The following is a 55,685-nucleotide window of genomic DNA, read 5'->3' as shown; positions in this document are numbered from 1 at the left end:
GTGCTCTCAAAAAAATACTCCCCACTAGTTAGAAACTGATTTCTCAGTCCAACTAATGGGGAGCAGTTCAAACGCTCGGGGGCTCCAACAAATCCGCTTCTCAAGTGGTGGAGTGACTACTTTGAAGAAGTGATGAGGGGACTATTTACCGGTAACAGCAGAGTAGTCGTAGTACATGTCCCAACGCTCTTCAGCGGTGAGATCGGGGGTCAAGAAAATCTGCTTGAAGTTTTTGACGACCTTGTCAGAAACAGTCTGAACTTTGCTTGCCTTAGCTGCTGATTGTAGGAAGAACATCATAACCTCTGTTCATGTGGGGGATGCCGCCGGGGAGCGGCAAGGGGATAAAAACGGATTTATATAAACTTTACAAGTAAAGCTCTTTTGCTGTGATTCAAGAGTAACTTATCTTAAGAAAACTCGTCCCACAAGTAGGGGACAAGGCTATTTTTATTCTTACCTTGCAAAGAAATTTTAGGGGACAAACCCAACAAATTGCAGACCAATTTTGCGATTCGACCCCTAATCCAATCCCCAAAATGTAATCAAATTATTTATATATACAAATAAGCTGGGTCTAATTGGGCATGATAGGTTTCTCACTGCCCGTCCGAACCTCAGCGGTACTCGTAATAGCAATCCCAACGCTCTTGAGGACTAAGCGACGGAGTAAGAAACATCTGACGGATTACGCGCTGCCAGGAGTTCGCGGTTTTCTTGAAAAAATATTTTGAAAATTGCACTTTTATTTCCTTCGTGGTTCACCGTATAGGCCCAAGACCTTGACAACACTTACTCTGCACGCGCCGGTTAACCAGGAAGTAGAACACGGATGAATAGGTGGTAAATCTCGCCTCAATTCTGGCTATCCACTAAATAGCGGTAACAGTCAGTAATTCTCTGCCGCCACCATTCATTCTTTTCAGCGGAAACCGCCAAAATTTGCAGAAGTTTTTCATCGGGAACCACCGGGCGCACTTTCAATACACCGTTCTCCGCAACCAACGAGTGCTCCACTGTATCCTGAGTCATCAACGTCACCGTGCCCAGGCCGCACCCAAAGGGCAGTTCTGGTAAAGACGCCGCCAATGCCGCGCCCGTCCGAATCCCCACCGAGCTCTCTAAAGCCGAGGAAACAACCGCAGGTAAGCCTGATCGCTCTACTACCGCAAGCGCCCGGCGAACCCCACCTAAAGGAGCCGCTTTGATAATAATGACGTCAGCTGCCCCCAAACGGGCCACCTCCAAGGGGTCCTCAGCCTTGCGGACAGATTCATCGGCGGCGATGGGTACAAATATTTTCTTCTCATGTAACCGTTCTCGCACCCGAGCCAACCCCTGAACAGATTCGACCGGCTGCTCCGCGTAGAGGAGGTCAAATTCCTCCATAGCGCTCAAAGCAGTTACTGCCTGATCTTCGCTCCACCCTCCGTTGGCGTCCACCTTCAGACGGGCGGCTGGCAGGTGTTGAGCCACTGCGCGCAGCCTCGCGACGTCGTCCTGCAGACTCTGCCCCGTTTCCGCGACTTTAACTTTCACCTCACGAATCTCGCCCTTATAGCGCCCCAAAATGTCAGGAACCTGTGCGGCCTCGACTGCTGGGACGGTTGAATTGAGAGGAATTTCCGTTCGGACGGCCTCTGGAAAACCCAGCCAGGCACTCTCCACAGCGCTCGCGAGCCACGCCGCAGATTCTTCAACAGAGTATTCGAGGAAGGGAGCAAATTCTCCCCACCCGGCAGGCCCGTGAAAAAGAGCCGTTTCTCTCACCTGAACGCCACGGAACTTGACGTTCATAGGTATCGAGCAAATTCTCACGTTCTCCAGGACCTCTTGAAGGGAAGGAAGCTGTTGACCATCGAAGAAGGGAGGAATTGAAGTCTTCATAGCTTCCAATGTACTCATCTCCCTCAAAAACTCAGAAAATCTGTGGTTACACTGATTTCTCTCAGCAAACGCACAAGACTTTCTGCCAAAATATCTGTGCAGAGGAATTCGTGTTTCAATGTTGCGCTCGAGATAGAAAGGCAGTTCAGACGTTCCATGATTCATCGAACCGGCGAACAGCCGAACAATCAGCTCTCCACATCACCGGCAAACGCCTGGAAGAGTACAACTATCGAGAACAGTACCCATGCTCCGGTTTCAGTAGTGGAACCTGAAAACGAGGAACGCCCCTCCCCCCTAGGTCAGCTCTCCCCTAAGAACATTCGCAGAACCCGCCCCACTTTCTGGGCTCTCATGCAACATATTTTTGCTATCTTCTTGCTCAGTTTCATGTTGCTGGTGGCAGTCGGTTTCTACATCCAAATACCCGTCGGTCAGCAGCTCGATGAGATTTCTTTCAACGAATTCTCATACCAGTTCCTAGGCTTACAAAACCAGACCCTGCAATTACTTGATTTGATTCCAGCGATCGCCGGGGTGCTGGCAGTGGTAGGAATTATCTTTGTTCTCCTGTGGAAACACCGCTTTGTACCTGCACTCGTTGGTCTAGGCGTTGCCCTCTGCGCGAACATTTCGGCACAGGTCCTCAAAAACCTTGTTATTTCTAAACCAAATTTTGGAATCCAAGAAGCAGCGCTCAACTCGGCACCTTCAGGGCACACTACTTTTGCTGCAGCAGCCGCAGCAGCTCTCTTTATCGCCTCTCCCAAGAAGTTGCGCCCCGCCGTCGCGCTCCTCGGAGCAGTCATCTCTTTCGCCGCGGGTTTTTCCACCATCATCAACGGATGGCACCGCCCAGCCGACGTCATAACAGCCATCATTCTGACTTCCATCTGGACAGTTATTGGGCTGACAATCCTACGCTTTCTACGATCTGAAGAACTCGATCTCAGCAATACGCAGCGCACAGGACTCATCTTGATTCCGCTTCTGAGCATTAGCGGCTTCTTCCTGGGATTCTGCTCCTTAGCCCTTTACTTAGTCACCTTCTATGACCCCATCCCCGGAGGCGCGCTGATGGCAGCCATCTGCATGATTCTCGCAATTCTCGCCTTCACAACCTCGCTCCAAATCGGTCTCCTGCGAGCGCGCAACAAACAGCGTTCCGCCTACACCAAAATTTGGACCTACTAGAAGAACATCAAAGTTTCAGATTATTAAAAACAGGAAGCGGTAGATAACTCAACGCTATCTACCGCTTCCTGTATATACCTGTTTTATATTTTAGAGCGCGCGCCCAATAGTAATTGGCCCGGTAAGGCCCGTAGGTGCCTCATCGAATTGTGCAGTGGAGAGCCCTTGCCCTTCTTTCTCCTGTTTTTCCAGCCATTCCAAGCGGTCTAGAAGAATACGGGTAGAGCCACCGGTGTAGGGCAGTTTGTACATGGCAGCAGTTGCTGGTTTGACGTTTCCTGTACGAGTGGAGGCTTTAATAATATCAATGGCTTCTTGCATCGTATCTGCCATGCGGGTAATGAAACTACGCTCTACCGGCACACCATGACCCGGTACAAAAACACGATAGCGATCAAGACCTGCCAAATCGTGCAAAGTAGAGACCCATGATTCGGGGTAAGAATCATCAAATGCGGGATCGGAACCCTGTTCCACTAAATCACCGCAGAATAGAACATCGTCGACTCCCACCAATACATCAGAGTCTGTGTGAGCAAGACCGAGGTAGAACAAGGTCACTGCCCGCTCCCCCAGCTCAACGCGAGTAAACGACGCGCGGGTGCCGTCTCCCGGAAGAAAACGGTGCGGAATGACGAGGTGGGTGTTAGGACCTTGAGCATGAGCCATCTCAGGTTCAAGAACTTCCACATACGAACGTTGCTGATCGCCATAAAGCTCAATAGCTCGAGCGGCACGAGGGTGTGCCCAGAATTCGGTGGTGCCGTCTGCTTCAAAGACAGCATGACCCATAAAGCGGTCAAAGTGAGCGTGAGTAGTAACTACAGTCAGAGGAAGCTCGGTAATTCGACGAACGGCGCGTAGAACTTCAGCGCCCTGTCTAGGACCGGCGCCGGTGTCTACGACCATAGCTTTGTCTGCGCCCACAATAAGCCCAGTATTCAAACGATAGTTATCCGTACTAATCAGATAGACGCCGTCTGAAATTTCGATTGTTCGTGCCATATATATAAAGGTACTGGAAGTTCAGCCATTCCACCCTATATTTCAAGTATTGAGAGAGTGTTGCGTTACGTTTCACACCGTATTTTCGCCGTTCATCTGACGTTTTTGCCGCCATCCCCTACCATGGAAAGAGTGATTATTTCTTCCAGTGTTGCCCCCCAGTTTCCCTCCGATGCGCCGGTCGTTGGTCGCTATGCTCCCTCGCCTTCGGGGGATTTACACCTGGGTAATTTGCGCACGGCGTTGTGGGCGTGGCTAGAGGCTCGCAGTTCAGAGGGAAAGTTCGTCATGCGGGTGGAAGATTTAGATCGGGTGAAAAAGGGAGCCGCCGAGCGTCAGCTAGCAGATTTGCAGGCGTTGGGAATTGATTGGGACGGCGAGGTGCTGTACCAAAGCACTCGCATTGCTGCTTATCAACAGGTGGTTGAGGAGCTAACCGCTCAAGGGCTTACCTACGAGTGTTTTTGCACGCGCAAAGAAATTCAGTCGGCAACCAGTGCTCCTCATGCGGCGCCCGGGGCGTATCCTGGCACCTGCCGTAATCTCAGTGAGGACGAGCGTTCGCGGCGTCGTCAAGACCGCCCCGGTGCGATACGTTTGAGAGCGCAGATGCGCGAATTTACTGTGGTGGATGATATCGCCGGTGAATTTACTTCGGACGTCGATGATTTTGTATTGCTGAGAAATGATGGGACGGCAGCGTACAATCTGGCTTCAGTACTTGATGACCGATATCAAGGTGTTACCCAGATAGTTCGCGGAGACGACCTTTTGTCTTCTACGCCGCGCCAAGCATACTTGGCTAATCTCCTAGGTTTTCCTGCCCCCAGGTACCGTCATGTGCCTTTGGCTCTGAATGGAAAAGGGGACCGGCTCGCTAAACGTGATGGAGCGGTCACCCTTGCTGAGATACGAGACCGGGGAGTAAAAGATGCTGAAGTTCTCGCACTGATTGCTGCTTCATTTCCCCTAAAAACCATCGAAAGCGACGGCACAGCGCGTTTTCCCTCATCGGCGGCAGAAATGCTCGATGTCTATCAAGATTCACAGCCCAGCAATACCCCCTGGACTGTTCAGGATGAAATTTTGAAAGGAGTAACTATAGGTGACTAAGTTCAGCATTGCGAGTTTCGCACAGACCATCCCGGCTCATCATCGAGGTACTGCGGCATTTATCCTAGTAGTTCTGGGATCTTTAGCCATTCAAAGCTCCACCGCATTGCTGTCCCACCTTTACACCGATTTTTCTCCCCTGTCCGTTGCTGGATTACGCATGGGAGCTGCAGCCCTCATCCTTGCATTGCTGGTACGCCCCAACCCTCTAGCGCTCAAAAAAACGGACTGGCCCCAGGTACTGATTTACTCGGTAGTTGTCTGTCTGATGACCACCGGCTACTTTCAGGCTATTAAATATCTGCCGCTGGGAATTGTCGTCACCATTGAATATCTGGGTGCCTTCGGAGTATCCCTCTTGGGTGTTCGACGATTACGCGATGGCTTGCTCTCCATCGGCGCCCTGGTAGGAGTCATTCTTATTGCCGGACCCACTTTTGAGCTATCACATGCCGTGGGCTATCTCTATGCAGCGCTCAGCGCAGTGTCCATGGCAGGCTACACCCTTCTCTCTGCACGCATGGGCAATGGTTCCCCCGCCGTTGCAGGGCTCAAAGGTCTCACGCTCTCCATCTGCTGCGCGTCCCTTATTTTTGCCCCTTTTTCCATACCTGCCATTCCGCATTTAGACACCGACGCCTGGATGCGAGTATTTGCCGGGGGACTTTTAGGCATTGCCTTTGCTTACTCAGCCGATGCGCTTGCCGGTCGCCTCACGTCAGCGGCAGTCATTGGAGTGCTCTTTAGCCTAGATCCGGTCAACGGTGCGCTGATTGGGCTGATTCTTCTCGGAGAAGTCTTGCCGCTCTGGTCTTACCTGGGTATTTTGCTCATTGCTGTCTCAGGCGCCGTCCTGGTCTGGCAAACCAACCGGTCTGCAATCAAACTCAATACGAACACTGCGATGCTAGATGCCATCGTCTCCACTAAAACGGGGCAGTTTCCTCAAATCTCTCCCCCTGACATCAAGAAGTAGTTAACTGTTTGCATAAGTTATTCTTATGCAAATAGTTTTCGAGCCGTTCATCAGAATTTTGATTGTAACTTAGCTCAACAGCTATTATTATGAACATCACACTTCCTTCCGCTATATCGCTATAAGGGGTTCTTTTGAGCGACCAAGCTTTTCAGATAGCCGCTCTCGCTATCTACTTCCTGGCAATGATTGCCATTGGCCTCTGGGCTAAGACCAAGAATAATAATCTCGACGACTACATTCTGGGCGGGCGTTCGCTCTCCCCCACTACCGCAGCGCTTTCAGCCGGTGCCGCAGATATGTCCGGCTGGCTCCTCATGGGTTTGCCCGGTGCGCTCTACATCACCGGTTTAGCCGAAGGATGGATGGCAATTGGCCTGACCATCGGCGCATGGACCAACTGGAAAATTGTGGCACCCCGTTTGCGTAGCTACACGGAAATCTCCCACAACTCGTCTACCGTTCCCGTCTTCTTTCACAACCGCCTACGGGATAACACCAAGATTCTGCGTATCCTCACGTCACTGATTACCCTGGTTTTCTTCACCTTCTACGCCTCCTCGGGCATGGTAGCCGGCGGCGTCTTTTTCCAGTCAACGTTCGGTCTTCCTTACATCTGGGGTATGTTGCTCATCGCGGGCGTCACCTTGCTCTACACCGTTTTCGGCGGATTCCTCGGAGCTTCTTACACCGATATGGTGCAGGGACTTCTCATGTTGGCGGCTCTTATCATTCTGCCCATCATGGCGCTGTTCTATGTAGGCGGCCCCACTGGTGCCGTAGATACTATCCGCGAAGTCAACCCCAACGCTCTCTCCCTGTTTACAGGAACCACCTTCCTAGGCATTATTTCCACCGCCGCATGGGGCTTGGGATATTTCGGTCAGCCTCACATCATTACCCGCTTTATGGCGCTCCGCTCCGTATCCGACGCCAATACCGCCCGTCGCATTGGCATCAGCTGGATGGTGCTGACGGTCGTTGGTGCTTGCTCAGCAGGTCTCATCGGCATTGCTTTCTTCGCCCGTCACCCCGACGCAACGCTGACCGATACTAAGAACGCTGAATCGGTCTTCCTTGATCTCTCCCAACTACTCTTGCACCCCTTCATCTCGGGCTTCATTCTGGCAGCGGTGCTAGCAGCAATCATGTCCACCCTCTCCTCCCAACTGGTCGTCTGCTCCTCAGCATTGGCAGAAGACATCTATGGGGCCTTCAGCTCGAAAAAACTTAGTGATACCCAGGGGCTATGGCTCGGACGTATCGGCGTACTGGTTATTGCTTTCATTGCTGCACTTCTGGCAAGCGACCCCGAAAGCTCCATCCTCGAACTCGTTTCTTTCGCTTGGGCAGGTTTTGGTGCGGCTTTTGGTCCCATCGTTTTGCTCTCCCTCTACTGGAAGAAGCTCACCAACTGGGGCGCGATCGTTGGTCTGGTAGCTGGAACTCTCACCGTCTTCATCTGGGGCAATATCGAATCCCTTCACTCCACCATGTATGAAATCGTTCCCGGTTTTATCGTGAACTTCATTCTTTCCATCGTGGTTTCCTTGGTGACCTATAAACCCAATGCCGAGATTGAAGCGGAGTTCGACGCCGCCGTCCACGCCGTAAAAACTCGGTAGGTAGAATTGTCGCTATGACTATTGAGCTTCCCGAAAAAGTTTCTGACATTTTCGACCCCAACCAGTGGCGCGTGGTGGAAGGTTTTGAAGACTTTCAAGACATCACCTACCACCGCCAAGTAGAACGCAACGAATCGGGCGAAATTCTGCGCGATTTGCCAGCCGTTCGTATCGCCTTTGACCGCCCCGAAGTACGAAATGCTTTCCGCCCCGGCACCGTAGATGAGCTGTACCGCGCACTTGATCATGCCCGCATGACCTCCAGTGTGGGCACGGTTCTCCTCACCGGCAACGGGCCGTCCGCGAAAGACGGTGGTTGGGCATTTTGCTCCGGCGGCGATCAGCGAATTCGCGGTCGCGATGGCTACCACTACGCTGAAGGTGAGACCGCGGAGACGATTGACCCAGCACGCGCTGGTCGTCTCCACATCCTAGAAGTTCAGCGACTCATTCGCACCATGCCTAAGGTGGTAATCGCACTCGTTTCAGGGTGGGCAGCAGGAGGCGGGCATTCGCTCCACGTGGTTGCTGACCTCACTATTGCTTCTGCCGAATTTGGTAAGTTCAAACAGACTGACGCCACCGTAGGTTCTTTCGACGCCGGTTACGGTTCAGCTTTACTTGCACGCCAGGTGGGACAGAAGTTTGCCCGAGAAATATTCTTCTTAGCCAAAGAATACGATGCTCAGCGCATGTATGAGATGGGAGCGGTCAACGAGGTCGTTGCCCATGCGGACCTTGAAAAGAAAGGGCTGGAATACGCAGCTCACATCGCACGCCAGTCACCGCAGGCCATCCGCATGCTGAAATTCGCCTTCAACCTGCCAGACGACGGCATGGTAGGTCAGCAGGTCTTCGCTGGCGAAGCCACGCGTATGGCTTACATGACCGATGAAGCGGTAGAAGGTCGCGATGCTTTCTTACAGAAGCGTAATCCGCAGTGGGAACAGTACCCCTACTACTTCTAAAACCTCTCTGATACAAAGAAGGGCAACCGAGATTATTCGGTTGCCCTTTTTGTCGCAGAAGACCTTATTTAAAAAGAATTACTGACGGCCGCCCCGTCTCTGCCATTCTGCACAGCGTCGGCAAACATTCCTTCTCGCATGGTTCGCTGACGCTCACAAATGCGATTCATGCCAGACCCAGCCAGTTTGCCTCTCGCTGTGCAGCATGCCCGAAGTATCGTACGAAGAGTCATCTACCAGGAACTAGAACTTCTTTTTTCTCGTTATCTTCAGGATAAAGTTGAAGCATCATGACTTTAGAGCACCCCATTTTTGACCCGCAGAATCTTCAGCCCTTTTCTGCCCCAGCTGGCCTCCACCGGCACGCGATAACGGTGGGGCAAAATATTCCTTCTGACATCTCAGGAATGCTCCGCACCTTTGAGAAGTTGCTTGCTCACCCCAGCGAGGACGCTGCGCTCGTCGTCGCTACCTCCGGCTCAACAGGGGTGCCCAAGAAGACGGTACTTTCCTCCCGTGCCCTCACCGCCTCAGGCAGAGCTACCGAAGAATTTTGTGGAACGCAGCATGCGCAATGGATGTTGGCGCTCCCGGTGCATTATGTGGCAGGTGCCCAAGTGCTTGCCCGCTCAGTCCTAGGAGGTACGACGCCGGTCGTCACTTCTTCCATCACACGCGGGGAACATTTCACCCCGCAGTCTTTTCTTTCAGCGGCAGAAAAGATGAGTGGTGGCCCACGGATGCTTTCCTTTGTGCCTACTCAGCTTCATACACTACTGGAAGCCGCCGAAACCCAACATGCCGTCTTAGAAGCTCTTCAGTCTTTCGACGGGATCCTCCTCGGAGGAGCATCCGCGTCCGCAGCGTTACTGCAACAGGCTGAAGAAAAGAACCTGAAGGTGTACACCACTTACGGTTCGGCGGAGACCTCAGGAGGCTGCGTTTACAACGGCAAGCCCCTCCCCGGCGTCTCTATTCGGATAGAAGAAACAAACGAGGGTACAGCGGGGCGCATCTGGCTCGGTGGAGATATGGTGGGTAGCGGCTACCTGAACGACCCGCACAGAACTCAAAAACATTTCTTCTTCGATTCAGCCGGGCTGCCCTGGTACCGCACCGACGACGTCGGCGCCTTCTCTCGCGGTCAGCTGCGAGTAGAAGGTAGATCAGACGATATCATCATCACCGGTGGGGTAAAGGTCTCTCCCGCCCCCATAGTGCAACAGCTCGAAAAACATCCCCTGGTTCGCGAAGCATTCGTGTGCGGCATCCCCGATGCTAAATGGGGATCCGCTGTGGTTGCAGCAGTCAACGTGCGCGAGAAAACAAGTTCGTTTGACGGCGAAATATCCGCTCTCATTGAACAGCTAGATCCTGCCCAGCGCCCTAAGCACCTTGAAGCGCTAGATACTTTCCCTCAGCTCTCTACCGGCAAGCCCGACCGTAAAAAGCTTGCCGCACTGCTTGCCGTTGCCGCAGGGAAGTAGTGCTCTACTCCTCACACCGGGGCAGTCGAGGAAGCCTGCGGCCCGTGTGAGAGAATAAAGTTTGCTTGCTCAAGTTTTTGGTTCGTAGAAAGAAGAGTTCTGTGGCTACACCCGCTCAATGGATTGAAGGAGCGCGCCTACGCACGCTCCCCCTTGCGATTGCTCCCATTATCGCAGGCTCCGCAGCGGCATATTCCTGGGGCGAGTTCAAACCTTTCCGCGCATTCCTAGCTTTTTTGGTGGCTTTTTTTCTGCAGGTGGGCGTCAATTACGCCAACGATTATTCCGATGGGGTAAAGGGTACCGACGAAGTTCGAGTAGGCCCGCTCCGCCTCGTGGGCTCTGGCGTGGCAAAACCATCTCATGTTAAAGCAGCTGCTTTTCTCTGCTTTGGTTTGGCAATGCTTGCCGGTCTAGGGCTGGTCGTTCTTGCCCAGCAATGGTGGTTCCTAGCCATCGGCGCTTCTTCTGTTTTCGCGGCTTGGGGTTATACCGGCGGCAAGCACCCCTACGGATACATGGGGTTGGGTGACATCTTCGTCTTCATCTATTTTGGTCTGGTAGCTACCCTGGGGACTCTCTTCACTCAGACTGCTCACCTCACACTCGAAGGCTGGGTCTTTGCCCTCGCTCTGGGCCTTTTCTCCTGCGCCCTGCTCATGGCAAATAACGTGCGTGATATTCCCACCGACCGAGAAGTCGGTAAATTGACGATGGCAGTACGGTTGGGTGATACGTGGTCCCGTCGCGTCTACGCCATCGAGATGCTTCTGGGGCTTTTCCTCACCGCCCTCCTTGTGCCAGCAAATCCCTGGTATCTGCTGGTATTCATCTTGCTGGGTCCCATCCTGCATTCGTGCTTTGTGATGCTTTCTGGCAGCAACGGTAAAGCACTGATCCCCGTTCTCAAACAGGCGGGGCTGGTTGCTATGGCATATTCTCTGTTGGTTGCTGTAGCTGCATATCTAGGCACCTTTGACATCTTTACTCCCGAGTCAGTGCCTTTCCTCGGCTACTAACACTTGGATGTCTGGGGCGAGGAGTTCGCACTGCATTTCCCTGCTTAAACACTAAAGAGCATTCCATCTGGAATGCTCTTTTGCTATATCTGAACAGAATCTTAGAAGTCGATTCCTTCTTCGCGGCGTTTCTGTTCAGCGTATTCATCTTCAATCTCAGTATCTTCTGCGACCGCTTTTTTCTGAGGGGTGTCCTTGCGACGCTTAGAAAACCATCTCTGCATATCTTGACCAGCGGCGACGTGCAACTTGGGAAACGCCAAATAGGAGACGGCGAAGGCAATGAGTATGGCAAAGACTCCCGAAAGAATCAAGCCCACGTTGAGCCACATGCACAGAAGAAAGACAACGATCATCAGACCGAAACGAAGCAAAGAATACTTGAGAAAGTTCACCAGACCAGTCTAGCGAACTTTGGGTCGAGAAATAACGTGCTTCCCAGTAGCTTTCTGCGAAAACCACGCTGACCCCGCTCCCGGTGCAAGCCATTGCTGAGCGAGAAATTAGGGCACAAATGGGTGCTGGCATGAAAGAATTTAGACATGATTCGAGCAATGATGATTATCGGTGGCGGAGCACTCTTAGTGGCGCTCATTATTTATGCGCTCATTGATTGTGGGCGCACCGACCGCTCCCAAGTTCGCGGAGTTCTCAAACCTGCTTGGATACTGCTCATCATCATTTTCCCAGTCATAGGAGCCCTGCTCTGGCTTTTCTTGGGTAAACAGCGCAGGCCCTCAACGAGCTTCGGGCCGGTGACACCTCAGCCCCGTCAAGCTCCAGACGATGACGCCGAATACCTCAAATTCTTGGATGCGCGGGCCAAGCGGGAGGCCGAATCCCGCCGTCGAGAAGAAGAACGGGAAGCGGAACTGAACGCCCAGCTCGATGAAGAATTACGCAAGATGCGCCAGCAACGGCACAACAGGAACGAAGAGGGTGAGAACCCTCCCTCCCTCTAAATTCCTTTTATAGGTAAAAAAAGCGCGAGTTTTCAAAAATATTATTTTGAAAACTCGCGCTTTTGCCATATTTAGCTACGAAATTTTAGAGACCCGAGTAGCTGTGCAACCCCGAGAAGAAAACGTTCACAATCGTAAAGTTGAAAACGATGCACAGGTAGCCTGCGATAGAAAGCCACGCCGATCGAGGGCCGGCCCAACCGCGCGTTGCACGAGCGTGCAGGTAGGCGGCATAAACAACCCAAATGACGAACGTCCAGACTTCCTTAGTATCCCAGCCCCAGTAGCGTCCCCACGCTTTCTCTGCCCAAATAGCGCCGGCGGCGAGAGTGAAGGTCCACATCACAAAGCCCACAGCGTTCAGGCGGAAGGCAAAGTTTTCCAGTGCCTGAGAGGAAGGAACCAAGCGCATGAAGTTCAGCTTGGACCCCTTGCCTGAGATGATGTCACGTTCTCGGCGGGTCTGGATGAGCTGCAAAACTGCCATGGCAAAAGTAATAGTAAAAATGCCTGATGCTAAAACCGCAATCGAAACGTGAATAACCAACCAGTAAGACTGCAGAGCGGGCTTGAGATGACCCACAGGGGTGGGGAAGCCGATGGTCGCCGCCGTCATCATGGTCAGTGCCAAACCTGAAACCAAGACACCGACGAACCTAAGATCACGGAAAATCAACGAGATGAGGAAAACCACCGACACCACAAGAGCACCGGTAGTGCAGAACTCATACATGTTTCCCCAGGGAACACGACCTGCTGCGAAGGCACGAGACAGAACACCCGCCAGGTGAATCACAGCGCCCAGAATCATCACAGCAACCGCAATGCGCGCAGCAGTACGCTTCTGGGTACCGCTACCCCACATCATGGACGAGTCGGCAACTTCGCCCTCTAGCATTTCTGCCGCAGACTTATTGAACCCCAGACCGCGAGCACCAGTACCCTGCTCGTTGCTGACGAGCCTGCCCTCATTTTTGTTGGCACTTCGAGTGCCGGATTTTGCAGTTGAACCCACTCCAGCACCGACTAGCTGAGCTTTACGGGCAGGAGTCTTCTTCTCAACGTTTTGCGATTCCAGGCGTTGGGTAGTGCGCGAATGCGCCGCAACGTCCCACGCGAAGGCGATGAAGGCAACCATGTAGGTCACCGCCGCCAAAAACATGAACAGCTCGCTCCATTGGGCGAGGGTTTGATTAAGCAATGTTTGTTCCTCCGAACAGCTTTTCTAGCTAAGCGTCGTCAGCTTCACTAAATTCTAGACCCCAGCGGGCCGCAAAGATATCGGTTAGTTTATCTGCTTCGTCTGCCAGACGTGGGTCTTCGCCGCGTGCGAGCAAACCATATTCGACTAGGAGATCTGAACCTGCGGATTGTGCGCGAACCCAGACACGACGTCGGGGAACGAAGAGGGAAATAATCAGACCGCAGAATGCCACGATAAAGGACCACAATACGATTTTCTTACCAGGGTCGTAGTGCACGTCTAATCCAACGTACCGCTTGTAACCTTCAAAAGTAACTTTGCCGTGCCCCTCGGGCAAATCTACGGTGTTGTTTGCGGCGTCCAGCACAATACCGTTACCTGTAGCCATCGTGTTGAGCGGTTTGAGCGTATTGGTATCGAGCACATAGACATTTTGCGGTCGGCCGCTGTCGAGCCCCAAATCGCCAGTGTAAGACTGCAGAACCAGCATGGGGTTCAAGGCTTCGGAATCGATAGAACGAGGGATGTTAGTTGTCGCATCCCGCTCACCAGTGGGCAAGAACATTCCAACAAACCCAAGTTGCCCGTTCTTTGCATCGGGGACTTTGAGCACAATTGAAGAAGTATATTTTCCATCAGAGGTCAGACCAACCACGGGACCTTCATAGGCAACTGAACCGTCTGAGTTTTCCACCTTAATGATGGGAGCGTAACCATTACCGGAAAGATAAAGATTCGTGCCGTTGACATTCACCGGATCGTTGACCTTCAGCGTTGCCTGGTCGGTCGTTCCGTCTGTCTCCTGGAAGGAGAGATCGGCGGTGTAGTCCAAATCATCGCCATAGGTGTGAGAGCCTTGCTGGCGATCGTATTCCACGTCGAACTTATTCAAAGTGACAGTGTAAGGATCTAGCCAGTCAGGATTGTAGTTAGTACCTGGTGTAAACGAGTCAAAGCTAATCAGTGAGTTGACAAAGGTGTCCCCCTCCACCAAAATCTTTTGTCCTCGGTACCCAAACAATGAACCTACAGCGACTCCGATGAGCACGCCAATCATCGCCACGTGAAAAATGATATTTCCAATTTCACGGATATAGCCGCGCTCAGCGCTAACCGAGTAAACGCCATCTATGCTTTGCACATCCACCCGGTAATGACGCTTTTTCAGAACCGCTGTAGCATCGGTAATCGCCTGTTCAGATGAGAGATCCTCCACTCCAGCTGATGAAGGAATGGTGAGAGTGCGGTGAACCGGCAAGCGATCGAAATTCTTGGGAGTCTTTGCAGGCTTCTTCCGAAGAGCTTTATAATGCTGATTCGCTCGAGGAATCACACAACCAATTAAAGAGATGAAAAGCAGAATGTAGATTGCGGCGAACCATACAGAACTAAAGACATCGAAGAGCTGAATTTTATCGGCGATAGGACCCCACGTAGGATGCGTCTCAATATAATCGCTCACCTTGGTGGGATCTTGAATACGCTGAGGGAAAATAGAACCGGGCACAGCCGCTACAGCCAGCATCAACAGCAAGAACAACGCAGTGTTCATCTTGGTGAGCTGAGTCCAAGCCCAGCGCAACATACCCATGGGCCCAAGCGCAGTCGCCGTCGTCTCTTTCTTCGCCATCGATAAGCTCTCTTACTAGATTGGAAGGGTGTAGGTCGGAAGGGTTGCTTGAACCCACGAAATAAGGGCAGTCCAGGCTCCGGTTGCCATCATGATACCGATGACAATAAGCACGAACCCGCCCACTTGTTGCAGAAGTCTGTGGTGGCGTTTAGCCCAGCCAAAGGTCGAAACGCCCCGGGTGATGCCTAGCGCCACTAACATGAACGGAATGCCAAGCCCCATGCAGTAAGCAAGAGTCAGCAAAATTGCTTTCACGCTATTGGAACCGTCGATGTACACCAGGGTTTGAACCGCTGCAAAGGTCGGTCCGATACACGGCGCCCAACCCAAACCAAACGTCATGCCAAGAATCGGCGCTCCCCATAGACCAGCCGGAGGTTTGCGCTCAATCTTTAGGTCACGCTGGAACCAGGACACCTTACCCATAAATACAAGGCCCATCAGAATAACCAAAAGACCAAGTATTACCTGAACCCAAGACTGCCCCCGTAACCAGGGAGCCGCCCCTAACTGAGCCAGCACCACGCTCATGAGCACGAAAATAGTGGAAAATCCAAGGATGAACAGAGCTATGCCAAGGATGGTACGGCGAGTGGGATGCCGCGCATCGCTACCGCTTAGACCCGATACATAACCAAGATAACCGGGCACAAGAGGCAGGACGCAGGGCGAGGCAAAAGAAACAAGCCCCGCCAGTGCCGCCAAGGGAACCGATAGCCACAGCGACCCATCGGTCACTACTTGACCAAAATTAAACACTCTTCGCCTGATCTTCCAGAAGGGTCTTCAGGATAGATGAATCAATTTCACCTAGAATGCGAGCGGCCACACGACCCTGGGCGTCCAAAATGAGCGTGGTAGGTACTGCTTGAGCGGGCACAAACTTCGAAAGATTGTAGAGTACCTTGCCATCGGCATCTTTAAAGCTCTTGTATTTAATCTTGAAATTGTTTTCAAAGGCTTCGGCGGTGCCCCTCTCATCGCGGACGTTAACGCCGTAGAACTGCACCTTATTTCCAAATTTCTCATGAAGTTCAACGAGATGAGGTGCCTCGGATCGACACGGGGCGCAGCCGGCGTACCAGAAATTCAGTAACGCAGGCTTACCGCGCAACTCTTCGGCGGTAATGGTCGAACCATCATAGAGAGTGCCCGTGAAAGAAACGGGCTGGCTACGCTCTTCCTCAGAATATTCAGTGACCGAGCCGTCCCCAGCAATATAGCCTTTAGAATCTCCAGCGTCTGCCTGGCTAGCCAGCGAATCATTCGATGAAGAGCAACCAGTCAAAAGCAGAGCAGTAGCAACTCCGGCGAGCGATAAGGCTTGCTTGCGGGAAAATCCGTGTAGCTCACGATCTGGACTTGAAAACGCAGGCATAAACACTCTCACAGTAGATAAAGGGCACAGGACAAAACTTAATTATGACCCGGGTAGCTGGATAACACCTGAGTACAGGGGCGCAGCCGGTTCTTTATAACTGATTTTAGGGCGTTGAGGTGACCACAAGTCATCGAATTCGAAGGTGGTGATAGATGCCAAATTACACTGGCGAGTACGGGGGTCATGGGGCAGGAACTTGCCCTCTGCTGATCTTCGTGCCATCCAAATAGGAAGCTGATGCGACACCACGATAGCTTCGGCTCCGCTCCCACCTCTAGCGAGCGCCTGAGCGCCGGCGTCCTTTATTGCCTCTGCCATCCGGTGAGCTTGATGAGTAAAAGGCTCCCCCCAGGATGGGCGCAGCGGATTCAGAAGATGAGGCCAATGGCGGGGGTTCTTCAAGATCTCCTCACGATTCACGTGCAAACCCTCAAAATGGTTATCTGCCTCAATCACACGCTCGTCCGGATGTCCTTCTAGTCCCAACAGCTCAGTAATTGGAGCGGCAGACTCACGAGTACGGGTGAGCGGTGACATCGCCAAATATACGATATTAGCGCCCTCATCCGACATACGTTTGAATTCCTCAGCACTCATTCGCACCATCTTCTGTCCCAGTGCGGAGAGATGGTATTCAGGCAAACGACCGTAGACAATCCGCTCAGGATTCTCTACTTCGCCGTGGCGCATAACGTGTACTTTGACGTGTGAAGAACTCATACTGACCAGTCTCTCAAATTGTGGCGAGCGTGCCCAGCCAAGAACGCAAGTTTATCTGAATCAAACTTACTTGTGTTTAGGCTGCGCGTTCCAGCTCAGTACGCAGAATTTTTGTGAGCCGACGGGCATTGATCTGCCAAAAATCTTTGGGCACGCCGTTGACGCGCACCACAGGTATTTCCGTATCATGAGCAGCTTTGAGCTCAGGATACTCATCCACGTTGATCTCCTCAAAGCCCAGCCCTAGCTCGGAGGTGACCCTGTCAACTACTTCCCGTGCATCGTCACAAAGGTGGCAACCCGGTCTGGTTAAAAGCGATACCTGAGGTATTTGCTGAGAATTCATACCCTCCAGTTTAGAGGGTTAAGTATTCGAGCCCCGCATTCCACGAAAGAATGCGGGGCTCGAAAAGCTGACAAGAATTTACTTCTTGTTGCGACGCTGGTGGCGGGTCTTACGGAGAAGCTTACGGTGCTTCTTCTTGGACATACGCTTGCGGCGCTTCTTGATAACTGAACCCATTGGATTCACCTCACTTAACAATTAACACCCAGCCACTTTGCCCGCTAGGGCGAGTAAAGCGTTAGCTAAGCCGGGTTGCGGTTTATACCGGTATAAACGCTTCATAAAAACCAAAATAGGCACAACAGTGCCTAAACGGTTGAAAAACGCTCTCTGTATAGCGTACAAGCAATCTTTGAATTTTCCGCATTCTGCTACGAAATGAGAGGATTTTCTCGTTCTGGGCGAAACCGGCAGGTCATCCCATCGCTAGCGTTTCCGCTTCTTTTTCTTCTGGCTCTTTTTATTAATCGTAAAAGAATCCGAGAGACTTGCCTGCTCTTTGACTTTCTTGGTCTTCGGATCTCTGGGGGTTTCGTCGATAATTTCTGGTGCGAGGTGATCTTCATTAGCAAAGACGTACCCCTCAGGAGCTTGAGGTTGCACTGGCTCCGGGAAATCTTCTCGTTCTGCGGAAAAATCCTCTGAGACAGTTTCCTCTGCTGAATATTCAGGGGAAACGTCTGTAGAAGAACCTGCAGGAGGTTCTTCCTCGACGGGAGTGTTGAGCTCTTCAGAGGTATTTTCTTCTTGCGAGTTTTCTTTCTCCTGCGCAGAAGTGCTGGCGTTGGAATTCTTGCCCAGCCCTAACCAGCCCCGGAGACGGCGCGGTTTTTTAGGAGTAGGGGTCTCAGCTTCAAGAGCCGGTTCCTCGGGCTCCACCTCCTGAGCCGCAACTGACTCAATCTGAGGCTCTTCTGGCGAAGAAGCTGCTACATTCCCTTCTTCACTTAGTTGCGCTATTCGTTGTAAACGCTCTTGCTCCGCTAATTCGCGTGCCTCTGCGGATTCAGGCTCGGAGGGAGTTGAAACGGCAGGCTGAGAACGATTAATAGGTTTAATGACGGTCGCATGAACCGCAGAACTCACCACGCCGCGACGCCGGCGAGAGGAACCTGCCGAAGACTTCTGGTCTGCAACTGCAATGAAATTTGCCGACGTGGTGGATCGCTGATGAGTAATCATTTCAGCGGATTCTGAGGTCTTGGCTGATTCGGCATCTTGAGCGGTCTCGCTATCTTCTGATTCCTCATTTTCAGCACTTCTGGGGGCTGAATCGACTAAAGAAGATCGGTGCTCGTAGGCCTGGCGATCACTTGCATGAGCGGGAGCCCCAATATTCTCTAATGCCTCAATAAGCGAGGATGCCACGGGAACTTCCCAATCCTGAGGAATCAGGTCGTCCTGCTCTACCTCCACAGGGGCTATGGACGCGCGGGTGCCGGGAAGATCGTTGACCACCTCGGTTGCCTCGTCCAAGTCTATGCCCGCTTCAGAATACTGGCGCTCTATAGTCGAAATAACCAGCTGGCTAGCCATTTCTACATCGCCAGCCTGCAACGCAGCCAAAATAGCCTGGTGTTCAGCTCGCAGACGAATAGCAGTAGCGCTCCACAGCGGAACTTTGCCCATAATCGACAGCAAATATTCGTAGATGGGTTCGCGCATTGAGGTCATCAGACCAGCCAGAAGCTGATTGCCTGAAAGCTTGGTGAGAGCGATATGAAAGTCAACTTCGTACTGGTGAAATTCTTGGGGCAAAATGCCCTCTCGTTGCATGCTTGTGAGAATGCTTTCAAGCTCCTCCAACACGGGGCTACTAGGAATAGCATGGCGCACAGCCCACGATTCCAGCAGGATACGAGTTTGCACAATATCGCGCATAGGATGACGAGAGCTCGACATATGTAGGCGCAAAGCCGGTGCGGCCGAGACAAAGGGCTCACTCACCAGACGAGCGATGATGGTCTTGCGCTTACCCTCGTAGAGTCGCAAAATACCCATAATTTCCAGCTGTTTTAGCGCTTCACGAGTACTGGAATGGCTGGCATGGATAATGTTGGCTAGTTTGCGATCATCGGGCAAATTTTGCCCTAGTTCAAGGCGACCCTCAAACAATTCAGTTTCAAGCCAGGTAAGAATTTTTCGGTTTACAGACATGAACGGCTTCTATAGTCTTTCCAGAAAAGAGGGTGGGTATTAGCGAGAACGACGTCGTCCCCAGCGAGAGAGCGTAGCGAACAATCCTCGATGTTCTTCCTCGCGGCGGGAGCTATCCTGCTCAGCGGCAGTCGGCAAACCGGGTAGCTCCTGAATATGCGGCGACGATTCTGGTGAAGATTCAGCAACGTGTGGCTCTTCCTCTAAGCCGTCTGAGCCGTGCTCATCCGCATCGAGGGCAGAAGCTGCAGGTGCTTCAACTTCTTCGAGTTCGCTGTCTTTTTGCTCCATCCCAGCGGTGTCTTCCTGCGGGGTAAGGGACAGATTTGTTTCTCGCGGCGTCTCTGCTTCTGGTTCTGGGTGAACACCAGGCTCAGCAGATTGGGAAGACTTGGGCACCTCTTCTGACACGGTTTTCCCTGGCAGAGCTTCCTGCGAAGTCTTCTCTGAAGGCTTCAAAGGAGTGAAAGGTTGCGGCACAAAAGGTTTGAGCGGGGAGAAGCTAATAGCAGCGCTGGAGTGTCTGGGCTGATGAGACACATACGGTCCCCCTTCTGCACCCATGTCGAATTGAGATCGCTCTGAAGGTTCGGCTTGCTGTGGCTCTTCGCGATTCTCAGGCACCTCGGCTTCAGCGGTAGGTTCTGAATCTTCAGCTAAGTCCGTACCAGTGTCTTCTGCAGTTTTTTCTACAGAAGCAGTCTGAGCGACGGGCAAGGGGGATTCGGGGATCTGTTCAACAGATTCGGGGGAAGCGTTGGTCTGCTCATCAGCGGAAGAAAGGCTCTCTATCCACAGCGAAACTTTTGCAAGTGGTGCTGGGGTCAGTGAATAGTAGCGCTTCTGACCGGCTGCTTGAGTCTCAACTAAACCGGCGGTTCGAAGAACTTTCAGGTGCTTTGAGACTGTGGGCTGACTGACTTCCAGCTCATCCACCAAATCACCTACTGCACGCTGCCCGGAAGACAAGGTGCGCAGAATTTGGCGACGAGTCGGATCTGCGATAACTGCAAAAACGTCATCAATCATAAGCACAATAATTACATATATACCCGACGGCGAATGCATAGACACTGCGAAGTTTCGAATTCTCCTTAAAGTTTTAGGAGAGCTCTCAGAATTGTTTTAGACTTCAACTCCACTTGGCTTTATTCCGCTGGGATTATATGTACACAGTGCCTTAATGCGTTTAGTCATACCAGGGATCAAGGCCCCAGTGGGGGAAGACCTCCTTACGCGTTGCCATGACCGTTCGATCCGTTTCATCTGCCGGGTTGAAACCGATTTCCCACGAACTCCACCACAAATCCGTAAAATCACCCATCACAGTAGGGGCACGAGTTCCGTACTTTTCCAACATGTATTCTTGCCACGATGTGGGGGTATGCAGTTGAACACCCAGCGGGGAGCCTGCAGCGGTTGCCATCAGGTGGGTCCATGCCCGAGGAACCGCATCATAAATCGAATACCCTCCCCCGCCGGTGGCGATCCATCTACTTTCACAGAGCTCGTCCGCCAAGACAGACACATACCCTGCTATTTCCCGCTGGCATTCGATGCTAATTCCCAAATGGGACATATCATCGCTGAAGTGGGAATCGCACCCGTGCTGGCTGACGATAACTTCTGGCTGAAAGGCTCGCAATATCGCAGGGATTACCGCGTCGAAGGCGCGAATCCAGTCGGAATCGCTTGCGTTCTCTGGCATCGCCACGTTGATTGAAGTGCCGCTGGCGATTCCTTCGGGGCCTGACTCGTTGCAGAACCCAGTGCCGGGAAACAGTTTCATTCCCGTTTCGTGCATGGATATGGTCATCACGTTGGGGTTATCCCAAAAGATGCTCTGCGTGCCATCGCCGTGGTGGGCGTCGACGTCGATGTACGCCACGCGCTTAACCCCCTGATCGAGTAGGTGCTGGATAGCCACCGCACAATCGTTATAGATACAAAACCCGCTGGCACGGTTGCGGGCAGCATGGTGCATCCCTCCGCCGAAATTCACCGCATGAACTGCAGAGCCATTCAAAATCATTTCTGCGGCTTGATAACTGCCACCAGCCAAACGCGCACTAGCCTCGTGGATGCCCGCATATCCCGGAGTATCCTCGGTTCCCAACCCACAGTCTTCAATGGTGAGTTGAGGGTTAGCACTGACAGCTTTTACTTCATCAATATATTTCTGGTCGTGGGCAAGGCAGAGAACCGAGTCCCCGGCAACTTCAGGCTCTTCGACATTCACTTGAGGAAGATCAAAAATACCTAGGTCTGAAGCCAGGCGAGCGGTAGCGTCCAGACGACTGGGATGCATGGGGTGGTAGTCACCGAAAAAGTATTCGCCCATGCTGGAGCCCCAAATGATGCCCGTGGGCACAGGGTGGCATCGATTAGTGAAGCTCATAACCCAACCTCTTACTAGTAATGTTGCTCACAGTTAATACTAAACACACCCTACTCTTTCTGAGCGCCTATGCCACTTTTTGACGAGGCAGACTAAGCTAAATAACGCCAAAACCGCTAGGAAAGGAGGCGAAATTGAGCTCAAACCGCTTAGAGAGCGAATTTGATGCCACAGAAGGTAGAGATCGTTTTTTTCAATTCTTAACTGGTATCCGTGACCTGATCGACCGCACCGTGGGCAGCTCGCCCTCTCGCATGGCAATTTTCGCCTTCGGCATCGTCATTATTTTCTTCACCGTGATGCTCATGTTGCCGCTTTCCTCTAACGACGGCCACGCAGTCGCATTCCACCATGCCCTGTTCACAGCGACCTCTGCCGTGACCGTGACTGGATTGACCACGGTCTCGACTGCCCTTCAATGGTCATTTTTCGGCCAACTTATGATCCTTCTCGCCTTCCAAATTGGCGGACTCGGTACGTTGACCATGACGTCACTGCTCGCCATGGCAGTCGGCAGAAAACTCGGATTACGTTCCAAGCTGATTGCCCAGGAAGCAATGAATATCGGTAAACTCGGCGAGCTGGGTTCGGTGCTGAAAACGGTCGCGGTCACTTCTATTACTTTTGAAGCGGTCATTGCCCTGGTTCTCATTCCGCGTTTCATGCTGTTAGGCGAGTCAGTTTTCCAAAGCATCTGGCATGGAATTTTTTATTCCGTTTCTGCTTTCAATAACGCCGGCTTTACCCCGCACAGCGATGGTCTAGTCCCCTATGGACATGATTTATGGTTGCTGTTACCTCTGTGCATCGGCGTTTTCATTGGCTCGCTGGGCTTTCCCGTTATTCTGGTCATCCAGCAGAATCCCTTCCGATTCAACCGCTGGAACCTCACCACCAAACTCACGATGATTGGCACAGTCACCCTTCTCGTATTGGGCGCGGTTTTATGGGGCTTCTTCGAATGGTCTAATGCCAAAACTATCGGTTCTTTAGGCATGGGAGACAAGCTGTTGAACTCGTTCTTTGCCTCGATAATGACACGCTCTGGCGGCTTCAACCTGGTAGATATGAACGATGCTAACCCCATCACGCTTCTGATTACCGATGTGCTCATGTTCATTGGCGGCGGTTCAGCGTCTACCGCCGGCGGCGTCAAAATTACCACCATCACCGTAGTTATCCTTGCGGTCATCGCCGAAGCACGAGGCGACCAGTTCGTCGTCGCTTTCAATAGAACAATTCCCGATTCGGTTCTGCGCATCGCTATCTCGGTCATCATGATGAGCGCGATCATCGTTTTTCTCGGCACCGCCGCCATCGTCTTCATCACCGGCGAGAGCCTGGACCGGGTGCTCTTTGAGGTCATCTCCGCCTACGCTACCTGTGGCCTCTCCGTGGGACTCTCAGCATCCCTTCCGCCATCCTGTATCTATGTCTTAACTGCCCTTATGTTCGTCGGACGTATCGGCATCATTACAGTAGCGACCGGCCTTGCGCTACGTTCGCGTCGCCGTCTCTACAAATACCCAGAAGAAAGGCCCATCATTGGCTGATCGCAACAAAAACAACGTGCCCGTTATGGTCATTGGGTTAGGCCGCTTCGGTGCCGCTACAGCAGCCCAACTCAAACGGCAGAACAAAGAGGTTCTGGCGGTAGAAAAAGATCCCGTTCTCGTTCAGAAATGGTCAGGTTTGCTCACCCACGTGGTCGAAGCCGATGCTACGGATATCGACGCCCTGCGCCAACTGGGAGCAACAGACTTCACCGCTGCCGTCGTGGGGGTTGGAACTTCGGTGGAAGCATCGGTTCTCATTACAGCAAACCTGGTTGACCTAGGAATTGAGCGAATCTGGGCTAAAGCAATCACACCGTCCCACGGCAAGATTCTCTCCCGTATTGGGGCGCACAACGTCATATTCCCCGAAGCAGATGCAGGACGACGCGCGGCGCACCTGGTCTCAGGGCGTCTTTTAGACTACATCGAGTTTGATGATGACTTCGCGATCGTCAAAATGCGCCCGCCCAAGGAGACTCAAGGATTCACTTTGGCAGAATCCGATGTGCGCAGTAAGTACGGCGTCACTATCGTTGGAGTGAAGACTCCCGGCGATGATTTTACGTACGCAACACCGAGTACCAAAGTTTCCAGCCGGGATTTGTTGATTGTCTCCGGCCAGGTGGATTTACTAGAACGTTTTGCTGATCGCCCCTAAAATTCTTTGGTTTTTTCTACGGGTTTAAACCACCTAGTCACAACCTACTTCTCCGTAGAAAATCTACATAACTATCATTTTTGTTAAAAAAACGTCAAATATTTTCTGTTTTTGTATTGGCAATATGCCCTCAAGGTGCTTATGATGGAGTCACCTCTAAAGGTGCGAGTGATTACTGAACGGATTGCGAACCCGTTCAAATCAGTTTAGGACTCTCGACAAAGAGCCGGCATCCCCTAAGCCGGACGTTGAGACAACAAAACTGGAATGCAAACTTTCGAGTGAGCATTCAGGAAAGCTTCGACTGATTCCCTACAGTCGAAGCTTTCTTTTTTTAACTTATGTCGAAGAGACTAACCAGGCACAGCACAAGGTGAACTGGCTGGGTCTGACGTGAATCACCTCAATGAGCGCCAGCGAATTCAGGTGAGAAGGTTAGTTTCCCGTTGCTGTGCCTAGTTAGCAAGTTACTTGTTATATTCCTGGCTCATCTCGGCAGATTTCTGCGCGTTGGCTGTCATGGCACGCAACGTAAGCTCTTCGATACCGCCCTCCTGAAAAGCCTTAATAGCTTGTTCTGTGGTTCCACCTGGGCTGGTAACAGCTTTGCGGAGATCCTCAGGATTAGGGTCTTTTTCTAGAAGTGCTCCTGCGCCTGCCACGGTAGTTGAGGCGAGATTTTTAGCCAGTTCTTCGTCAATCCCCAGTTCCATACCTGCTTTCTTCATGCATTCTGCTAGCAGGAAGGCGTAGGCGGGACCCGAGCCAGAGAGGGCGGTGACGGCATCCATCTGTTCTTCTTCTACCTGGAAAACCATTCCGACTGCTCCGAGGATTTCCTCTGCCAGTTTGCGTTGCTCAGCGGTGACGGTTGAACCTGCAGAATATGCAAGGGCACCTTTGCCTACGCGCGCGGGAGTATTAGGCATGCAGCGAATGACAGGTTGTTTTTTCCCTGCCGCTTTTTGGAGGGAATCCAGTGAAACGCCCGCGGCAACGGAAATCACCACGGTTTCCTCGTCCAGCGCGTCTTTGAGAGATTCAAGGACATCCAGGATGTCGTAGGGCTTCACTCCAAGCAAGACTGCCGCAGCGCCTTGAACAGCTTTCTGGTTGGCATCTGCGGACACCTCAGAGGAAAAGACCTCTACCCCTTCTGCTTCTTCTCCCAGCTTCTCTGGAAGCTCCTGAGCGCTTTTGGCGCTGTGGACGGTAGCACGCACGTTCTGGGCATGAAAGCCACTAGCTAACAGTCCTGATGCAATGGCTCCATTCATGGAGCCAGTACCAATAAAAGTTACAATTTTCTCGCTCATCATCTCTCCTTTATGATCTGCCCAAGTGGCAGTGTGCAAACTGCAAAGTCTCATGCAACATTTCATCTCGACGAGCTGCGCTCTTACCCTTGGTTGAGATTTCAGCGCAGACGACGCCGTTCCACTTCTTCTCTGCCAAATATTCGAGAGTCTCAGCTACCGGCTGCGACCCGTATCCGGGCATGAGATGCTCGTCCATGACCTTGTCCCCACTACCATCTGTCAGATGCACGTGCCCTAGGCGGTCTCCAATTTTCTTCACGAATTCTAACGAATCTACCTTGGCTGCGGCAGCATGGGAGAAATCCCACGTCATCCAGTCATAGTCAAACCGCGTAGGATCCCAGTGAGGGGCATACATTTCTACTTCCTGCCCAGCAGCACTCCACGGGTACATATTCTCTACAGCGATTTTGACGCCCTCTGCCTGCGAAATTTCGCGTACGCCCTCCACGAAGTTCTTGGCATACGCTTTTTGCCAACGGAAAGGTGGGTGAGCAACAATGACGTTCGCGCCCACATCATTGGTCATTTTCGCTGCCATCTGCATCTTGTTCCAGGCACGACCCCACACCTGCTGGGTAAGCAGAAGAGTAGGCGCGTGGATGGCAGAGATAGGAATCTGAAACTTTTGCACTAGCTCCAAGAGATCGTGGGGTTCTTGGGAAAGTGCGTTTCCGGTAATCATGACTTCCACGCTGTCATACCCTAAATCGACCGCCGTCGAAAAGGTCTCGGGAACGCTGGGCGGAAAGAGGCACGACGTAGAAAGCGCTACCTCTATTTGATGATTCTGCGTACTATCCATCGTGGTCTCCTTGGCGATTTGCATCAGCGTAACTGCACATTAACACTATCCGTTAAAAGTGTAAGCACCCTTCCTGAAAAGGAAGGGTGCTTGATACTGACAGAAGAAAACTAATTATTCAGCAGTTTTCTTCGCCGGAGCTTTTTTCGCCGGCGCCTTTTTGGCAGCGGGTTTCTTTGTTGCTGTCTTCTTAGCTGGAGCCTTCTTGGCAGGGGCTTTCTTTGCTGTCGTTTTGCGTTTGACCGGACCCTTAGCACGTTTTTCTGCCAGAAGCTCTACCGCGCGTTCGTGCGTTACCGACTCTATAGTTTCGCTGCGGGGAACCGTAATGTTGGTGACGCCGTCGGTGATGTAGGGACCAAAGCGGCCGTCCTTAATCACGATCTTTTTCTCAGAAACCGGGTCAACGCCCAGCTCAGCCAGAGGTGGCTTAGCAGTGCCACGACCACGCTGCTTAGGCTGAGAATAAATTTCTTTCGCCTGCTCCAACGTGATAGTGAAAATCTCTTCTTCAGAACCCAGCGAACGCGAATCGGTGCCCTTTTTCAGGTAAGGACCAAAACGACCGTTCTGCACGGTAATATCGTTGCCCTCTTCGTCCTGCCCCAGAACGCGGGGAAGGTTCATCAACTTGAGAGCATCTTCCAGAGTTACCGTGGCAAGGTCCATCGACTTGAACAGTGAACCTGTGCGGGGCTTTTCAGGCTTGGGCTTCTTCTTCGGTTTAGCCCGCCCGTTCTTGTAGTACTCGGTGGGCTGCTCATCCATCCACTTCTGGATGTCTTCTTCGCTCATCTCGGGGATTACTTCGGTGACGTACGGGCCGTATCGGCCATCCCTGGCGACGATAGTTCGGCCGGTCTCCGGGTCTACACCGAGCTCCCGCCCGTCTGATTTACCCTTTTCGATGAGTTCAGCTGCTTTTTCAGCGGTGAGTTCATCGGGAGCCATATCGGATGGAACGTTAGCGCGGATGGGATCGGTAATTTCACCGGTCTCAGTATTAATTTCGCCGCCCATTTCAAGGTAAGGGCCGAATTTGCCTACGCGCAGGGTAATGCCGTCTGCGATCTCAATGGAGTTAATGGCACGCGCGTCAATATCTCCCAAGTTATCGACGATAGGCTTGAGACCCTTTTTGTCTTCTCCACCAAAGTAGAACTCCCCCAGCCAATGAGGACGATTTTCCTCGCCCCGGGCAATACGGTCGAGGTCTTCTTCCATCGCTGCGGTGAATTCGTAGTCTACATAGCGGTTGAAGTGCTCTTCGAGCAAGCGAACCACAGAGAACGCCGTCCAGGAAGGAACCAGCGAACCTGAGCGGTTGTTGACGTAACCGCGGTCCATGATGGTAGAAATCGTGGCGGCATAGGTCGAGGGGCGACCAATCCCAAGCTCGTCGAGTGCCTTCACCAAAGAAGCTTCGGTGTAGCGAGGAGGTGCTGTAGTGTCATGCCCTACAGCCTGAATATCGGATGCGCTCAGGGCATCCTTTTCTGCCAGCTGAGGAAGGCGCTTCTCACCCTTTACCTCTTCGGTTTTGGATTCTGCCCGAGTGGCGTCGCGTCCTTCTTCATAAGCTGCAAGGAAACCTCGGAAGGTGATCACGGTGCCGGACGCTGAGAATTCGGTGTCGCGACCATCGGATGCCTGGGCACCCAGTTTGATAGAAGCGGTCGAACCCTTGGCATCTGCCATTTGGGATGCAACGGTGCGCTTCCAAATAAGCTCGTAGAGACGGAACTCATCGGGGCTCAGCGCGCTCTTCACCTGGCTCGGAGTGCGGAAGGAATCACCTGCGGGGCGGATTGCCTCGTGAGCTTCCTGAGCATTTTTCGACTTTGATGCGTAGTTACGAGGTGAACTCGGCACAAATTCAGCACCGTACAGCTCATTCGCCTGTGTACGAGCCGCATTAATCGCCTGGGTAGAGAGCGCCACCGAGTCGGTACGCATATAGGTGATATAGCCGTTTTCATACAGGCGCTGAGCTACCTGCATCGTAGAACGGGAAGAAAAACGTAGCTTGCGAGCAGCTTCCTGTTGCAAAGTAGAAGTGGTAAAAGGAGCCGCTGGACGGCGGGTATAAGGCTTGGTTTCAACCGAGCGAACGGCAAAAGTCGAATCCTTCAGAGCCTCTGCAAGAGAGTGCGCATTCGCCTCATCGAGATGAGCCACCTTAGCTTTGGACGCCGCCTTAAGCACGCCGTCGTCGCCAAAATCCTTACCCGTTGCCACGCGAGCGCCGTCTATCGCCGAGAGTTTAGCGGTGAATTCTTCCTGCTTTGCCGTAGAGAATGTACCGGTCAAATCCCAGTAATTAGCCGATCGGAAAGCCATACGCTCGCGCTCGCGCTCAACCACCAAACGAGTTGCAACAGACTGCACACGGCCTGCCGAAAGACCGCGGGATACCTTACGCCACAGCACTGGTGAAAGCTCATATCCATAGAGACGATCAAGCACACGGCGGGTTTCCTGCGCGTCCACTAAGTCCTGATCGATATCACGTAATTCACCGAAAGCACGCTCTACAGCTTCACGAGTAATTTCTGGGAACGTCAAACGATACACAGGAACCTTGGGCTTGAGCACCTGCAAAAGATGCCACGCAATTGCTTCGCCTTCGCGGTCCCCATCGGTTGCCAGATAGAGGGCGTCTGCCTCTTTCAGCTTGCGCTTCAGTTCGGTAACTTTCTTCTTTTTATCAGGATTCACCTGATAGTAGGGTTCAAAGTTATCTTCCAAATCAACCGCAAACTTGCCCACCGGCGACTTCTTCAACTCTTCAGGTAATTCTGAGGGCTGAGGAAGATCGCGGATATGACCCATTGAGGATTCAACCTCAAAGGCATCACCGAGGTAGCCGCTAATAGTCTTCACCTTAGACGGCGACTCTACGATGAGTAGGGATTTACCGTGGTTTGCAGTGGCCTTGGCAGTGGTGGGCACAGCGCTCCTTGAAAATGGTCTCTGGTATATATTGCTCAACAATAGCGCACATTGACTGGCAAAAGTTGAGTGGGTGGGTAGATAGCTCCAGGGCGGTCACTACATTCAAAGAACTCTGCACCGCAAGTTGAACCTCACCCGTTGATGTAGCTGAGACTATTCAAAAGTGTCCTCAGTCCCCAGGCAAGCACAGCACCGGTGAACTAACCTTCTCACCGAGTTCGCTGGCGCTCACTAGGTGATTCATGCCAGACCCAGCCAGTTCACCTTAGTGCTGTGCTTGCCTGGCTCCTCATATATTGAATAAATCTCAACAAAACCGTAACACTAACCGAGGATTCTGAGCTCTCGCCCCGATATAGATTCCGGTGTCACTACCACCCAATTCATGTTCTCCCCGCTGTCTATCCGCACGTCATCCAGCACAGCAGGATTAATCGGCATCTCATGAAAATGCCATTCGGCAGTTCCGTGTACAATCACCGATTTCACGGTATCGCTACGTGCCTCATCAATCTCAAAAGCAACCTGGCGGCTCACCACAATAGAGCTAAAATTTTCACCCGCTTTGGACTGAAAATAGATACGTCCTTGATACACGGCGTATTTCACGGTCAGAATATCTATCTTGTTTCCCGACCGCAGAGCGAGTCTACCGATGCTGTGCGCGTTGAGAAGCGCCCAGCAGGTCTCTTCGTTGAGATCGGTGAGCGGATGGTCGTTCGGTGTTGGGTCTACCATGGAAGTTAGTCTAGTTCCCCGCATCTATTCTCAGGAAACCTTTGAGGATCAACTCACGAATGTGACCTAAGAGTTCCTGCCGCTCGGAATCGCCGTCCCACCCTAGGAGTGCTTCTAAAGCGCCGACGATTTGCCCCACCGAAAGTTCGCCGTCGCAGGCGGAAACGAAGCCGGCAGTCGCCGTTGACTCCAAGATAGTTCGACGCAGACCTGCTCCTTCGCGCAGCAAAATCACACCGGGATGTTCAGCGCCTGGTTCGGTATGTCGTTCTTCGGTGACGTCGGGCGCCACCATGAGATGAAGGGAAAGAAGTTCCTCATCGCTGAGGTGAGCTGAAGAATCGAAAAGCTCGATTGCTTCGGTCATAAACGGTCCCAAGGGCTGCTGGATGGGGTAAGTGATTTCCTCGAACCGGCGTAATAAGGGCTCGGGAGCGTCTTTTGCGGGGCGGCGTAGCCAAATCATGCCAAAACCAATCGCGCTGACCGAGCGTGCAGAAAAATCAAGCAGGTACCGGCGGTAAGACGCCTCAAAGGCAGCCCTATCTGCGGTTTCACTCGAATCGCGCAGCCAGGTTTCGGCATACTGCTCGGGGGTAAGCTCTTCGCGCTGAATAAACCATGCCTCCATGGAGTCGCCAACCCACTGGCGGGGGCGTTCGTCCCACTCTTTTTGTTCCTCAGAATCACCGGGGATTTCCCAGTTACCCAGCATCTGCGCGGTGCCGCCGTCGTTGAGTACAGTTCCGAGCTGGCGAACTAAAGTAGAAACAATTTGGTCCCCTGCCATACCGCCATCGCGATAGGTAAATTGGGATGCGGCGTTTTCTCCTTCACTGCGCGGGGTAATAACGAAGGGAGGGTTGGACACTACTAGATCGAATTTTTCACCCTCTACGGGCTCGAGTAAAGACCCCAGCTTGAGGATGACTCGATCGTCCGGCTGCTGAGGGTCGATCCCCAATGCCGAAGCGTTGAGTAAAAGGTTAAAAGCGGTAAATCCCAAAGCCCGCTCGGATATATCTGTAGCAGTGACGTGTTCACAGTGGCTCAGCAAGTGAAAGGTCTGAATCCCACAGCCGGTTCCTAAATCAAGTGCTCGCTGAGCAGCCTGACGTTCGGTGAATTGAGCAAGACTTCTCGACGCATGTCCGATTCCCAGGACGTGGTCCTTGCGCAAGGTACCACGGCGGATGTGAGCTGGAAGGTCTGAAGCCACCCAGATATCGACGCCGTCGTCTGCTGAATGAGGGCGTATATCTACCGAAGCGCGGAAAGTTGATTCGGCTGTCTCTGCAATATTTGGCTCGGCAACACCTAAGGAGCGCAGTAGTGTTGCGGCGTTACCTGAGTTGCTGTTCAGTGCCTGGTCAAGCTCGGATGCAGTGAGTGGGTTTCCCAGCAGAAAGAAAGAAACAAGTAAGGCGAGCGCGACCTCTTGCTCAGATAAATCTGCGGAATCGGTAAGTTTCTCTATCTGTAGCTGTGCGGGCACTATCTGATCGCGCTGTAAAGCCGCGTAGGCACCATCGCCTATGAGGGTAGCAATCGCCTCTTGAGAATAATTAGCGGCCCGTAAACCTTCAGCGAATTGCTGAAGAGCGGGCAAATCAGTACTTTGGGGTGCGCCTGGAACACAAGAAAAATCAGAGATAGTCACAGTCTTATTGTGGCACAGTAGACCACACGTTTTGGAAGAGTAACACCGCTGAAACACTCCCCTGCTAGCCTTGCATTTATGAGCATTTCACTTCGTCACGCCAACGAAAAAGACATACTTGCTATTAACGCCATCTACAACGAGGGTGGCGTAGGAACTACTGCCAGCTACGATCTCGAACCGCTCACGGTAGAAGATCAGACACGCTGGTGGGAGGGGTAACAGGCAGGTCATGGTGGCAGTAGATGAGCATGATGCGGTGGCCGGTTTTGCTTACCTCAGCGACTTTAAACTTGTGCTTCTGACGCACACTCTTTATTCCACTCACCCTCAGGAGATGTCATAATGCGTATCTGGTCAATCCACCCGTCGCTCTTGGATTCGAAGGGGCTGGTTGCGTGCTGGCGCGAAACCCTCCTTGCCCAAAAAGTGCTCCAGGGGCTCACGCGAGGCTACACCAATCATCCCCAGCTTCACCGCTTTCGCACGACGTCGAACCCTTTAGAGACTATCGCGAGTTACCTTCACGGTCTGTGCGACGAAGCAGACTCACGTGGCTACCATTTTGACCGTTCAAAGATTGCGGGCATTGCGCAGCTTGAAAAGCCTCTCATTCCCGTAACCGTGGGGCAAGCAGAGTACGAGCTTGCTTTTTTGATGCAGAAAGTCGAAAAGCGGGATGAAAAGTGGTTTGCTGAGCATCTTCACGGACTAGAGAAACCAGCGCTTCACCCGCTTTTCTTCATCGTTCCCGGCGGTATTGAACCGTGGGAGAAAGTGAAAGACATTTAGCTTTCCTGCGCTTATAGTTCAGGGGAGATTTAATCTTCCACCGCTACAGACCCAAGATGCCTCAGCATCTGCAAATCTTTAAGGACGACGTCGCCCAACGGCTCCTCGCGGACTCGTCCCGTAAGGCTAAACCCCTGGCTTTCATTAAATCTCAACTAATGCCCGCGCGTCTTGGACCTGAGCATCGCGAATGAAGTAATCCATGAGCACAAACTAACAGAGCGTTCCGCCCCCGTCTATCAGGTTTCTCCATCATTTTCTCCTAGTCTGGGTAAAACCCGAAAATATAATAAAAATAGAGCCCAGCAATATTTATATGCATCAATACTCCCTCTGCTCAATATTTCAAATTCTTACCAAGTTGCGTTATGGCTTGTCAGAAGCATATTTTTCCGGACCAGGGGTGCTCAATCTAAAAGATAGAGGTATGACTGCATGCGGTAAAAAAAATTTATTCCTTCCGCCGTAATTTTCATTACCGACTAGTAATAACAGCAAATTATCCAGTAGACTGACCTTATGGCAGATGCTCAGAATATTGAAAACATTGAAAAGTCAATTGCTGACTGGCAGGCGCGGCTTGCAAATGGTACTTCTCCTGTCTCCCCCGAGATAGTCGAAGAAATCCTTAACAAGCTCCAAGCGGACCTCCAATCCGCAAAGAACGCTTAGTTGCTCCGCATCTACCTTCTGAAGTCACTTTAGGCACCTTTAAATGACTGTGACCGTGTGTTTAGGGATACACGGTCACAGCTGTTTAACAAAGCATTAGGCGCGATGTGGTTGAACCTCAAGTCCGGACACTGCACTCCACAGATACATCCGATAATCCTCAGACTCACGATTACCCGGCCCATACACCTCAAGATTGACACCCGTGGGCTCAGCCCCCTTGGCAGGAATAAACTCCGAGTGAAGATACTCGAAACCGGGCTTAATGCAATCGGGTACGGCCCCCTGCACGAGCACTGTGGCATACATTGCTGCAGGCACCACCACACCGGTAAGTCCTAACGCAGAAACTTCAGCGATACCCTTCACCATAAAACCAGCGGTATAGGTGAAACCGGTGTCGTCGGCGTCGGGCATCATCACGCCCACCGCCTGCAACTTCTCACAAGCCTGAACCTGTTCCGGGCTTAACTGGGCGAATAAATCCTGCCACACCCGCGCAAAATCGCTCTGCGGGGTAGCTTGGATCGTCTTACCCGCTACCAGAAACGTACCGTATTCAATGAGTGCGGTTTCCATAAACTCCTACTGCGTTTACTGAGTCTGAACAGATTCTTGGTCGCTCTGCATTGCCTCACGCTTAGCCTGAGATTTCTCAATGCAGCTATCGCACAGCAAAACTAGCGCGCGCCCGCCCATATCATCAAGGTTTTCAAACTTATTCGCCGGGGCACCGCAGTGCTCACACTCGCCAATAGTGAGAGTATCGGGAGAGAAATTCATCGTCATGCGCTTATCGAAGATATAGAGAGAACCTTCCCAGAGTCCCGAATCCCCATACTTCTCGCCGTAGCGAACGATGCCGCCATCAATCTGATAAATCTCTTTGAACCCGCGGTTCTTCATCAGCGCCGAAAGAATTTCACAGCGGATACCACCGGTGCAGTACGTAATAACGGGTTTGTCCTTCAAACCGTCATACTTACCCGATTCGATTTCCTTGATGAAATCGTGGGTGGTGTTGACGTCGGGAACAATCGCGTTCTTGAATTTACCGATTTTTGCCTCGTAGGCGTTGCGACCATCAAAGAAGACCACGTCATCGCGCTCTTCAACCAGCTTGTTCACCTCTTCGGGCTTCAAATGGATGCCACCGCCGACCACGCCGTTTTCATCCACCTTCAACTCATCCGGGGCACCAAACGCCACGATTTCATCGCGGGCGCGCACCGACAGTTTGGGGAAGTCAGCCGAACCACCGTCGGACCACTTGAGTTCCAATTTGCCAAAGCCGGGGTACTGGCGGGTAGTTTTACCGTACTGTTTGAGGGCATTGACGTCGCCGCCGAGAGTGCCGTTGATTCCGTGTTTGGAAATGAGGATTCGCCCTGTCAGACCCAATTTTTCGCACAAAGCACGCTGCCAGAGCATGACGGCGGTGGGGTCGGTGATAGGAGCAAAGCAGTAATACAGGATAATTCGTTCTTGAGCCACGGGTACCATTCTAGTCTTTGCGCTAAATGCGGACGACCATCTTGCCGGTGTTCTTTCCTTCGAAAAGTCCAAGGAAGGCCCCAATGGCCTGGTCGAGACCTTCGACTACTGTTTCGTCGTCCTTGATAGTTCCATCCATAACCAGCGGGGCGATTTCGGCGCGGAATTCATCGGCGTACTGGAGGTAGTCCTGCAAAACGAAGCCCTGCAGGGTGAGGGATCGGGTAACGATGTTGGTCATGAAGCGCGGACCCTGTAGTGATAGGGGGTCCTCTGCGTTGTACATCGAGATTGCTCCACACAGGGCGGCGCGTCCATAACGGTTCAGGTGCGCTAAGGCTGCTTCGAGATGGTCACCTCCGACGTTATCGAAGTAGACGTCGATGCCTTCGGGAGCTACCTCCGCAAGCTGCTCGAGGACGGGCGCTTCTTTGTAATTGATGGCGTGGGTAAACCCGTAGCGTTCAGTCAAAAGCGCTGTTTTCTCTGCTGAGCCTGCCGACCCGATGACGGCGCGGGCACCGCGATGGCGGGCAATCTGCCCCACAATGGAACCCACAGCTCCTGCGGCGCCAGAGACGAAGACGGTATCACCATCTTTCATCTGAGCCACTTTAGTAAGCCCGGCAAAAGCAGTCATGCCGGTAAGCCCCAAAACACCCAAGTACGCCGAGACCGGCTTATCCCCCAACTCGGGTACTGCGGTAAATTCTTCGGCACTCCCCTGAGCGATATCACGCCACCCCATAAAGTGGGTAACCAAATCACCTTCAGAGAACCCCTCGGCACGACTTTCGATGACGCGCCCTACCGCCGAACCCGTCATGGTCTCCCCTAGAGGAAAGGGTGGGATGTAGGATTTCGAATCGTTCATACGTCCGCGCATATAAGGGTCAACGGAAATGAATTCATTGCGTACGCGTACCTCACCCTCATTCAAGGGCGACAGTTCTACGCGCTGAATATGGAAATCATGTTCGGTGGGAATGCCCTGAGGGCGCTGGACGAGTTGAATCTGGGTGCTGGTGTGAAGATGTTCAGTCATAGCAAGTACAACACGACTCGTTCCCGCCTTATTCCACGATGTTAAAAGAGCCACCCCCACCGCCAGGCACAGTAAACCGCAAAGGGTTCGGTCTACGCCTAGTGGTGGTAGAGAGCGCGAAATTATCGGCGGGTTCTGTAAGCCCTCTGATACTGCGGGGGCACGTAATCGATTTCTGCTTTGAGCTCTGCTGCCGCGTGTAGCGGATAAGCATGATCACGCAGGATTTCTCGACCGTTCATGATGACATCTGTCTGACCGCTACTGACCAAAAATTCTGCTGTACGCGGCTCATTAATCATTCCTACAGCACTAACAGGAATATCGGCTTCATTCTTGATGCGCGTTGCCGCCGGCACCTGGTATCCCGGGAAAACCGAAATCTTGGCAGGGTAATTTCCGCCGGTAGAAACATCAATCATGTCCACCCCGTGCTCTTTGAGCCAGCGTGCTACCTGCACGGTTTCATCGACTGTAATGCCGCCGTCGACCCACTCTGTTGCCGAAAGACGAGCGAGAAGCGGCATGCCCTCAGGCATCCGCTGGCGCATAGCATCGGCTACTTGGAGCAGAAAGCGAGCGCGATTTTCTAAAGAGCCACCATATTCATCGGTTCTCTCATTTGACAGCGGCGAGAGAAACTCGGTGAGAAGATAACCGTGTGCGCCGTGAATTTCGAGGAACTCAAAACCAGCGTCGACCGCACGCGCGGCGGCATCGCCGTAGGCTTTCACGAGCCGCTTGATGTTTTCGGTGTCCAGTTCCTCTGGATCTTTAAGGCCGGGAAAAGCCACTGCTGAAGGCCCCACTGTAGGCCAGCCGCCTTCATCTTCTGCCAGCGATCCCGAACCGTCGGTACCCCATTCGGGGTGGGTGGAAGCTTTTCGCCCCGCGTGACCAATCTGGATTCCAGCTCGGGCACCAGCGGCTTTGATGCCCTGAACAATGGGAACGAATGCCTCTTTCTGCTCGTCATTCCACAAACCTAAACAGTGCGGGCTAATACGCCCTTCCGGTTCCACGTTGGTCATTTCCACCACGATGGCGCCTGCTCCACCGCGCGCCATTGAAGCATAATGAACTTCATGCCAAGAAGTGGGCACACCATCTTTATTGAGCGCCGAATACTGGCACATGGGCGGAACCCAGAGGCGATTACGAAACTGCACATCGCGCAATGTGATGGGTTCAAAAAGCTGAGAAGCCATGGAAAAAGACACCTTTCACAGTGAATATGGTCTTAGCCCAGGATAAAACGCCGCCCGGTCATCGCGCTAGGAGTAATCTCTACAAACTCAATTTTCTCCGTACGAATCCACGGGGTAAGAGGCAGCTGCGCAGCTCGCTCCAATTCAGAAGAGTCCGTAAGCAACCGTGCAGTCCCAAAAATATTCACTGAATAGGCAGAACCGCCCTCAGCCTTATCAAATTCAATCGTGACTTTCTCATTGAGGATAAGGTTTGTGAGTTTAGAACCGTGCGCGGTGCGGAAAAAGATTTTTCCTTCAGAAGTAACGATATTGAGCGGGGTAATGAAGACTTCTCCATTATCTACCGTGCCCAGGCGAGCAAAACTAGTTTTTTCTGCCAGTTCCCAGCACTCAGGCTCGGTGAGCTCAGTAACAGGAGCTTGCTGGGGCGCTGATGAGTTCTGGTGAGTGGATTGAATATTCATCTTAGGTGTAGTCATGGTCACATTATTGCAGTTTTTGGTAGGAATTTTGAGCCCTTACCCCGGTGTATGAGCTTTCTACCGGGGAGTGGGACAATAGAGGCGTGTCCGAAGAATCAGCAGAACCCCTCTCGCTCTCCCAGCGCATAGCCCAGTTACCTCCGAGCGTCATCTCGCTCATCTCCAAACTGGGGTACGGTCCTGTACCCGAGCAAATTCTTCACGTCCGCTCCATTCCTGCTCGCGAAGCAATCACCGCACATTGGCCGGAGTGGGTTCATCCGGACGTCCAAGATGCCTTCGAATCCTTGGGCGTTCCTGAACCTTACCTGCATCAAGTGCAGGCAGCTGATCTCGCCCACACCTCGATGGTGACAGGTTATCGCCAGCATCTCATCCTGGCAACAGGAACAGCCTCAGGCAAGTCACTGGCCTATCTCCTCCCCTCGCTGAACGCCGTCCACCGCGGCGAAATAGCACCTAAAGAGGGCATGGATGACGAACGCGCCACCGTCCTTTATCTTTCCCCCACTAAAGCGCTCGCCGCTGACCAGCTCAACTCGATTCGCGCACTGGGGCTTTCGACCGTGCGAGCTGAAACATACGACGGCGATACCCCCACCTCCGAGCGCCGTTGGATTAGGCAGCACGCCAATGTCATTCTCTGCAACCCCGATATGTTGCACTTTGGAATCTTGCCCAACCACGCTCAGTGGTCCTCCTTTGTGCGCCGCCTTAAATATGTGGTGCTCGATGAGGCGCATAGCTATCGAGGGGTTTTTGGTGCTCATATTGCCGTGCTTCTGCGCCGATTACGCCGTATCTGCCGTTACTACGGTGCTTCTCCCGTCTTCTTCGGTGCCTCCGCGACCTCTGCCGAGCCTGAGCAATCCTTCGCTAAGTTACTAGGGGTTGATTCCTCTGCCGTGACCGCGATTACCCAGGACACTGCTCCGCACGGCGCAACCCACACGATCCTCTGGGAACCAGAATTTCGCGAGCAAGTTACCGATAAGCTCTCCACCCCACGGGAAACCGGTCAATCTGAAGCCGAGAAGAATGCTCCTCAGCGTAAATCGGTTATTGAGCAAAGCGCTGAAATGCTCACCGATTTAGTGGTTGAACGCACCCGAACTATTGCCTTCATCAAATCGCGCCGTGGAGCAGAGGCAATTGCTCAAACAGCCTCTCGCTATCTTGATGAGGTGGAAGCGGGTCTCTCCCATCGAGTCGCCGCCTACCGGTCAGGTTTTCTGCCCGAGGAACGCCGCGAACTCGAACGGCAATTACGTAGCGGCGAGATGTTAGGTATTGCTTCTACTTCCGCCCTCGAACTGGGCATAGATATCGCCGGGTTGGACGCCGTGCTCGTGGCTGGTTGGCCGGGCACCCGCGCGTCGTTCTTTCAACAAATTGGGCGTGCCGGACGCGCAGGGCAAGAATCGCTCTCGGTGTTAATCGCCAGCGCTGACCCGCTGGACACCTATCTGGTGCACCACCCCGAAGATATCTTTACGGTGGTTGAATCTACCGTTTTTGATCCCACCAATCCCTACGTGCTATCTCCACATTTGTGTGCCGCAGTCGCAGAACTGCCCTTGCGCACCGAAGAAGTGGCGCTCTTTGGCCCTACCGCCGGGCAACTATTAGAACGGCTCGTTGCCCAGGGTTACCTACGACGTCGAGCCACGGGTTGGTTCTGGACCCATCCTGAAAATGCCTCCGAGCTTGTAGATTTGCGCGGGGGCGGCGGCTCACCGCTTCAAATTATTGAGATAGAAACGGGCACTGTGGTGGGAACGATGGATGCTTCTCAGGCGCACCACCAAGGCCATGTGGGCGCGATTTACACCCACCAATCTGCCACCTATGTGGTTGAAGACTTAGATCTTGAAAACCGAGTCATTGCTGTTTCGCGCGTCTTTCCCGATTACTTCACTCAATCGCGCGACCTGACCGAGGTAAAGATTCTCTCTGAAGACAAGACCGAGCAGTGGGGTCCAGTCACCTTGCATTTTGGGCACGTTCGAGTCCGCACGCAGGTGGTCTCTTATCAACGCAAATCTCTTATCGGTCAAGAGGTTCTGGGCGAGGAAATTCTTGATCTGCCCCCTCAAAATCTGATGACCACCGCTATTTGGTTCACGATGGAACCCACTGTAATGAGCGGTGCGGGAGTCAAAGAACCCGATTTCCCGGGCACTTTACATGCAGCCGAACACGCGGCGATAGGGCTGTTGCCGTTGATTGCTACGTGTGACCGCTGGGATATTGGGGGGCTTTCTACAGCTCTGCACATGGATACCGAGAAACCCACCATTTTTGTCTATGACGGCCACCAGGGTGGGGCAGGATTCGCAGAACGAGGATTTGCTGCCGCCCAGCACTGGATTCGAGCTACCCTCGATACCATCCGCTCCTGCGAGTGCGAAACCGGTTGTCCCTCCTGCGTGCAATCCCCTAAATGTGGAAACCGCAATGATCCGCTGGATAAAGACGGCGCAGCCCGCCTCCTTGAGGCAATGCTTATGCATGCGATGCCAAGAGATGAATAAGCCGGACGAATCAGCGAGGAGCATTCTACTCTGGCGGGCCCGCGCGGCTCAGCCCCTCTGCCGAGCCAAGCCAGGTAAAGGGCCCGCCGATAGGCACGGTGGTTCGCACGTCCACAATGCCGCTGTACCCTTCAGGCTGAGCGCACCCTTTTAACTCCGCGTGGTTAACACGTGCTATCTCCGCAGCTACGTTACAAGGCTCCCCCTCCCTCAGACCACGTGCGGTATCGGCGGCAGCGAGCGCGCTCAAGTCGGCGGCAGCCATTGCTTTATGTTGAGCTGATACAGCAGTAATAACTCCTGCAATGACGACGAAGAAAATCAGCAGTACAAAAACCAGCCCCAAAGCCAGTACCGTTCCAGAACCGCGCTCTGAACTATCGTGCTCACGAGACGGCGACGTCATCATAGCTTCTCCTTCCTCGGTTTTATCGCCGACGGTTCAGCGGGAATGGTCGAATCGGCGTACAGGGTCCACCCTGTGATTTCCCCGATGAGCCCCGGTGCTTGCCTACTCGTCTGCACGGTCACCGTTTCGGAATGATCTGTTACTACTACCGAAATATCTGTGCCTACCTCTTGGGCAACGCGTCGCACGTCCTCAATAGCTTCTCCCCGAGCGGCAGCACGGGCGCCTACCCTCGCCGATTCTTCCAGTTGCAACTGAACCACGCCGGTAGCTATAGAGCCCAGTAGAAGAGCCAGTAGAAAAATAACCGCAGGTAGAGCCACGGCAAATTCAGCGGTGACGGCGCCTGCTTCTGAAGAATCGAAAGAACCAGAGGTCGCCCGGCAAGACGCCGAGCCTTTCCCGCCCCGCCGGTGCGGAAAAGGCACAGGCTGAACCTTCCAACCTGTTGGGGGTGATGAAGTCTTCATGCGGGTTCTCCCCTCTCAACTGAAAAAATAACGGAGGGCAGGGCAACCGGCGATAGATTCTCCAAAAAGTGCCCTGCCCGATGCGTTCTGCAAGATAGCGCCTAGAATTACATCCCCGTAGAGAGAGCTTTTTCTACGATGCCCATCAGTAAAGCGCGCACTGCATCAGATTTGAGAATTACTACTAGTAGCCCGGCGAAACCGACTGCAGCTAGTAGAACAATCCCATACTCTGCGGTGGTCGCACCCGCTTCAGGATCCTGAGCTAAATCCACGAGCTCGCCTTCTGCAAGGGGAGCGATTTCTTGGGATTCTGCCTGATGGAATGCGGTGTATTTTTGCATGATTTCTCCTCAAAATTAGTTGTCATAAAAGTTGAATTGCCAGAAAGAAGGCTGAGTTAAAAACCCAGTGTTGGAACCAATGAGATAAGTACCGGTATCACCCCCAAACAGATGAATGCAGGCAAAGAACACAACCCCAAGGGCACCACTAGATGCACACCCAATTTCGCTGCCGATTGTTCGGCAAAGCGGAAGCTGTGGCGTCGCTGGCGATCCGCCATCACGGTCAGTAAATCTGCGGTGGGCGCGCCAGTCTCTAGCAAAAACCCCAAGGTTCGTTGCAAGTCCTTTAGCTCAGGAACTGGCTCAGAAAAAGTCCAGGCAGTCTGCCAATCAGCACCTAACGAAAGACGCCGCTCCACCATTCGCAGCTGCCGGCGAGCGTGCATCGAGCCGACGTCAGCAATCATTAACAAGCACCGCTGCAATGAGAGACCGGCTGCCAACATCGAAGCAGTCAAATCAAGATAAAGAGCTGGGCTCAGGGGCTGGGGCTCTTCTTCAGAAATTCCTCTGCGGACTACACGGTTAAGACGAAGCCGGTTCATGATGGCTCAATCCCCCGCTCCGCCCGTTGAACCAGACGCGCGGTCCAACGGCGTCCAGCTAATGCCAAAAACACACCGAGCACACCGGCAACCGCCCCCGGTATTGACCCCAAGAGGATGCCCACCGGATTAGTCCCCATCAAAATGCCCAATCCCAGACCCAACAACGGCAACCACGAGAGGATAGTTCCTGTCGATTTAGGGCCAGACATAGCAGAATCTCGTGCCTGAGAAAGATCAATCTCTTGTTCTAGATAACGAGCTAATCGTTCTAAAACCGAAGCTAAAGGGGCGCCGGTGCGCTCGCCGATATTCCAGCAGGCGCGTAGTTCCTCGACCCGTTGGTTCGAGTAGTTTCGTTTCAAAGTAGCCGCTTGCATAGCTTCGGCCAGAGGTAGCCCTTTCGCAGCGGTCTCCGCACACGTCGTCAGTAGAGTCTGGATATCTTCCTGGGCCAGTTCCAGCGCACGATTCCTCGCACGGAGTGGATTCTCTTTTCCAGTAAAAAGTGACTTCGCCTGGGATTCCCCGGATGTTTCTTCGTCCTCAGCGTTTTCTTCTGCCAGAAGTTGGAACGCTCGCGCTGGAGCTAGACCTGCCCTCAGCATGGAGGCAAGACGCCACACCGTATCGGGCCACAGCTCCATTTCTTCAATGCCCGCCTTGCTGTGAGTCAGCCGGTGAGGTAGTGGTCTAGAAATATTCTTTCTCCTAGTCTTCACCGCTACCCCCAGCCCGCTGATGAGCAACCTCTTTGAGAAGTTCTCCTGCGTCGGTCCAGTGCAATACCTGGCCGCGCCGACCGCGTTCCCAACGGCACAAAGGCTCTACGCTGAGAGTCTTCTGGTGTTGTTTGAACACACCAATTTCACTGATAAATCGCCGGTGGTCGGCGCGAGAAATATGAATGACGTATTCGACGGCGGTGAGTGCTTGAAGAGTAAGAGCCTCAGGCGTCATGCCTGCCATAGCGCCCATTGCTAGAAGACGCGCGGGCACCGCCGCGGCAGAATTGGCATGCAGAGTACCGCCTGAACCGGCGTGCCCGGTGTTCATTGCGGTGAGCATGTCCGCAAGCTCCGCTCCACGGCATTCGCCCAGAATGAGTCTTTCCGGCCGCATACGCAGTGCCTGACGGATTAGTTCTGTCAGGGAAACTTCTCCCCTACCTTCAGCATTGGCCGCTTTGGACTGCAGAGAAATCACATGGGGATGGACAGGCGCTAACTCTGCAGAATCTTCTATCGTAATGATCCGGTCTGTCTCTTCGCAGTGCGAGAGCATGGCATTGAGCAGAGTGGTTTTTCCTGTTCCGGTGCCACCGCTGACGAGGAAATTAGCTTTGGTACGCACCAGGTAGCGCAGCACGGCGGCGATGTCGTCATCGAACATGCCGCTCTCTTGAAGTTCTTCCAACGACGCGCGGTGCGCAGGCTGAATGCGGATGGAAAGTACAGTTCCATGCCGTGAGAGGGGTGGCAGCATGGCATGGATTCGTTGCCCTCGATCGTTGAGAACATCAGCGCTGAGGTAAGCTTCATCGAGACGTCCGCCCGCACTATGAATGAGTCGGGTGGCCAGTGCTCTGAGGTCAGGTTCAGCGATGAATGCGAGGTCTGAGCGATGAAGTGCGCCGTTGGCTTCGTACCAAATGTCTTGCGGGCCGTTCACAAAAATATCGGTGATACCGGGGATATCGAGCAGTCCTTCTAAGATACCGAGCCCATACATCTGCGCTTTGAGCTGCTGCAGAGCTTCTTGCTGTTCACCCGTATCCAACTGACTGTTTTCTTCTTCATCAATGTCTTGAATAAGCTGCGGTAAATCTGTGGGAGCGGTAAACCTCTGTGCCTCGTGTACAGGGGCAAACTGCGCTTTGAGGGTAAAGCGAGGAGATTCTGCTGGCGCATTGTGCTGGGGTGTGTGCTTCGGTTCTGGTTCTGCCTCTAGTCCCTCAAATTCTTGGAGCAAGAAACGATCGCGGGCCTTACGCACCACGAGGTCAAGAGATGACTCAGTAGAGGCATCTGATGCAATGGTTGAGATGTTCGCCACGGATTTCTCCTGCCGGTGAGCTAACGGGTCGTTCCCATTGCACCTGTTTTTCGTGCGTCAAAATCGAAATTCGAGAATCTGTGGATAACCCGATTGTGATTTTCGCGAAAGAAAGGGGTAAAAAAGTTATCCACATTTCGCGGGTACCCAAGTTCGGCTCAAGGAGGTTCGGTCATAATGAGTACATGTACATTGTGTTGGGCGCGTCCGAGAGCGGAGCAGCAGGCGAGTTTCTCTGGGAAGCCGTCACTGTTGCAGACGGTCGCGAAGGTTCCCGGCGCACGGTACCTGAATCTAAACTGGGGCAGTTCGTCCATGAGGTTGAAGACTCTAACCGCCCCGCACCGATTCGCTGGGTATGGGCTGATTCGCGTCAGATCATGCCCCTCCTCTTGGAGCAGGGTATCTCGCCCGAACGATCCCATGATTTGCGGCTCATTCAAAGAATTTTGAGTATCGCCGCTACACATTCCCAGAGCCGCATCGCTTTTGCCCCCACCCTTGATTTGCTCCAAGAATCACTTGAAAAACCATCGGGTATGATCCCGCCCACACGGCAAATTCAAGGGCAAGATTCCCTATTCGATGACGATTTCTTATCTCCTAGCAAGCCAGACACCGGTCAGCAAACGGCGCCAACGGCGTCGCAACTTGCCGTCGAACTTCAGGCTCAACTCCGCGCGATAGAAGCTGCACCCCATCCCCGCCGTCTCAAACTCTTGGCGGCAGCGGAATCTACCGGTGGAATGATTGCCGCTGAAATGAAATTTCACGGCATGCCCTGGAACAAATCTCTGCATGAGAAGCTCCTCGTTGAAACGCTAGGTCCCAGACCTGCTCCTTTCGAGCGCCCTGCCGAAATGGAAAAATTAGCCACAGAAATTCGCGAAAAACTCGCTACACCCAAGCTGAATGTGGATTCACCGCAGGAGCTCTTACGAGCGCTTCAGTCTGCAGGGATTCGGGTGAAATCTACCAGCAAGTGGGCGTTGAAGGGGTGGGCTGAGGAGAATCCTCAGTTGGCTCAGCAACGTCGCTCCCTCATCGAGCCCCTCTTTGCTTATAAAAAACTTGCTCGGCTTTTTACCGCGAACGGGTGGAACTGGCTAGACGAGTGGGTACAAGATGACCGCTTTCATCCTTCCTATGAGGTGGGAGGTGTGGTGACGGGGCGCTGGGGTGCTCATGGTGGTGGTGCCATGCAGATTCCTCGCGACGTGCGCACTGCCGTCGCCGCGGAGCCCGGCAAAATGCTGGTAGTTGCTGATGCCAGCCAGGTGGAGCCTCGTATCCTGGCGGCAATGAGCGGGGACGAAAAACTAGCGCTTGCCGGCAGAGGAACTGATTTATATCTGGGTATCGCCAAAATTGGTGAGTATACCGGGTCAGCGCTGAACGAGCGTGCTCAGGCAAAAATTGCGCTATTAGGTGCCATGTATGGGGCGACCACCGGCGAGTCTGGAAAGCTCATGCCTCACCTACGCACGATGTTCCCTCAGGCGATTGAATTTACTGAACGCGCGGCCCGAGTTGGAGAGCAGGGCGGGCAGGTCAGCACTTATTTGGGCAGGGTGTCTCCGGCGCCTTCTTCCGAGTGGTTTGAACGCCAACGCCGCCAGGCTACAGCCGAAGACGAGCGGGCGGCGCTGGCTGCTTCTCGTAGTTGGGGTCGTTTTACCCGCAATTTTGTGGTTCAGGGTACCGCCGCAGAGTGGGCTCTGTGCTGGATGGCGCAGATTCGACAAAAGCTCCGCGCCACCACGCTGTTCGGAAAGCCTTTGCAATCTCAACTGGTATATTTCCTCCACGATGAGATCATGATTTACGGCCCTGAACGCGAGGCTGCACTGTGCGAGCAGATAGTTCGGGACGCCGCACAAGCTGCCGGTGAGGTTCTATTTGGTCATATTTCGGTGGAGTTTCCCGTAACTATTGCCGTCACGGATAACTATTCCACAGCGAAATAGGGTTCCCTATTTTTTCTCGTACCCAGGTGCCGGACGGCGAACCGTGGGGTCCCATTCTTCGGTCCACCCTAACTGGGTAAAGATTCGGTCCAGAACGATTCCCGTAAAACCCCAAATCACAAATTCTTGTTCGGCGTTTTGTACGGTAAAAGCCGGGGAGGAATGAACGCTCTTTCCATGCTTGACCGTTGCCATATGCCGGTTTGCAGGGTTCAGCAAATCAGAGACTGGAACGCGTAGAACCAAGGCGGATTCTTTGGCGTCTTGGGCAGCCACGAGCGATGGTTTGTTCCACCACGCCAGCACGGGAGTTACGCTGAAATTGCTCACGGGTAGCCCGATTTCGCCAAATTCTCCTAAGATTTCGACGCCGGAGGGGTCGAGCCCGGTTTCTTCCACCGCTTCGCGTAAAGCGGCAACATAGGAGACGGGTTTGTTGGTTTCAGAGGCGGTCGCTAGATCTTCTGGGTCGACCTTGCCACCGGGAAATGCAGGTTGACCAGCGTGTTGGCGTAGGGTTGCCGCGCGCACCACAATCAGGACATCTAAATCATCTGCAACGTGTCCCTGACGATGGGTCGCGGGAACCTCATCCAAAACACCAAACAGAATCAACACGGCTGCTTGTTTGACGCTGGAATCATCTAGCTCCCCCACTCGCCAGCTTTCTGCAGGATCGTTCACCAAGTTCTCTGCCCGTGCAAGCTTCTTGAGCTGCGTTAGAGCCGGATGCTCAGTTTTATGCTCCAAGACTCCACCCTTCGCTTCGCAATTCTTGGCGAGATACACCCTGCACAAACCTGAGATGCAGGTGTTCGCGCCCCGGTGCCATCTCGTACTTCAATAATTGTGCCGCTTTTGTCTCATCGGTTTCGCCGATTCCATAGCTGGGGCATAAATCGGCGATAGGGCACACTCCGCACGCCGGTTTTTTAGAGTGACAAATACGCCGTCCATGATAGATGAGACGCTGAGAGAGATCAGTCCAATCAGAGGAATCGAAGAGTTCAGCGACATCTTTTTCAACCTTCGCAGGTTCCTCATGAGTAGTGAATTCAAGCCGGCGCGATAACCGTCCAAAATGCGTATCAACGGTTAGACCAGGCCGCCCAAAAGCATTACCTAGCACCACAAAAGCGGTCTTCCGACCGACCCCTGCAAGTTTGACGAGCTCCTCTAATTCCTGGGGAACTACGCCGTCATAGTCTTCAGTGAGCTGCTGCGCCAGGCGCACGATAGAGGCTGCCTTAGAACGGTAAAAACCAAGCGGTTGCACTATTTCTTCTACTGCTTCCAAGGGAGCCTCTGCCAGTGCGTGAGCATCTGGATAATGCTGAAAGAGAGTGGGAGTCACCGAGTTGACCCGCACATCGGTGGTTTGGGCAGAGAGTACCGTGGCAACGAGCAGTTCAAAGGGGCTCTCGAAATCTAATTCAGCAACAGCATAGGGGAAAGTATCTGCCAGGATTCGATTAATCTTGCGGGCGCGTCTTTTCTTGCCCAGGGGCGATTCAGGATTTTTCCGGCGACGACGAGCGGCGTCCTCTGCCTTAAAAGGCGGTACCTGGCGAATTTCCAGGAGGCTTAGCTCCTGTTCTGATAAAGGCTCGGTTGGCGTTAATCTGCTCACTCGTTCAAGATTACACGCTGAATATTTCACCTGATTTTTACGAGCTTATGACGGAATAAATGTGACAGGAGCAACAAATTCCCTTACTGTGAAAAGCAGTTACACTTCCCGCTGAGCATATTGCTCAACGTCAGCTGAAAGGATATTCCCATGTCAGAGGCCCCTCAAACGTTTGCTCCCCCGGCAGAATTCACCGCACAGGCAAATGCCACCGCAGATTTGTACGAGACCGCTCGCGAGCAGGGCCCCGAGTTCTGGGCTCATCAAGCACGAGAACTTCTCACCTGGAGCAAGGATTTCACGCAGACTCTGGACTGGTCGAACCCTCCCTTTGCCAAATGGTTTGCAGACGGTGAACTCAACGCTTGCTACAACGCCGTGGACCGCCATGTAGAAGCCGGCAAGGGCGACCGCATTGCTATCCTGTTCGAAGGTGAACCTGGCGATACCCGCGAGTACACCTATGCTCAGCTCAAAGATGAAGTCTCCAAGGCTGCAAACGCTTTCGAATCCCTGGGCGTAAGCAAGGGCGATCGCGTGGCAGTGTACTTGCCCATGATTCCCGAAGCCGTTATCACCATGCTGGCTTGTGCCCGCATTGGCGCCATTCATTCGGTAGTTTTCGGCGGTTTCTCTGCAGATGCACTTCTTTCCCGCATTAAAGACGGCGAAGCTAAGCTCGTGGTCACCGCCGATGGCTCCTTCCGCCGTGGCAAGCCTTCCATGCTCAAGCCTGCCGTCGATAAGGCACTGGAAAAGGGTGGCAAGTCAGTTACCAACGTGGTGGTTGTCAAGCGCAATGAAGCTGAGGTTGCATGGACCGAAGGACGTGACCTCTGGTGGAGCGAGATCGTCGATGCTGCTTCAACTGAACACACACCCTCGGCACAGAATGCCGAAGATCCGCTGTTCATCCTTTACACCTCCGGCACTACCGGCAAACCTAAGGGCATTTTGCACACAACCGGCGGCTACCTCACCCAGGGCGCTTTTACCCACAAAAACATTTTTGACCTCAAACCCGAAACCGACGTGTACTGGTGCACTGCTGACGTTGGCTGGGTAACCGGTCACTCCTATGTTGCCTACGCCCCGCTGGTCAACGGCGCCACCCAGGTCATTTACGAAGGCACCCCAGACTCCCCGCACCGCGGCCGTTTCTGGGAAATTGTGCAAAAATACGGCGTTTCCATCATGTACACCTCCCCCACCGCGATTCGCACCATGATGAAGTGGGGCGAAGACATCCCCGCTGAATACGACCTTTCTTCCTTGCGCGTTCTGGGAACCGTGGGCGAAGCTATCAACCCTGAAGCCTGGGTCTGGTTCCACCGAGTCATTGGTGGCGGCAAGTGCCCCATCGTCGACACCTGGTGGCAGACCGAAACCGGAGCAATCATGGTTTCGCAGTTGCCCGGCGTCACCGTTGCAAAACCTGGCTCGGCTCAGCAGCCAATCCCCGGCGTCAACATAGATGTAGTAGACGACCTTGGCGATCCGCTACCCAATGAACAACCCGGACTGCTGGCCATCACCGAGCCCTGGCCCTCTATGTTGCGCACCATTTGGGGTGATGACGAACGCTTCGTGGACACCTACTGGGCACGCTTTGGCGACCGCTACTTCGCGGGCGACGGTGCAAAGCGCGACGCCGACGGCGACCTCTGGGTTCTGGGTCGCGTGGACGACGTCATGAACGTCTCCGGCCACCGCCTCTCCACCCCCGAAATTGAGTCCGCTTTAGTCTCCCACCCCTCAGTCGCAGAAGCTGCAGTAGTAGGCGCAACCGATGAAACCACCGGCCAGGCAGTCATGGCATTCGTCATTCTCTCCGACGAAGCGCAGGGACAAAACCTCAACCACGAAGAACTGGAGCAGGAAATCCGCGCCCATGTGGGCGTAGAAATATCACCGATCGCTAAACCCAAGCGAGTGGTCATCGTGCCCGAGCTACCCAAGACTCGCTCAGGCAAGATTATGCGCCGCCTGCTCAAAGACGTCGCAGAAGACCGCCAGGTAGGCGACGTCACAACCTTGGCTGACTCGACCGTCATGGATGCGATTGTAGAGACGTACAAAAAGTAGCAGTCGCTCTGCAAACACAGCAACGGTGAACGAACCTTCTCGCCTGGCTCGAAAGCTCTCGCAAAGGCGATTCATGCCAGACCCAGTCAGTTCACCGTTGCTGTGTTTGCGAGCTTTCCTCTGTTTTAGATGCTGGGGAGCTTCATACCAAAAATACCGACCGTTAGACTAAAGCCATGTCGCAAACCATTTTCGTGCTCAATGGCCCCAATCTGAATATGCTGGGCACCCGCAAACCTGAGATCTATGGAATCACCACCCTCGCTGATATTGAGGAACAGGTACGAATGCGCGCCGCCCAAGCAGGGTTCGATGTGCAGTTTATGCAGTCAAACCATGAAGGTGCGCTCATCGACGAAATCCAGCGAGCGCGCACCGAAGCTGCGGCAATCATCATCAATCCGGCAGCTTATACGCACACATCGGTGGCGATTCACGATGCTCTAGAAGCCGCCGAATTACCGGTGGTAGAGGTTCATCTTTCGAATGTGCACCGCCGGGAGGACTTTAGACACCGTTCGTTTGTGTCTTTGCAAGCCACCGCAGTGATCGCAGGAGCGGGCGCATGGGGTTACACCATGGCAATAGATTTCCTGACCCATTACTTGAATGAGAAATCGTAAAGAGCGCTAGGTCGTTGGTATCGTACCGGGAGTACACTGGCCACTATCGACAGTCTGCGTATCGGCGGAATGAGATGCTAGGACGTCGGAGAGGACCGAGACCGGAATAGCGTAGCCCGTCTGCCCCTGAGTTGCTTTGGCAAAGATAACGCCCACTACGTTGCCGTTTATATCAAGTACCGGACCACCAGAATTTCCCTGCTCAACATTGGCAGCCAATTGATACACCAGTCGCACCGGGTTCTTTTCGCCTGTTACCGAATCGATGGTTTGGGTATAACCGAGCCCCTGCACCGTGGCGCTGCGATTCTGGAACGGGCCACCTTGAGGAAAGCCCATAAAAGCAACGGTGGTTCCCGCTGCGGCGTTGCTTCCCAGGGTAAGCGGCGTGGTTTCAAGATTATCGACTCGCAAGAGCGCTAAGTCTTCGGTGGGATTATAGTAAACGATATCTGCCCTGTGGGACTTGCCTGCGGCGTCCTGAACCACGGGTTGCTCGACGCCGGAGACCACGTGCGCGTTCGTCACCACTACATGTGGTGCAGCAACAAAGCCTGATCCTTCGGAACTGAAGCTGCAGGCCTCCGCCGCTCCCCAAATTTGCACCACCGATTCCCGAGCAGCTTCTAGCGCAGGATTAGAAATAACCTCGGTAGGTGCTTCTTCTGAGGGGAACAAAAGATTTTGAACTTCAGGAATTACTCCTGAACTGATGACCTGTGCCCGAGCTTTTTCTACCTGAGTTTCCCAGGAATCGGGGGTGAGACGAATGAGCGTCTCAATAACCCTAGATTCAGAGACAGCTGTATTGATGGGCGTTACGCCCAAAGGTTTCACGATCAGGGCAAGCACCACGATTGCCAAAGAAGCAACCACAAGATTCAGAATCGCTCCTGCTACCCGCTCGACGCCGCGTAAGGGGGTGGCGTCAGAAAACCGCCGAATGGCACGTCCTACGAGGAAACCAAGCCACTGGCCAACCACCACGCATAATACGACTGAGATGACAGCTGCAATGACATACCAGTGGGCGTCCACCTGGGTGATGACCCAGGGAGTGATGTAGAAAGCGGCAAGAACACCTAGCGCAAATCCAGCTAGGGTTCCCAAGGATACGAAAAATCCCCGGCGTAATCCGTTCAAGAAATAGAGCACCAGAATAAGCACCAAAATAATATCGAGCAGATGAAATCCCACGGGTGCTCCCCTCATGTTGAGACAGGCTGACCTATCTATTGTGCCGTAGATAGAAATTCCGACTCTAGTAGGTTTTTCTTCAAGCAGGGCTCAAATTACTCTTAGAGCCACCTGTGGAAAGTGAATGCCCGGTAAATAGGGGTGTGTCCAGCCATAAATTGAGGTAGTCTCGATACTAGTTGAATATGTCACACCATTTTTGGCGTGTATAGACAGCCGGGTTTATACTCATTCTCTACGCCTCAAAGATATGGCATTCACACCCTAAGATTTTAAGGAGAGACATGGATCTTGAAGTACTGCGTCGCGCACCCCTCTTTGCATCCCTCGACGACCAGGCATTTGCCGCACTAACCGAAGACATCACCGAGGTCGACCTTTCACGAGGCGCTAACCTGTTCTATGAGGGCGATCCCGGAGATCAGCTCTACTTCATCGTTTCCGGCAAGATTAAGCTCGGACGCACCGCATCAGACGGCCGCGAGAACCTCGTAGCTATCATGGGCCCCGGTGAAATTTTCGGTGAAATGGCTCTGTTCGATCCTTCACCTCGTTCCACCAGCGCAACCGCTGTTTCTGAAACCCGTCTCGCAGCCGTCAAGCACGAATCTTTGCGCAAGGCTATGGAGAAGTCACCTCAGATTTCTGCTCAGGTTCTTCAGGCTTTGGCTCGTCGTTTGCGCCGCACCAACGAGAACCTTGCAGACTTGGTCTTCTCCGACGTTCCCGGTCGCGTTGCAAAAGCTCTGCTGGATTTGGCAGACCGCTTTGGTCGCCCCGCGACCGACGGCATCTTGGTAGCTCACGAGCTGACTCAGGAAGAGCTGGCTCAACTGGTTGGCGCTTCACGCGAGACCGTGAACAAGGCACTGGCTGAATTTGTGTCCCGCGGCTGGATTCGTTTGGAAGCACGCGCGGTGGTCATTCTTGACCTGCAGCGTCTACGCAATCGCTCACGCTAAATTTTCATCGCCCCATAATGGGCGCAAATAAAATTCCCCGTGGAAATTTCCACGGGGAATTTTTTATGTCTTTGATAAATGGGTCGCTAAAGACGGCACTTCTCGCGGGCGCCCGCTTTGGTGGGTGCGGTAAAACGCAACATAAACTCGCCGTCTTTCATCACGACGTCCGCTTTTTTTACGCTGACGGCGCGCTTTTGCGCCAGATAAGCGACAGACGTGGACGCGCGGGCAAGATCTTCAAGAACGCACAGTGAGCCAGGAGTAATGAGCTCTTCAAAGCTCCGACCGCGGGTTTCTTCCTGGTTGATGAGATCACCCAGGTAAGAAGTTTCCTTATGTGCCAACAGTTCGCGCACGTTCACCCAATCGCCCCAAATCCCTTTGGAGGTCAGCAGCTTAGGGTTCTGCCCCACCGGTGCGGCACACGCAAAGTAGTGGGTGTCGTAGCGTTTATGGCGAAAATCTGGTGAGTGCCAGCGCACGATGGGGCGCAAGAGGTCAGTGCGCAGTTTGAGTCCGCGCTTGATCAGGTAGTCACCGAAGTTCTTATCGCCGTTGGCTACGGCTTCACGCACGGCCATCTGATCGCATCCGTCTGAGCTGACCTCTACGGTACTCAGCTCATCGGAGCCGGCCAACAGAATACCGATTTCTTCAAACGATTCACGGATAGCGCCCACTACCGCCGTGTGCGCGGTTTCGAGATTGTCATGGTGGAAGACGTCGCGCCACACTTCGTTACTGGGGCCGATCCAGGGCACCTGTTCGGAATCTTCTGGCGTGCATAAGCCACCGGGGAAAGCCACCGTACCCATGGGAGAGAATCCCGGACGGTAGGTCAGGATAGTTTCTAACCCTTCGCGACCGTCTCGTACATAAACAATAGAGGAGGCAGTTTTTGCCTGGCATGCGCCTTCAGCGCCCTCTTCAATCCATGCTTTGACAGCGGGAGCAAATTCTTCAGGAATCTTAAAAAACCGCTCGCAGGTGGCGCTGGGTTCTGCCGGGGATACCGGACGCTTAGGACGAACGGTATTGAGGGCACCGGTATATAAACCGGTTTTAGATGTACTCGACAATGATCTCAACTTCTACAGGCGAATCCATGGGCAGCACAGGAGTGCCTACCGCAGAGCGGGCGTGTATACCGGCGTCGCCAAAAATCTCACCAAACAGTTCGGAGGCACCGTTGATAACACCGGGCTGACCGAAGAAAGAGGGTTCCGATGCCACGAATCCGACAACTTTAACAATCTTCTTCACACGGTCTAAATCACCGATGACCTGCTTGACCGCAGCCAAGGCGTTCAAGGCACAGATAGCGGCTAGTTTCTTCGCTTCCTCGGGGCTAACCGTTCCCTCTGTTGCAGCATCAGAGACTTTACCCACAGCGGGCAGTTTACCGTCCACGAAAGGAAGCTGACCCGAGGTATACACATAGTTTCCGCTGGTAACTGCCGGCACGTAGGCTGCGACAGGCTCGGGTGCATGGGGTAGTTCATACCCCAGTTCGCGGATGCGTTCCTCAATGTAAGAGTTATTTTCGCTCATCGTGTGTCCTTGTAAATAAATCGCTGTATATAAAGCGCACAAAGACCGGCTTCGTACCTCAACAGCACGAAAAACCGGTCGTTTGTTCAAGTGTAGTAGTGGCTATGCCTTCTTGCGCTTGAAGTAAGCGATGGGGTTTCCCGCAGTAGGGGCAACCATGTTGCCTTCAGGAGCAGAAGAAGCAGGTGCAGATGAAGGGAGAACGGTTACGAGTTCCCAGCCATCTTCACCCCAGTTATCGAGGATCTGCTTGGTAGCGTGAATCATCAAGGGCACAGTTGCATATTCCCATTTTTCCATACCCCTAGCCTAGTGCTTGTGATGAGGATTTGGAAAGTTAAAACGTTCCCACTCCCCAATTCTCAGATTCAACTTGTAAACTGTGGGAATGGCTTCATCCAAGAACGTTCGTACCAAGCGCACTCCCGGTGACTTTATTCAGTTCATTGCACTGAGTATTATCGCCGGTTTTTTGACCGCAGGCATTCTCATACCTCCTACCGTTGGCGTGGGAGTTGCCGCGACGTCCTCCATTAACTGGTTCAAGGGTCTTCCTGAGGATATGTCTGAAGGACCGCTCTCACAGCCGTCGAGGGTTTTAGCCTCCGATGGTAAGACCGAGCTGGCTTCTTTCTACTCTCAGAACCGCACCTCGGTGCCCCTTTCGGACATGTCCAAGCATATGCAGGACGCCATTATTTCGGTCGAAGACCGTACGTTCTATGAGCACGGCGCAGTATCTCCGCTCGGTATGTTCCGCGCTGTTGTCAACAACTTTCTCCGCCCAGGCAACCGCCAGGGTGCATCTACGCTGACCCAGCAGTACGTTAATAACCTTTTGATTGACCAGGCTGAAGTTAACGGTGAAGAAGCCTCAACCCTAGGCGCGAACAAGGGTTACATGGATAAGGTCAAGGAAATCAAGCTTGCGATTTCCATGGAGCAAAATAAGTCCAAAGACGAAATTCTTGAAGGCTATCTCAACATTGTGAACCTCGGTGGTTCTAACTATGGTGTAGAAGCCGCTTCTCAGTACTACTGGGGCATTCCGGCTTCTAAGCTCAATGTTCAGCAGTCGGCTCTACTGGCGGGTATGGTGCAGTCCCCCAACCAGTACCGTCCCGATGTTAACCCTGAGATGGCTAAAGAACGCCGCAACGTGGTGCTTGGAACTATGTACCGTGACGGCAAGATTAATGAAGACGAATACAATGAAGCCGTAAATTCTGAACTTGATCTTGACCTTCATTACTCAGAAAGCGGCTGTGAAGCTGCCGGCGCTAATGCTTACTTCTGTAATTACATTGTTGCTCAGGTAATGCAAGACAAAGACTTTGGGGCAACCCAAGATGACCGTCTAGCAAACCTTTACCGTGGTGGCTACACCATTACCACAACCCTGAGCACCAGCGCTCAGTCTGATGCCAAGAAAGCTGTGGAAAATACTCAGCCTTCCGATAACAACCCTGACGATGTAAACGCCTCTTTGGTGTCTGTAGAGCCAGGTTCGGGCAAAATCGTTGCAATGGCTCAGAACACCGCCTTTGGGGATGCCGATGACACTAACCAGTTCTCTCTTTATAACTACAACGTAGATGCGCAGGACGGTGGCACGGCAGGTTTCCAGGTGGGTTCGACTTTTAAGCCCCTCGTTCTTGCCGAGTGGATTAAGGAAGGTAAGGGCGTCAACGCCACCATCGACGGTACCAAACTGAGCTACCCTGCGTCCTTCGGTTGGAGAGCCTCTTGTGTTGAAGGCGGCAACGTCTACTACAAGGATGGCGGGCCGTTCACCTTCCAGAACGCTGAGGGTGGCTACCAGACGTGGAACACCGTTGCTTACGG

At 53.1% G+C, this 55,685-nt stretch carries 56 protein-coding genes (1 of these 56 cut by a window edge); 19 read left to right on the top strand and 37 right to left on the bottom strand.

Features of this window, described 5'->3' with window-relative positions:
• Positions 1 to 141: 141 nt before the first annotated feature.
• Both ACFR81_RS10770 and ACFR81_RS10765 read right to left on the bottom strand, forming a co-directional pair.
• The gene (locus ACFR81_RS10770; protein WP_343876451.1) at positions 142 to 297 is read right to left on the bottom strand and encodes a hypothetical protein; all 156 of its coding nucleotides are present in this window, start codon (positions 295 to 297) and stop codon (positions 142 to 144) included.
• Between the two features lie 558 nt (positions 298 to 855).
• Positions 856 to 1,905: an o-succinylbenzoate synthase gene (locus tag ACFR81_RS10765; protein ID WP_238398020.1), complete on the bottom strand. Its 1,050-nt coding sequence runs from the start codon at positions 1,903 to 1,905 to the stop codon at positions 856 to 858.
• A 138-nt stretch (positions 1,906 to 2,043) separates the two neighbouring features.
• Here ACFR81_RS10765 and ACFR81_RS10760 point away from each other — a divergent pair, with 138 nt between their 5' ends.
• Positions 2,044 to 3,081 carry a phosphatase PAP2 family protein gene (locus ACFR81_RS10760; protein WP_343876450.1) on the top strand — a complete coding sequence of 346 codons (1,038 nt, stop codon included), beginning with the start codon at positions 2,044 to 2,046 and terminating at the stop codon, positions 3,079 to 3,081.
• A 90-nt stretch (positions 3,082 to 3,171) separates the two neighbouring features.
• Here ACFR81_RS10760 and ACFR81_RS10755 read toward each other — a convergent pair whose 3' ends face one another.
• On the bottom strand, positions 3,172 to 4,086 hold the full coding sequence (locus tag ACFR81_RS10755) for an MBL fold metallo-hydrolase (RefSeq protein WP_068170709.1): 915 nt from the start codon (positions 4,084 to 4,086) through the stop codon (positions 3,172 to 3,174).
• A gap of 123 nt (positions 4,087 to 4,209) precedes the next feature.
• Here ACFR81_RS10755 and gluQRS point away from each other — a divergent pair, with 123 nt between their 5' ends.
• The 6 genes from gluQRS to ACFR81_RS10725 all read left to right on the top strand — a co-directional run bounded on the left by gluQRS (position 4,210) and on the right by ACFR81_RS10725 (position 11,274).
• A complete protein-coding gene (gene gluQRS / locus ACFR81_RS10750; RefSeq protein WP_377148952.1) occupies positions 4,210 to 5,199 on the top strand; it encodes a tRNA glutamyl-Q(34) synthetase GluQRS in 990 nt (329 codons plus the stop codon).
• Positions 5,192 to 6,175 carry an EamA family transporter gene (locus tag ACFR81_RS10745; RefSeq protein WP_343876448.1) on the top strand — a complete coding sequence of 328 codons (984 nt, stop codon included), beginning with the start codon at positions 5,192 to 5,194 and terminating at the stop codon, positions 6,173 to 6,175. Before gluQRS ends, ACFR81_RS10745 begins: the two co-directional genes overlap by 8 nt.
• 134 nt (positions 6,176 to 6,309) lie before the next feature.
• Positions 6,310 to 7,800: a sodium/proline symporter PutP gene (putP, locus tag ACFR81_RS10740; protein ID WP_343876447.1), complete on the top strand. Its 1,491-nt coding sequence runs from the start codon at positions 6,310 to 6,312 to the stop codon at positions 7,798 to 7,800.
• Between the two features lie 14 nt (positions 7,801 to 7,814).
• Positions 7,815 to 8,768 carry a 1,4-dihydroxy-2-naphthoyl-CoA synthase gene (locus ACFR81_RS10735; RefSeq protein WP_343876446.1) on the top strand — a complete coding sequence of 318 codons (954 nt, stop codon included), beginning with the start codon at positions 7,815 to 7,817 and terminating at the stop codon, positions 8,766 to 8,768.
• Between the two features lie 290 nt (positions 8,769 to 9,058).
• Positions 9,059 to 10,255, top strand: coding sequence for an AMP-binding protein (locus tag ACFR81_RS10730; protein ID WP_343876445.1), 1,197 nt, complete (start codon positions 9,059 to 9,061; stop codon positions 10,253 to 10,255).
• Positions 10,256 to 10,356: 101 nt separating this feature from the next.
• Positions 10,357 to 11,274, top strand: coding sequence for a 1,4-dihydroxy-2-naphthoate polyprenyltransferase (locus tag ACFR81_RS10725; protein ID WP_343876444.1), 918 nt, complete (start codon positions 10,357 to 10,359; stop codon positions 11,272 to 11,274).
• A gap of 101 nt (positions 11,275 to 11,375) precedes the next feature.
• On the opposite strand, the gene ACFR81_RS10720 is transcribed toward ACFR81_RS10725, so the two are convergent.
• Positions 11,376 to 11,669, bottom strand: a complete 294-nt coding sequence (locus ACFR81_RS10720) for a DUF4229 domain-containing protein (protein ID WP_068170691.1) — start codon at positions 11,667 to 11,669, stop codon at positions 11,376 to 11,378.
• A 147-nt stretch (positions 11,670 to 11,816) separates the two neighbouring features.
• On the opposite strand from ACFR81_RS10720, the gene ACFR81_RS10715 reads away from it, so the two are divergent.
• The gene (locus ACFR81_RS10715) at positions 11,817 to 12,236 is read left to right on the top strand and encodes a PLD nuclease N-terminal domain-containing protein (RefSeq protein ID WP_343876443.1); all 420 of its coding nucleotides are present in this window, start codon (positions 11,817 to 11,819) and stop codon (positions 12,234 to 12,236) included.
• A gap of 85 nt (positions 12,237 to 12,321) precedes the next feature.
• On the opposite strand, the gene ccsB is transcribed toward ACFR81_RS10715, so the two are convergent.
• The 10 genes from ccsB to ACFR81_RS10665 all read right to left on the bottom strand — a co-directional run bounded on the left by ccsB (position 12,322) and on the right by ACFR81_RS10665 (position 22,075).
• Positions 12,322 to 13,398, bottom strand: a complete 1,077-nt coding sequence (gene ccsB / locus ACFR81_RS10710) for a c-type cytochrome biogenesis protein CcsB (protein WP_068170752.1) — start codon at positions 13,396 to 13,398, stop codon at positions 12,322 to 12,324.
• Between the two features lie 67 nt (positions 13,399 to 13,465).
• A complete protein-coding gene (gene resB, locus ACFR81_RS10705; protein WP_068170688.1) occupies positions 13,466 to 15,070 on the bottom strand; it encodes a cytochrome c biogenesis protein ResB in 1,605 nt (534 codons plus the stop codon).
• A gap of 15 nt (positions 15,071 to 15,085) precedes the next feature.
• Positions 15,086 to 15,832, bottom strand: coding sequence for a cytochrome c biogenesis CcdA family protein (locus ACFR81_RS10700; protein ID WP_068170685.1), 747 nt, complete (start codon positions 15,830 to 15,832; stop codon positions 15,086 to 15,088).
• Complete coding sequence (locus tag ACFR81_RS10695) at positions 15,825 to 16,451, bottom strand: TlpA family protein disulfide reductase (RefSeq protein WP_343876442.1); 627 nt, start codon at positions 16,449 to 16,451, stop codon at positions 15,825 to 15,827. The genes ACFR81_RS10700 and ACFR81_RS10695 overlap by 8 nt, the downstream gene beginning before the upstream one ends.
• A 42-nt stretch (positions 16,452 to 16,493) precedes the next feature.
• Positions 16,494 to 17,174, bottom strand: coding sequence for a histidine phosphatase family protein (locus ACFR81_RS10690; protein ID WP_190617932.1), 681 nt, complete (start codon positions 17,172 to 17,174; stop codon positions 16,494 to 16,496).
• Positions 17,175 to 17,250: 76 nt separating this feature from the next.
• Positions 17,251 to 17,520 (bottom strand): glutaredoxin family protein, encoded by a 270-nt coding sequence (locus ACFR81_RS10685; RefSeq protein ID WP_068170679.1) that lies wholly within the window; start codon positions 17,518 to 17,520, stop codon positions 17,251 to 17,253.
• 78 nt (positions 17,521 to 17,598) lie between these two features.
• Complete coding sequence (locus tag ACFR81_RS10680; protein ID WP_005504750.1) at positions 17,599 to 17,697, bottom strand: 30S ribosomal protein bS22; 99 nt, start codon at positions 17,695 to 17,697, stop codon at positions 17,599 to 17,601.
• A gap of 249 nt (positions 17,698 to 17,946) precedes the next feature.
• A complete protein-coding gene (locus tag ACFR81_RS10675; protein ID WP_343876441.1) occupies positions 17,947 to 19,677 on the bottom strand; it encodes a FadR/GntR family transcriptional regulator in 1,731 nt (576 codons plus the stop codon).
• Between the two features lie 39 nt (positions 19,678 to 19,716).
• Entirely contained in the window at positions 19,717 to 20,706 is a 990-nt protein-coding gene (locus ACFR81_RS10670) for a metalloregulator ArsR/SmtB family transcription factor (protein WP_343876458.1), read from the bottom strand.
• 160 nt (positions 20,707 to 20,866) lie between these two features.
• On the bottom strand, positions 20,867 to 22,075 hold the full coding sequence (locus ACFR81_RS10665) for an acetoin utilization protein AcuC (protein ID WP_343876439.1): 1,209 nt from the start codon (positions 22,073 to 22,075) through the stop codon (positions 20,867 to 20,869).
• A gap of 134 nt (positions 22,076 to 22,209) precedes the next feature.
• On the opposite strand from ACFR81_RS10665, the gene ACFR81_RS10660 reads away from it, so the two are divergent.
• A complete protein-coding gene (locus ACFR81_RS10660) occupies positions 22,210 to 23,628 on the top strand; it encodes a TrkH family potassium uptake protein (protein ID WP_377148938.1) in 1,419 nt (472 codons plus the stop codon).
• Between the two features lie 25 nt (positions 23,629 to 23,653).
• Positions 23,654 to 24,289: a potassium channel family protein gene (locus ACFR81_RS10655; protein ID WP_068170748.1), complete on the top strand. Its 636-nt coding sequence runs from the start codon at positions 23,654 to 23,656 to the stop codon at positions 24,287 to 24,289.
• A 467-nt stretch (positions 24,290 to 24,756) separates the two neighbouring features.
• On the opposite strand, the gene proC is transcribed toward ACFR81_RS10655, so the two are convergent.
• The 5 genes from proC to ACFR81_RS10630 form a co-directional block, all read right to left on the bottom strand.
• Complete coding sequence (gene proC / locus ACFR81_RS10650; protein ID WP_151145365.1) at positions 24,757 to 25,605, bottom strand: pyrroline-5-carboxylate reductase; 849 nt, start codon at positions 25,603 to 25,605, stop codon at positions 24,757 to 24,759.
• A 10-nt stretch (positions 25,606 to 25,615) separates the two neighbouring features.
• Complete coding sequence (locus tag ACFR81_RS10645; protein WP_343876438.1) at positions 25,616 to 26,413, bottom strand: sugar phosphate isomerase/epimerase family protein; 798 nt, start codon at positions 26,411 to 26,413, stop codon at positions 25,616 to 25,618.
• A gap of 114 nt (positions 26,414 to 26,527) precedes the next feature.
• Positions 26,528 to 29,365 carry a type I DNA topoisomerase gene (topA, locus tag ACFR81_RS10640; protein WP_343876437.1) on the bottom strand — a complete coding sequence of 946 codons (2,838 nt, stop codon included), beginning with the start codon at positions 29,363 to 29,365 and terminating at the stop codon, positions 26,528 to 26,530.
• Between the two features lie 327 nt (positions 29,366 to 29,692).
• Positions 29,693 to 30,106, bottom strand: a complete 414-nt coding sequence (locus ACFR81_RS10635) for a pyridoxamine 5'-phosphate oxidase family protein (RefSeq protein ID WP_068170661.1) — start codon at positions 30,104 to 30,106, stop codon at positions 29,693 to 29,695.
• Between the two features lie 10 nt (positions 30,107 to 30,116).
• Positions 30,117 to 31,766: a DUF7059 domain-containing protein gene (locus ACFR81_RS10630; protein WP_377148935.1), complete on the bottom strand. Its 1,650-nt coding sequence runs from the start codon at positions 31,764 to 31,766 to the stop codon at positions 30,117 to 30,119.
• Positions 31,767 to 31,844: 78 nt separating this feature from the next.
• Between ACFR81_RS10630 and ACFR81_RS10625 the strand changes: the two genes are divergently transcribed.
• Together ACFR81_RS10625 and ACFR81_RS10620 are read left to right on the top strand one after the other, a co-directional pair.
• Positions 31,845 to 31,988, top strand: coding sequence for a GNAT family N-acetyltransferase (locus ACFR81_RS10625; protein WP_158004402.1), 144 nt, complete (start codon positions 31,845 to 31,847; stop codon positions 31,986 to 31,988).
• A 123-nt stretch (positions 31,989 to 32,111) separates the two neighbouring features.
• Positions 32,112 to 32,558, top strand: a complete 447-nt coding sequence (locus tag ACFR81_RS10620; protein WP_343876435.1) for a pyrimidine dimer DNA glycosylase/endonuclease V — start codon at positions 32,112 to 32,114, stop codon at positions 32,556 to 32,558.
• A 29-nt stretch (positions 32,559 to 32,587) separates the two neighbouring features.
• On the opposite strand, the gene ACFR81_RS10615 is transcribed toward ACFR81_RS10620, so the two are convergent.
• Complete coding sequence (locus ACFR81_RS10615; protein WP_343876434.1) at positions 32,588 to 32,713, bottom strand: hypothetical protein; 126 nt, start codon at positions 32,711 to 32,713, stop codon at positions 32,588 to 32,590.
• A gap of 364 nt (positions 32,714 to 33,077) precedes the next feature.
• Between ACFR81_RS10615 and ACFR81_RS10610 the strand changes: the two genes are divergently transcribed.
• Positions 33,078 to 33,230 carry a hypothetical protein gene (locus tag ACFR81_RS10610; protein WP_158004401.1) on the top strand — a complete coding sequence of 51 codons (153 nt, stop codon included), beginning with the start codon at positions 33,078 to 33,080 and terminating at the stop codon, positions 33,228 to 33,230.
• A 96-nt stretch (positions 33,231 to 33,326) separates the two neighbouring features.
• Here ACFR81_RS10610 and ACFR81_RS10605 read toward each other — a convergent pair whose 3' ends face one another.
• The 5 genes from ACFR81_RS10605 to ACFR81_RS10585 form a co-directional block, all read right to left on the bottom strand.
• A complete protein-coding gene (locus ACFR81_RS10605) occupies positions 33,327 to 33,809 on the bottom strand; it encodes a GyrI-like domain-containing protein (protein WP_343876433.1) in 483 nt (160 codons plus the stop codon).
• Positions 33,810 to 33,824: 15 nt separating this feature from the next.
• Positions 33,825 to 34,724, bottom strand: coding sequence for an oxygen-dependent tRNA uridine(34) hydroxylase TrhO (gene trhO, locus ACFR81_RS10600; protein ID WP_343876432.1), 900 nt, complete (start codon positions 34,722 to 34,724; stop codon positions 33,825 to 33,827).
• A gap of 22 nt (positions 34,725 to 34,746) precedes the next feature.
• Complete coding sequence (locus ACFR81_RS10595) at positions 34,747 to 35,769, bottom strand: NADP-dependent oxidoreductase (protein ID WP_343876431.1); 1,023 nt, start codon at positions 35,767 to 35,769, stop codon at positions 34,747 to 34,749.
• Between the two features lie 122 nt (positions 35,770 to 35,891).
• Positions 35,892 to 36,977: an NADH:flavin oxidoreductase/NADH oxidase gene (locus ACFR81_RS10590; RefSeq protein ID WP_343876430.1), complete on the bottom strand. Its 1,086-nt coding sequence runs from the start codon at positions 36,975 to 36,977 to the stop codon at positions 35,892 to 35,894.
• Between the two features lie 32 nt (positions 36,978 to 37,009).
• The gene (locus ACFR81_RS10585) at positions 37,010 to 37,459 is read right to left on the bottom strand and encodes a pyridoxamine 5'-phosphate oxidase family protein (protein ID WP_318275197.1); all 450 of its coding nucleotides are present in this window, start codon (positions 37,457 to 37,459) and stop codon (positions 37,010 to 37,012) included.
• A gap of 128 nt (positions 37,460 to 37,587) precedes the next feature.
• Between ACFR81_RS10585 and ACFR81_RS10580 the strand changes: the two genes are divergently transcribed.
• Complete coding sequence (locus ACFR81_RS10580) at positions 37,588 to 39,996, top strand: DEAD/DEAH box helicase (protein ID WP_343876456.1); 2,409 nt, start codon at positions 37,588 to 37,590, stop codon at positions 39,994 to 39,996.
• Positions 39,997 to 40,021: 25 nt separating this feature from the next.
• Here the strand turns inward: ACFR81_RS10580 and ACFR81_RS10575 are convergent, their stop codons facing one another.
• The 6 genes from ACFR81_RS10575 to ACFR81_RS10550 all read right to left on the bottom strand — a co-directional run bounded on the left by ACFR81_RS10575 (position 40,022) and on the right by ACFR81_RS10550 (position 43,822).
• Positions 40,022 to 40,405, bottom strand: coding sequence for an Rv3654c family TadE-like protein (locus ACFR81_RS10575; protein ID WP_343876429.1), 384 nt, complete (start codon positions 40,403 to 40,405; stop codon positions 40,022 to 40,024).
• A complete protein-coding gene (locus tag ACFR81_RS10570; protein ID WP_343876428.1) occupies positions 40,402 to 40,875 on the bottom strand; it encodes a TadE family type IV pilus minor pilin in 474 nt (157 codons plus the stop codon). Before ACFR81_RS10570 ends, ACFR81_RS10575 begins: the two co-directional genes overlap by 4 nt.
• Before the next feature lie 107 nt (positions 40,876 to 40,982).
• A complete protein-coding gene (locus tag ACFR81_RS10565) occupies positions 40,983 to 41,219 on the bottom strand; it encodes a DUF4244 domain-containing protein (protein WP_343876427.1) in 237 nt (78 codons plus the stop codon).
• Between the two features lie 56 nt (positions 41,220 to 41,275).
• Positions 41,276 to 41,767: a type II secretion system F family protein gene (locus ACFR81_RS10560; RefSeq protein ID WP_343876426.1), complete on the bottom strand. Its 492-nt coding sequence runs from the start codon at positions 41,765 to 41,767 to the stop codon at positions 41,276 to 41,278.
• Positions 41,764 to 42,414: a type II secretion system F family protein gene (locus ACFR81_RS10555; protein WP_343876425.1), complete on the bottom strand. Its 651-nt coding sequence runs from the start codon at positions 42,412 to 42,414 to the stop codon at positions 41,764 to 41,766. Before ACFR81_RS10555 ends, ACFR81_RS10560 begins: the two co-directional genes overlap by 4 nt.
• A gap of 64 nt (positions 42,415 to 42,478) precedes the next feature.
• Positions 42,479 to 43,822 carry a TadA family conjugal transfer-associated ATPase gene (locus ACFR81_RS10550; protein WP_343876424.1) on the bottom strand — a complete coding sequence of 448 codons (1,344 nt, stop codon included), beginning with the start codon at positions 43,820 to 43,822 and terminating at the stop codon, positions 42,479 to 42,481.
• 185 nt (positions 43,823 to 44,007) lie between these two features.
• Here ACFR81_RS10550 and ACFR81_RS10545 point away from each other — a divergent pair, with 185 nt between their 5' ends.
• On the top strand, positions 44,008 to 45,789 hold the full coding sequence (locus tag ACFR81_RS10545) for a bifunctional 3'-5' exonuclease/DNA polymerase (RefSeq protein WP_343876423.1): 1,782 nt from the start codon (positions 44,008 to 44,010) through the stop codon (positions 45,787 to 45,789).
• 6 nt (positions 45,790 to 45,795) lie between these two features.
• Here ACFR81_RS10545 and ACFR81_RS10540 read toward each other — a convergent pair whose 3' ends face one another.
• Positions 45,796 to 46,539: an NUDIX hydrolase gene (locus ACFR81_RS10540; RefSeq protein WP_343876421.1), complete on the bottom strand. Its 744-nt coding sequence runs from the start codon at positions 46,537 to 46,539 to the stop codon at positions 45,796 to 45,798.
• Positions 46,529 to 47,419, bottom strand: a complete 891-nt coding sequence (gene nth / locus ACFR81_RS10535) for an endonuclease III (RefSeq protein ID WP_343876420.1) — start codon at positions 47,417 to 47,419, stop codon at positions 46,529 to 46,531. Before nth ends, ACFR81_RS10540 begins: the two co-directional genes overlap by 11 nt.
• A 150-nt stretch (positions 47,420 to 47,569) precedes the next feature.
• Between nth and acs the strand changes: the two genes are divergently transcribed.
• Positions 47,570 to 49,504, top strand: a complete 1,935-nt coding sequence (gene acs, locus ACFR81_RS10530; RefSeq protein ID WP_343876419.1) for an acetate--CoA ligase — start codon at positions 47,570 to 47,572, stop codon at positions 49,502 to 49,504.
• A gap of 176 nt (positions 49,505 to 49,680) precedes the next feature.
• The gene (aroQ, locus tag ACFR81_RS10525; RefSeq protein ID WP_343876418.1) at positions 49,681 to 50,127 is read left to right on the top strand and encodes a type II 3-dehydroquinate dehydratase; all 447 of its coding nucleotides are present in this window, start codon (positions 49,681 to 49,683) and stop codon (positions 50,125 to 50,127) included.
• A 6-nt stretch (positions 50,128 to 50,133) separates the two neighbouring features.
• Here aroQ and ACFR81_RS10520 read toward each other — a convergent pair whose 3' ends face one another.
• Positions 50,134 to 51,324 carry a MarP family serine protease gene (locus ACFR81_RS10520; protein WP_343876417.1) on the bottom strand — a complete coding sequence of 397 codons (1,191 nt, stop codon included), beginning with the start codon at positions 51,322 to 51,324 and terminating at the stop codon, positions 50,134 to 50,136.
• Positions 51,325 to 51,608: 284 nt separating this feature from the next.
• On the opposite strand from ACFR81_RS10520, the gene ACFR81_RS10515 reads away from it, so the two are divergent.
• On the top strand, positions 51,609 to 52,286 hold the full coding sequence (locus ACFR81_RS10515) for a Crp/Fnr family transcriptional regulator (RefSeq protein WP_068170614.1): 678 nt from the start codon (positions 51,609 to 51,611) through the stop codon (positions 52,284 to 52,286).
• A gap of 86 nt (positions 52,287 to 52,372) precedes the next feature.
• On the opposite strand, the gene ACFR81_RS10510 is transcribed toward ACFR81_RS10515, so the two are convergent.
• The 3 genes from ACFR81_RS10510 to ACFR81_RS10500 all read right to left on the bottom strand — a co-directional run bounded on the left by ACFR81_RS10510 (position 52,373) and on the right by ACFR81_RS10500 (position 54,140).
• Positions 52,373 to 53,368, bottom strand: a complete 996-nt coding sequence (locus ACFR81_RS10510) for an NUDIX hydrolase (RefSeq protein ID WP_343876416.1) — start codon at positions 53,366 to 53,368, stop codon at positions 52,373 to 52,375.
• Positions 53,352 to 53,840: a RidA family protein gene (locus ACFR81_RS10505; protein ID WP_343876415.1), complete on the bottom strand. Its 489-nt coding sequence runs from the start codon at positions 53,838 to 53,840 to the stop codon at positions 53,352 to 53,354. Before ACFR81_RS10505 ends, ACFR81_RS10510 begins: the two co-directional genes overlap by 17 nt.
• A 102-nt stretch (positions 53,841 to 53,942) precedes the next feature.
• Positions 53,943 to 54,140 carry a DUF4177 domain-containing protein gene (locus ACFR81_RS10500; protein ID WP_068170608.1) on the bottom strand — a complete coding sequence of 66 codons (198 nt, stop codon included), beginning with the start codon at positions 54,138 to 54,140 and terminating at the stop codon, positions 53,943 to 53,945.
• A gap of 88 nt (positions 54,141 to 54,228) precedes the next feature.
• On the opposite strand from ACFR81_RS10500, the gene ACFR81_RS10495 reads away from it, so the two are divergent.
• Positions 54,229 to 55,685: the 5' portion of a transglycosylase domain-containing protein gene (locus ACFR81_RS10495; protein ID WP_343876414.1), read on the top strand. The gene runs 670 nt beyond the window's last position; the window shows 1,457 of its 2,127 coding nt (coding positions 1-1,457); the start codon lies at positions 54,229 to 54,231; the stop codon falls past the right edge of the window.

This window comes from Rothia amarae, from assembly GCF_042677725.1.
GTDB classification, from domain to species: domain Bacteria; phylum Actinomycetota; class Actinomycetes; order Actinomycetales; family Micrococcaceae; genus Rothia; species Rothia amarae.
Note: the sequence above shows the minus strand (reverse complement) of the source record. Positions and strands in the feature narration are given on the sequence as shown.

Coding starts and splice junctions, on each gene's coding strand:
- aroQ (WP_343876418.1), top strand. CDS start 49,681: ATGTCGCAAACCATTTTCGTGCTCAATGGCCCCAATCTGAATATGCTG.
- ACFR81_RS10620 (WP_343876435.1), top strand. CDS start 32,112: ATGCGTATCTGGTCAATCCACCCGTCGCTCTTGGATTCGAAGGGGCTG.
- ACFR81_RS10715 (WP_343876443.1), top strand. CDS start 11,817: ATGATTCGAGCAATGATGATTATCGGTGGCGGAGCACTCTTAGTGGCG.
- ACFR81_RS10565 (WP_343876427.1), bottom strand. CDS start 41,219: ATGCAAAAATACACCGCATTCCATCAGGCAGAATCCCAAGAAATCGCT.
- ACFR81_RS10770 (WP_343876451.1), bottom strand. CDS start 297: ATGTTCTTCCTACAATCAGCAGCTAAGGCAAGCAAAGTTCAGACTGTT.
- ACFR81_RS10595 (WP_343876431.1), bottom strand. CDS start 35,769: ATGACTGAACATCTTCACACCAGCACCCAGATTCAACTCGTCCAGCGC.
- ACFR81_RS10570 (WP_343876428.1), bottom strand. CDS start 40,875: ATGAAGACTTCATCACCCCCAACAGGTTGGAAGGTTCAGCCTGTGCCT.
- ACFR81_RS10500 (WP_068170608.1), bottom strand. CDS start 54,140: ATGGAAAAATGGGAATATGCAACTGTGCCCTTGATGATTCACGCTACC.
- ACFR81_RS10590 (WP_343876430.1), bottom strand. CDS start 36,977: ATGGCTTCTCAGCTTTTTGAACCCATCACATTGCGCGATGTGCAGTTT.
- ACFR81_RS10605 (WP_343876433.1), bottom strand. CDS start 33,809: ATGGAAACCGCACTCATTGAATACGGTACGTTTCTGGTAGCGGGTAAG.
- ACFR81_RS10755 (WP_068170709.1), bottom strand. CDS start 4,086: ATGGCACGAACAATCGAAATTTCAGACGGCGTCTATCTGATTAGTACG.
- ACFR81_RS10625 (WP_158004402.1), top strand. CDS start 31,845: ATGAGCATTTCACTTCGTCACGCCAACGAAAAAGACATACTTGCTATT.
- ACFR81_RS10555 (WP_343876425.1), bottom strand. CDS start 42,414: ATGGAGCTGTGGCCCGATACGGTGTGGCGTCTTGCCTCCATGCTGAGG.
- gluQRS (WP_377148952.1), top strand. CDS start 4,210: ATGGAAAGAGTGATTATTTCTTCCAGTGTTGCCCCCCAGTTTCCCTCC.
- ACFR81_RS10645 (WP_343876438.1), bottom strand. CDS start 26,413: ATGGATAGTACGCAGAATCATCAAATAGAGGTAGCGCTTTCTACGTCG.
- ACFR81_RS10685 (WP_068170679.1), bottom strand. CDS start 17,520: ATGAATTCTCAGCAAATACCTCAGGTATCGCTTTTAACCAGACCGGGT.
- acs (WP_343876419.1), top strand. CDS start 47,570: ATGTCAGAGGCCCCTCAAACGTTTGCTCCCCCGGCAGAATTCACCGCA.
- ACFR81_RS10675 (WP_343876441.1), bottom strand. CDS start 19,677: ATGTCTGTAAACCGAAAAATTCTTACCTGGCTTGAAACTGAATTGTTT.
- ACFR81_RS10585 (WP_318275197.1), bottom strand. CDS start 37,459: ATGACTACACCTAAGATGAATATTCAATCCACTCACCAGAACTCATCA.
- ACFR81_RS10735 (WP_343876446.1), top strand. CDS start 7,815: ATGACTATTGAGCTTCCCGAAAAAGTTTCTGACATTTTCGACCCCAAC.
- resB (WP_068170688.1), bottom strand. CDS start 15,070: ATGGCGAAGAAAGAGACGACGGCGACTGCGCTTGGGCCCATGGGTATG.
- proC (WP_151145365.1), bottom strand. CDS start 25,605: ATGAGCGAGAAAATTGTAACTTTTATTGGTACTGGCTCCATGAATGGA.
- ACFR81_RS10655 (WP_068170748.1), top strand. CDS start 23,654: ATGGTCATTGGGTTAGGCCGCTTCGGTGCCGCTACAGCAGCCCAACTC.
- ACFR81_RS10515 (WP_068170614.1), top strand. CDS start 51,609: ATGGATCTTGAAGTACTGCGTCGCGCACCCCTCTTTGCATCCCTCGAC.
- ACFR81_RS10665 (WP_343876439.1), bottom strand. CDS start 22,075: ATGAGCTTCACTAATCGATGCCACCCTGTGCCCACGGGCATCATTTGG.
- ACFR81_RS10680 (WP_005504750.1), bottom strand. CDS start 17,697: ATGGGTTCAGTTATCAAGAAGCGCCGCAAGCGTATGTCCAAGAAGAAG.
- ACFR81_RS10575 (WP_343876429.1), bottom strand. CDS start 40,405: ATGATGACGTCGCCGTCTCGTGAGCACGATAGTTCAGAGCGCGGTTCT.
- ACFR81_RS10670 (WP_343876458.1), bottom strand. CDS start 20,706: ATGATTGATGACGTTTTTGCAGTTATCGCAGATCCGACTCGTCGCCAA.
- ACFR81_RS10505 (WP_343876415.1), bottom strand. CDS start 53,840: ATGAGCGAAAATAACTCTTACATTGAGGAACGCATCCGCGAACTGGGG.
- ACFR81_RS10560 (WP_343876426.1), bottom strand. CDS start 41,767: ATGAACCGGCTTCGTCTTAACCGTGTAGTCCGCAGAGGAATTTCTGAA.
- ACFR81_RS10635 (WP_068170661.1), bottom strand. CDS start 30,106: ATGGTAGACCCAACACCGAACGACCATCCGCTCACCGATCTCAACGAA.
- ACFR81_RS10610 (WP_158004401.1), top strand. CDS start 33,078: ATGGCAGATGCTCAGAATATTGAAAACATTGAAAAGTCAATTGCTGAC.
- ACFR81_RS10760 (WP_343876450.1), top strand. CDS start 2,044: ATGATTCATCGAACCGGCGAACAGCCGAACAATCAGCTCTCCACATCA.
- ACFR81_RS10545 (WP_343876423.1), top strand. CDS start 44,008: ATGTACATTGTGTTGGGCGCGTCCGAGAGCGGAGCAGCAGGCGAGTTT.
- ACFR81_RS10730 (WP_343876445.1), top strand. CDS start 9,059: ATGACTTTAGAGCACCCCATTTTTGACCCGCAGAATCTTCAGCCCTTT.
- ccsB (WP_068170752.1), bottom strand. CDS start 13,398: ATGTTTTTGGCGGCGGTGACCTACATGGTTGCCTTCATCGCCTTCGCG.
- ACFR81_RS10690 (WP_190617932.1), bottom strand. CDS start 17,174: ATGAGTTCTTCACACGTCAAAGTACACGTTATGCGCCACGGCGAAGTA.
- ACFR81_RS10695 (WP_343876442.1), bottom strand. CDS start 16,451: ATGCCTGCGTTTTCAAGTCCAGATCGTGAGCTACACGGATTTTCCCGC.
- ACFR81_RS10765 (WP_238398020.1), bottom strand. CDS start 1,905: ATGAGTACATTGGAAGCTATGAAGACTTCAATTCCTCCCTTCTTCGAT.